Below are 51,110 nucleotides of genomic sequence, written 5' to 3'. Positions count from 1 at the left end.
GTCTTGCCGTGGTCGACGTGACCGATCGTCCCGATGTTGCAGTGCGGCTTCGTCCGCGAAAACTTTTCCTTGGCCATATCCATCACCTGCGGCAAGCCCGCCCACGACGTCCAGCCGGGCGGAAGGCGCGGCCCGCTTAGAGGGTTAGCGCCGGTTGATCAAGCCCGGCATCGTCTCAGGGGGCCGCCGCGCCCGCCACGCGCGCACGGCCGAAAGCGCGGGCATAGGCCTCCGCCGTCTCGCGCTCGTGGTCGGAGAGCAGCTGCTCGACGGCGCCGACGAGGTCCGGCGCCTCGGTGAAGCCGGCCGCGACGAGCGCCACGGCCCTGGCGCGCGCCGCCTCGCGCTTGGCCGGCAGGCAGATGTGCTGGGCCCGCACCGCGAAATGCGCCGGCGCCTCGTGGCGGCTCTGCGCGGCGACGGATTCCCGCGCGAGGCATCCCTTGAGCCGCGCGACCGCCGACGCCTCGCGGGCCGGCCGCACCACCTCGACGGCGTGAGACGGCCCGGCGATGGCCCCGGTCGAGGCGATGAGCAGGAGCGGCATCACGGCGCGCATGGCGGTGTCCCGGAAGGTTTGTTCCTGATATGTTCCATACCACCATCGATTCCCCGCTGCCAAGGTTACCGGGATGAAAGGGCGGGGACAACGCGGGGGTCTCCCGCCGCCTCGCGGCGGGAGCGGGAAGGCGGGATCAGGCGGCGGCCGGGGCCTCCCGGCTCGCCAGGAAGGCGGCGTGCTCCTCGGCGAGCGCGCCCGAGAGGGCACGGGCGATCAGCGCGCGGGTCTCCGCGACGCCGTAGAGGGCCACGAAGGAACCGAAGCGGGGGCCGCGGGCCTCGCCGAGCAGGATGCCGTAGAGCGTCGTGAACCAGGTCTGCGACACGCCGGGCCGCCCGTCCGGGCTCTTCGACTTGCCCGACAGGTCCGGGAAATGGCGCCGCCCGACCTCGTAGACCGCCGCCTGCAGCGCCTCCGGATCGGTGGAACCGGCGTGGGACGCCAGGGTGTCGGCGAGGTCGGCGAGGGCCGCGGCCTCCTCCGCGCTCGGAGCCCGGTAGGTCTTCGCCGGACGCACGAAATCGCGAAAATAGCGCACCGCGTGGTGGACCAGCCGGTCGAGGCGCGGATGCGTCTCGGGCGAGGCCTCGGGCGCGTAGCGGCGGATGAAGCCCCAGAGCACCGCCGGGTCCTCGGTATTGGCCACCGCCACGAGGTTGAGCAGCATCGCGAACGGGATCGCCCCGCCCTCCCCCACCCGCTCCGGCGCCGGCGGCTCCCCGGCGTGCAGGTGCCAGACCGGGTTGCCGAGCTTCAGCTTCGGCTCCTGGCCCGAGAACTTATCCAGGAACGACAGGTAATCGTCGACGTGGCGCGGGATGACGTCGAAGTGCAGGCGCTTGGCCTCGCGCGGCTTGTTGTACATGAACAAGGCCAGGCTCTCGGGCGTGCCGTAGGCCAGCCACTCGTCGATGGTGAGCCCGTTGCCCTTCGACTTCGAGATCTTCTGGCCCTTCTCGTCGAGGAACAGCTCGTAGTTGAAGCCCTCGGGCGGCTCGGCGCCGAGCGCGCGGGCGATCTGGCCCGAGAGCTTGACCGAGTCGATCAGGTCCTTGCCGGCCATCTCGTAATCGACGCCGAGCGCGACCCAGCGCATCGCCCAGTCGGGCTTCCACTGCAGCTTGGCGTGGCCGCCGGTGACCGGGGTCTCGTAGGCCTCGCCCGTGACGGGATCGCGCCACACGATGGTGCCGGACGACACCTTCACCTCCTCGATCGGCACCTGCATCACGTGCCCGGTGACCGGGTGGAGCGGCAGGAACGGCGAGTAGGAGGCCGAGCGCTCGGCGCGCAGCGAGGGCAGCATCACCCCCATCACGGCGTCGTAGCGCTCGAGCACGCGCAGCAGCGTCGCGTCGAAACGGCCCGAACGGTAGCATTCGGTGGCGGACAGGAACTCGTAGTCGAAGCCGAACGAGTCGAGGAAGCGGCGCAGCTCGGCGTTGTTGTGGGCGCCGAAGCTGTCATGGGTGCCGAACGGGTCGGGCACCGCGGTCAGCGGCTTGTTGAGGTTGTCCGCGAGCAGCGCCTTGTTCGGCACGTTGTCCGGCACCTTGCGCAACCCGTCCATGTCGTCCGAGAAGGCGACGAGGCGGGTCGGCACGGCATCGTTCGTCAGCACCCGGAAGGCGTGGCGCACCATCGAGGTGCGGGCGACCTCGCCGAAGGTGCCGATATGCGGCAGGCCCGAGGGGCCGTAGCCGGTCTCGAACAGCACCTCGCCTTTGCCCGTCCGCTCCAGCCGGGCGACGAGCTTGCGCGCCTCCTCGAAGGGCCAGGCGGGCGCGGAGGCGGCAGCCTCCGCCAGGACGGGATCGATGCGGACGGGTGCGGGCATGAGTGTCGCGGCCGCGGGATGCGCGGCATTCCGGTGAGGGTGGAGGGAGCCCGGCACCCTATGGGCCGCGCCGCGCAGGGTCAACGCGACGCGGGAGCCTCAGCGCCGCTCGTAGAGCAGCCGCGCCCGGATCGTGCCGTCGATGGCGCGCAGCTCCTCGAGCAGGGCCTCCGGATCGACGTCGGTCGCGTCGGTCTCGACCACCACGTACCCGACCTCGCCGTCGGTCTGGTAGAACTGCGCCGCGATGTTGATGTGCCGGCGGGCGAAGGTCTCGTTGAGGCGCCCGAGCATGCCCGGCAGGTTGCGCTGCACGTGGATGTAGCGCAGGCCGGTCGGCCGGGCCGGGAGCTGCACCTGCGGGAAGTTCACGGCACCGACCGTCGAGCCGATGTCGGAATAGTCGACGAGCTTCCGCGCCACCTCGGCGCCGATGCGCTCCTGCGCCTCCTCGGTCGAGCCGCCGACATGGGGGGTGAGGATGACGTTCTCGAGCCCCTGGAGCGGCGACACGAAGCGCTCGCTGTTCGATTTCGGCTCGACCGGAAAGACGTCGACGGCGGCGCCCCGCAGGTGGCCGTCGCGCAGGGCGCCCGCCAGGGCGTCGAGGTCGACCACCGTGCCGCGGGAGTTGTTGATGAGGTAGGCGCCACGCTTCATCGCGCGGATCTGCGCCTCGCCGATCATGTTGTGGGTCGAGGGCGTTTCGGGGACGTGCAGCGAGACCACGTCGCTTTGCGCCAGCAGCGCGTCGAGGCTGTCGACCGGCTCGGTGTTGCCGTGGCGCAGGCGGTCGGTGAGGTCGTGGAAGATCACCCGCATGCCCATCGCCTCGGCGAGGTTCGAGAGCTGCGAGCCGATATTGCCGTAGCCGACGATGCCGAGCGTCTTGCCGCGGACCTCGAACGAGCCGTTCGCCGACTTGTCCCAGCCGCCCTGGTGGGCCGAGACCGAGCGCGGCACGATGCGGCGCAGCAGCATCACGATCTCGCCGATGACGAGCTCGGCCACCGAGCGGGTGTTGGAGAACGGCGCGTTGAAGACCGGGATGCCGCGTCGGCGGGCCGCGTCGAGGTCGACCTGGTTGGTGCCGACCGAGAAGCAGCCGACGGCCATCAGCCGGTCGGCGGCCTCGAAGGCGGCCTCGTCGAGCTGAGTGCGCGAGCGGATGCCGAGGATGTGGACGCCCTTGAGGGCCTGGCGCAGGTCGGCCGGATCGAGGGCCTTGGCCAGCCGCGTGACGGTGACGTAGCCGGCCGCCTCGAGCAGCGCCACCGCGCTGTCGTTGATGCCTTCGAGCAGCAGGACGCGAATCTTGTCCTTGGGCAGTGAGAGCTTGTCGGCCATGGTCAGCCTTCTGGGGGTCTTCTTGGAAACGGGAGGCGAAAGACCGCGTGACGTGCGGTCCGCTCGGCGCGAGCGATAGGAGAGGCGGGCACGCAACGCAACACGGCCCTCACTGGGCCGGCCTGCCTGCGCGCAGGGCAGCTTTGCGCCCACCGCGCGGGCAGAGAGCCTTGTCGTCGGGGTGACCGCATGCCCCCTTGCGGCGACGGGCCGACGGTGGTCCACCGGCCCCGACCGACCGGGCCAGCCAGGAAGAGACCGCCGATGCCCCTCACCCCCCGGATGCGCCGCGCCGCGATCCCGCTCCTCGTCTTCGTCCTCGGCCTCGCGGTGCTGGGCCTCGCCGCCAGCCTGATGCTGGGGCGCCCGGCCACCGGCACCAGCGCGGTCGGCGGACCCTTCACCCTGGTGAACCAGGACGGCCGCACGGTCACCGACCACGACTTCAACGGCCGGACGCACCTGGTGTTCTTCGGCTTCACCCGCTGCCCGGACATCTGCCCGACCACCCTGCAGCAGATCTCCGACGTACTGGCCGCCCTCGGGCCGAAGGGCCGCGACGTGCAGGCCCTGTTCATCAGCGTCGATCCCGAGCGCGACGACCCGGCGGCGCTGAAGGCGTACCTGTCGAGCTTCGACCCCCGCATCGTCGGCCTCACCGGCTCCCCCGAGGCCGTGGCCGCCGCCGTGAAGGCCTACCGGGCCTATAGCCGCAAGGTGCCGCTCAAGGACGGCGACTACACGATGGAGCACACGGCGCTCGTCTACATCATGGACGGGCGCGGCAACTTCGTCGGCTCGCTCAACCTGATGCGCCCGGCGGCGGACGCCGCCGCCGAGGTGTCGCGCCAGCTCTGACCTGTCAGCGCCGCTCCTGCATCGCCCCGGTGCGGGAGGTGGCGGCGAGCCCGTGCTCGGTCTTGTTCCAGCGGTAGGGCGCCAGCAGCAATTCGAGGAGGCCGAGCCAGGCCGCCGCGCTGACGAGGCCGTAATAGACCGGCAGCAGGAGCGCCCAGGGGGCGAGGCCCCACCAGCCCCGCCGCCGGCACCCGGCCAGCGCCGGCAGCCACATCGCGCAAAGGCCCGCGGCGAGCACCGTGAGGCCGGACGCCGTCACCAGGTTGGCGAGGAAGTCCGGTGCTGCCGGGAGCGGGTCGGCGGTGATCTCCCAGACCGCCAGGGCGAGGGCGAAAGGATAAGCGAGGGCGGAGAGCACGGTGCCGGGCACCGTCGCGACGGCGCAGAGCATCCCGAGGGGGCCGAGGCGGCGCAAAGCCGCGAGCGGGTGCCGGCTGTGGGTGATCGTGGTCTGGATGAAGCCCTTCATCCAGCGGGTGCGCTGGCGCAGCCAGGGCCTCAGGCGAGCGGGCGCCTCCTCGAGGGTCGAGAGCGGCAGGTCGCCGACCCGGTAACCGGCGAGCGCCAGGCGCATGCCGAGATCGGCGTCCTCGGTGACGTTCCAGGCGTCCCAGCCGTGCAATTCGCGCAGCACCTGGGTGCGGAAATGCGTGGTCGTGCCGCCGAGCGGCACCGGCAGGTGCGCCGCTGCGAGCAGCGGCAGCAGCACGTCGAACAAAGCCGCGTATTCGAGGGTGAAGCAGCGGGTGAGCCAGGAATCGTCGGTGTTGTCGATCACCAGCCGCCCCTGCAGGCAGGCGAGCCGGTCGGAGCCGGCGCGGAACAGGCCGGCCGCGGCCCGCAGCTGGCCGGGATCCGGCACGTCCTCGGCGTCGTAGACCACGAGGTGCTCGCCGCGGGCGAGCGGCAGGGCGACGTTGAGGGCCCGCGGCTTGGTGCGGGGCAGGCCGGGCGGCGCCGTCACCACTTCGAACCGCGCCGGCAGCGGCAGGGCATTGAGCGAGGCCGCAGTGGCCGCGTCGTCGGCCTCGATCACGAATTTCAGGTCGAGCTTGGAGGCCGGGTAATCGCGGTATTATGCAGCAAGCTCACCGGAAAGCGTTGAGGTTGCATCATAGCATCATATCGAATTTCAAATTTCCAATCAGTGACTTCAAAAATCCTGTTGACTTCAAATTGCCAGCACGTAGGCTCGGGCTACAATTTGAAGCGAGGCTCCCATGACGGCGGCCGATCGGGTCATCACAAAATTTGGCGGACCGGCCGCTTTGGCCAGGTCAATCGCCAAGGGCCAGAGTACAGTTTCGTATTGGCGAAAGACTGGAATGATACCAGTCCGGTGGCACTCTACGTTGTTCAAGCTTGCTGAAGCGCGTGGAATTGATCTCAGCGCCGATGACTTCCTTGATTTGCCTAGATCGACAAGCGAAGAAGGCAAGGAAGCCCCTGATATATACGGCCCATCAGAGGCACCTAAGGCTACCCATTGGGGTGAGGTATCCATAGGCGATGCTCGCATACCGGCCTATGTTTTGGACAATGGCGCCCGCGTATTCAGTTTGAAAGGCGTTGTTGTTGGCCTTATCGGGACAGAGGGTGGCCAGCTTGGCGAATATCTAAAAGTAAAAGCTCTCCGGGAGTACCTTCCCGCCGATTTGAAGCCTGCAGAAGATGGTACGATCGCAGCCCTGATGCGGTTCGACACCGGGGGCGAGGGACACTTCAGATATGCAGTCGGCTTCCCTGTGGAGCGGTTCCTAGACCTCTGTGCTGCCTATTCGATGGCCCTGCAGGAGCACCTGAACGACGCGAGCGACTTTGCTCTGACGCCTCGCCAGCTTCAAATTGCGAAGCAGGCGATGGCTTTTGAGCGTGCATGCGCCAAGGTTGGCATTATCGCTCTAGTCGATGAGGCAACTGGTTATCAATATGAGCGCGCCGAAGACGCATTACAGTTTAAATTGAAGCTTTTCTTGAGCGATGAAATGCGAAAATGGGAAAGCACCTTTCCTGATGAGCTTTGGAAGGAGTTCGGCCGCCTGACAAAATGGTCAGGACCAGTACATTCCCGTCCAAAATATTGGGGAAAATTAGTTATGGAGTTGATTTATGATTATATTGATCCAGATATCGCAAAATGGCTGAAAGAGAATAAGCCAAAGCCGCGAAAGGGTCAAAATTACCACCAGTGGCTAAATGAACAGTATGGCTTGAAGCGCCTGATGGAGCATATTTGGCTCGTGATCGGGATGGCTGCAGCAAGCACTAGCTTGCAAGAACTTAAGGATCGCTTGGCGGAGCGGTTCGGACGCTATCCGGTACAGATGACTATGTATCTGCCGGCACCAAATACCCAAAAGGGCCGCTGATCGGTCCTGCAGGGTTCAAATCGGGCACCTAAGCCCTGAAGGAGCAGATTTTGGATCAACCCAGGCGCTCTCTGGCATAGGTTCGGGCCGAGAGAGAAACAGTCGGGCCGGAATTCCCTCTGCAAAGGGAACCCGGCCCGGCCAGGACCGCCCATCGCGAATGCTTCCGGCTGGAAGCCCTCTGATGCGCAGCACGCAGCTATAAGATCGCATCATAGGGAACAGGTTTCAAGCCGGACGCGCATCCCCAGTAACCGCTTTTGCGGAGGATGATTTATGTCCGCTGAGTTCCCCTGCGATCAGCTTACCGCCTGCCATATTCTCCATGCCGTCAAGGTTCTTGGCTGGAGCCAGTCGCGGGCTTCGTTCTACTTCTGCGTGAACGGCGGCACGGTCAGCAAGATCGTGCGCGGCCTCTTGCATCACGGCGCTTCGCCGTTGCCCTTCTGATCTGAGGGAACAGCATCGCCTCTAACCGCGATGCCGGCCGGGCTCTCCAACAGCGTTAGCCCGGCCTCCTCGAATGCGCGCTTCATCGCCAGCAGGTTGTTGGCGATGGGCGTGCGCAAGCCGTTCTCGAACTGCCTGATGGTGCTCAGACCAACGTTCGCGCGCTTGGACAGGTCGGGTTGCGACCAGTCCAACCATCCTCGGGCGGCTCGGCATTGTTCAGGCGTCATCGTGCAATGAGAACTAGCGCGGGCGGCTTTTTGCGTCAAGGCGGATTAAAAGCGTTGACAGCACTGGATTGAGCATATAGCGTCTACCTCAACGCAAAACGTTGAGATGGGCTATGGCTCAGCACTTCCTTCTCTCCACCGCCGCCCGCTCGCTGAGCCTTGTCAGCGTTGCCCGCATGTCGGACGATGAGGCGTGGACCACCTTTAAGCTGATCCGGTGGGCTGAGACCAAGGGCGAGCCGTACTGCCCGCGCTGCGGCTGCCTGACTCACTCCTTCCTCTCCACCCGCAAGCTGTGGAAGTGCAAGGGCTGCGCTCATCAGTACAGCGTGACCAGCGGCACCATCTTTGCCAACCGCAAACTCGCGATCCGCGATTACCTCATGGCGATGGCGGTCTTCGCCAACGGCGCCAAAGGACACAGCGCGCTTCAACTCTCCCGCGACCTCAACGTCCAGTACCGCACCGCCTTCGTGCTCGCTCACAAGCTCCGGGAGGCGATTGCGGCCGAGAAGGCGGAGGCGACCGTCTCCGGTACGGTGGAGGTGGATGGCGCCTATTTCGGGGGCTACGTGAAGCCCGCCAACCACAAGGAGAACCGCGTAGACCGGCGCCTCGCCATTAACCAGACCGGCAAGCGTCGGGTGGTGGTCATCATGCGCGAGCGCGGCGGGATGACCCTCCCCTTCGTCTTCAAGAGCGAGACCGCTTCGATTGAGACGATCGGCAAGCGGGTCGCCGAGGGCAGCACCATCCATGCTGACGAGGCCGCCGGCTGGGATGTGCTCCACAAGCGCTACCTGACCAAGCGGATCAACCATCAGCAGGCGTACAGCGCCGACGATGCCTGCACCAACCAGGCCGAGTCGTTCTTCTCTCGCCTCCGCCGCGCTGAGATCGGCACGCATCATCACATCGCTGGCCCCTATCTCGCGGCCTATGCGGGCGAGATGGCTTGGCGTGAGGACAACCGCCGCATCAGCAACGGTCAGCAGTATCTTCGTATGGCGGAAGCCTCCCTGCGCCATCCGCCGTCCCTCGCTTGGACGGGCTACTGGCAGCGGCATCAGGCGAGGGTGGCGTGATGGCTCTCCCTCAGGTTGTCACTACGCTCCGTGCCAAACGGGATGAGATTGAGGCACATATTGCCGAGCTACGGCGCCAACTCGCCGCTGCAGAGCGCGACCTGTCCAGCGTGACAGCCGTTCTCGCGCTCTATGACCTCTCTCCGGCCACACAGACGCGGTTTCCGGCTTACGCCCATCTTAATCGGCTGTTTGCTTATGGTGAGATGTTTAGCTTGTGTAAGGCTGCTCTAGAAGAAGCTGAAGCCCCCCTAACCACACGGGAGCTTGCAGCGTTAGTAATTAGAGCAAAGCGCTGGGATGAGACTGACAAGCAACTCCAGAAAGCTGTCGCCTATAGGTTGATCCAATCCTTGACGCGAGCTGCAATACAAGGACGCATCGGAAGCGCGGGAAAAATTAAAAATGTTAGATTATGGAAACTATAAACAAAACACTACTTCTCAATCATCGGTTTCTCAATCATCGGTTGCGGACTCTAAACTCAGTGACTGCTCACGCTCATCTACCGTTCGGATCTGCCAAGTGCCAATCGTTTGCCAGCCTCCGTCTTGATATTGTATTTCTATATTACTAGGCTTGTCGACATTAATACCAAATACAAATCCGGGCAGCAGTATGTTGTTGCCCGGTTCCACAGCGGATAGCTCCATTTCTGTTTCCATAATAGAATTATCTGAATGATCTATAAGTCTAAATATCATCTTATAATCCCCACCATCAGGTATATCTAAAATAATAGCAGATCTGAACCTTATTTTACTCGGTATCTTTGCCAGCCCAATTACTGTAGAGTACAAACCAATTAGTATAATTTTCCCAGTTATCTCTTGTCTTATGTCATCACAAAGCAAAACGCTGCGAATAGTTGCAGTATTATGAGGCATTTGAGTTTTCCGATGCCGGTTGGACTTTCTTGATTTTCGGCCTACGAGTGCTCATTACTGATGGCGTGCTATCATCTATATTTATGTTCGAAAATCGAATAGCATAGAGGTTTGACTTTATGTTAGTGTCGCCATTATAATATTTAGGTTTAACATCTATGTTGGACTTTTTGGCATGAAGTCGCTCAAAAGACACCGGGTCAAGCGGCAGGTGATATCCGAGCGCATTCATAAAAACATATAATGTTTCAAAATCTATCGAGCCATTCGATCCATTTAATACGCGAGAGACATAACTTTTATCTTTTCCTAAAATATCACTAAGATCCTTGGCCTTAATTCCGCACTGCTTGGATCGCTCCCCAAAGGCTTTGCGTAGAGCAAAAAACATCTCCGCGCGCGCATCGGCGCGCAGATCATCCTGATCTGCGACGCTGATAGGGCTTGGAATGAATGTGCTCATGGATCACAGTCCACTAAGTTGGCGCTACGAGTAGCTTTGGATCTGGGGTGCTGCGGGAGAAGGCGCTGCCACTCATTCTTGGCGTGGGTCAGAGTAGGAACCCAGGTTCCGGTTCGCAGCTCGTATCGAAGTCGATGCGCGGTAGCTACGAACTCGCCCGGCCCAAGAAACCCACCGATGATACGGTGCTGTGGCTGGAAGAGAACACGAAAGGCGTACAGGCCATCGGCATGGGGCCGAAGAGGCTTAAGCTTGATGTCATCATCAAAGTCCTCGCCTGTCACAAATCGTTTCAGAAAAACACGGGCGTCAGCCCTGTGCTCACGCTCCCGGTTGGTTGCGCCTTGGTTAAACTGAACCCAATCCCACACCTCTGTGGTTAGCCACAAACGTCGGCGGTACGCTTGATCCGGCCTCAGGTGAGGGAGGAACAGGCGCAACTCGCCGGCCGCTACCAGAGCTGCCATATGGGTATCGGTTGACTGGAAAGTCAACTGACCGACTCCGGCATTGGTAATTATGTAGGAAGCGGAACGGCGTTCCGAGGCGGGGTTGCAACATATGTCTCCTCGTTGAGGCCGTAAAGCCGCACACACCCTACAAGCGATATAACTTGTCCGCCCACCTCAACGCTTTCCGGTGAGCTTGCTGCATAATACCGGGTAATCGAGCCGCGCCAGCGCGCGCACCAGGCGCGGCACCACCCGGGTCTCGCGGTAGAGCGCCACCAGCACGGTGTAGACCGGCAGCTCCGCGTCCGGCACGCGGGCGGGATCCGGCGGGGGATCGGGCCGCAGGAGCGGCGCGGCGAGGCGGAAGACGATCACCGCCAGGACGACGAAATTGAGCAGAGCCAGAGCGGCGAGCTGCAGCCAGGAAGCGGCGTCGAGGAGCAGCAGGCAAGCGGCGAGGATGAGTACCAGGACGAGGCACTGCCCCGGATGCAGGCCCGGGCGGTAGGCCCAGTCCGGCGCCCGTACCTCGAGCGCCTCGGCGGCCCGGGCCGCCGCCCGGGGGCCGGCGGCGCTGAGCACCGCGGCCGCGAGCGCCGCCGGGGTGGTGAAGACCGCGCCCGGTGGCACCCCGGTCGCGAGGAGGGCCGCCACCGCCTCGGGCGGTGGGGCGAGGACCAGCTCGCCCCCGGCGCCCATCGTCGCGCCGAGGCGGACATCCTCCGGAAAGCGCACCTCCGGGTGCAGCGCCAGGCCCTCGCCCCGGAATGGCCGGCCGAGGGCCCGGGCGAGCGCCGCGTAGTACGCCGCCTCGCTCATCAGGCCGGCCCGCAGCAGGGCCGCCGCCGGCGCCGTCCCCTCCCGCCGCGCCAGGGCGGCGGCATCCCGGACGAGGTCCAGGTCGACGCCCTGGCCGAGCAGGAAGGCGAGCTCGCCCGGGAGCGTGACGGCGGCGCCGCGCGGAGACCGAACCTCGACGAACATGACGGGCCCCGAACTTGCGGACTCCCCCCGGAGGAGGTTCGTGGTACGAGAGCCTATGGCTCACCCCGTCCCCGCGACAGCGTCGCGTTTCTCCGCCGGCGGATTCCTCGCAACCGTGGCGCGGATGCCGCAGGGTCAGCTTCGCGGCTTGCTGGCAGCCCTGTGGGTGCTGGCCGCATTCCCCGCTTCGGCCGCCGAGGCGGTGACGATCCCGAATTTCTGGAACCCGCGGGCCCGGCTCGAGCGGCCCGAGCCGCCTCAGACGACGCGCCCAGTCCGCTTCCTCACCGACGACGAGTACCCGCCGCTGCACTTCGCCGGGCCGGACGGCAACCCGACCGGCTTCTCGGTCGAGCTCGCCCGGGCGGCCTGCGAGAAGCTCGGCCTGACCTGCACCGTGCAGGTGCGCCGCTTCGACACGCTGCTCGACGCGCTCCAGGCCAACCAGGGCGACGTGGTGGCGGCCGCGATCCCGCTCACCGCCACCCTACGGGCCGACAACCGGGCGACCAGGCCCTATTTCCGCTGGCCCGCCCGCTTCGCGGTGCGGGGCGACAAAAGCCTGCCGGCGCCGGACGTGAAGGTCCTGGCCGAGCATCCGACCGGCGTCGTCTCGGGCACCGCCCACGAGGCTTACCTGCGCACCTTCTTCCGCGTCACGCCGAAGACCTATCCCGACCTCGCCACCGCCGAGGCGGCCCTGCGCCGGGGCGAGATCGAATACCTGTTCGGCGACGGGCTGGCGCTGGCCTTGTGGATCGGCGGCACCGACGCGGGCGGATGCTGCGCGTTCGCGGGCGGCGACTACCTGGAGAACCGCTACTTCGGCGAGGGCATCGGCTTCGTCACCCGCAAGGAGGACCAGGTCCTGGCCCGCGCCCTCGACGACGCGCTCCAGCGCCTGTGGGACGAGGGCAAGTACGCCGAACTGTACCTGCGGTTCTTCCCGGTCAGCCCGTTCTGACGGCCGCGTCCGGCGCCGGACGCAGCAGCACGCCGTAGCCCTCCGCCGCGTCGCCGATGAAGCGCACGCCCTCGCGCTCCAGGGCCGCCTGGATCGCCGCCAGGGTGCGCGTGCGCGGCGCCACCTGGTCGCTCTCGATCATGTTCAAGGTCACGACCGACACCGCCGCGCGGGCGGCCAGCACGGCCTGCGTCCATTTCAGCAGGCCGCGTCCGGCGCGGATCTGGGCCGGGGTGATGGAAAGGGATGCCATGGGCCCGAGATGGCCCGAACTGAAAGATTATTCAAGTTTCCGGTTGACGCGACGCGGCCTTGACCGTATTCCCCTCGCCGTCGGCCTGCCGGGCCGGTGATCGAGGGTTATCGCTCCCTCTCGGACGTCCGCGGTCGCGAGCCGCTGGGGCCCATGGCCCAAGTCCACCTCGATCGGTCACGACCGGCAGGCCAGAGTCGCCGGCGCGGGCCGGAGGCGTTCGGTTATTGCCAATCACCGAGCGTCGACAGCATGTCCGCGTCACCTTTTGGTCCCTCGCGGACGGAGACACGCATGCTTGAGCGCGACATGATCGCCCCCTGCGCCCGTCCGACGGGCGACAAACGGCGACGGCCGAATCCCGGACGAGGTTGCGCGGCAGCCTGACCCCGGGATCGCGCCTCAGGCGCAATCCTCTCCCAACATCGAGACCGGTCGGGCGCGTGCGTGCCGGTCGGCGAGGGTCACCGTGAGGCGCGGACGCTAGGTCCGTCGGCCGGCCGGTCTCGCCGCCGAACCGGATCGCGGTCCCGTTCCACCTCACGGCCGCGCGGGCCGGCGAGGGAAGGTTACCACTTATAATGGGGAGGTCGCGGGTTCGAGTCCCGCCGGGTCGCAAGGCCCGTAGCTCAGCCGGTAGAGCACCGCACGCCTTCTCTCACACCACGACCGCGCGGCCCGCACGGGCCGGCAGGCGAAGGTTACCTCAGGGACCCGGAAGGGCTGGAGCGGGGCGTTTTCCGCCCCGCCCCGAGCGCCGGGTGAGCAGAATCCCTTCGCCGTGATCACGCCCGTGCGGCCCCTTCAGTCTCTCACCCGAGATCCCGCCGGAGCCCGCTCCGGCGGGTGAGACGGCCGCGCCTCGCGGCCGAACCGTCGCGCCTCCCCGTGTCCCGGCGCGATCCCGAAAGGAGCGAGCGATGTTCCCCTTCGCCAAGCAGTTCTCGCTCCGGCGCACCCCGCAGTCGGAGCCCATTCCCCGCACCGTGCCGAACGCCGCCGGCGGCCATGCCTTCCCGGTCGACGACTGGACCCGCCTCGCGCGCTTCCTGGTGCTCGGCAGCGAGGGCGGCTCGTTCTACGCCGGCGAGCGCGCCCTGACCCGCGACAACGCCGCCGCGGTGCTGCGCTGCCTTGCGGCCGACGGGGCGCGGGCGGTGGCGGCGATCGTGGCGGTGAGCGAGGGCGGGCGGGCGCCGAAGCCGGACCCGGCAATCTTCGCGCTCGCGCTCGCGGCGGGCGCAGAGAGCCTGGAGACCCGGCGCGCGGCGCTGGCCGCCCTGCCGCGGGTCTGCCGCACCGGCACGCACCTGTTCCAGTTCGCCGCCTCGGTCGAGGCGAGCCGCGGCTGGGGTCGGTCGTTGCGCCGGGCGGTCGGGCGCTGGTACCTCGACCGGCCGGTGGACGCCGCGGCGTTCCAGGCGGTGAAGGTCCGCAACCGGGCCGGCTGGACCCACCGCGATCTCCTGCGCCTCGCCCATCCGGAGACGGACGAGCCGGCGCGCAAGGCGCTGTTCGACTGGATCTGCCGCGGCACCCTCGCGGCGGAGGCGCCGGCCCTGGTCCACGCCTTCGCGGCGGCCCAGGCGCCGGGGCTCGATCCGGAGGGCGCGGCCGCCCTGGTGCGGGCGCATCGCCTTCCCTGGGAGGCGCTGCCGACCGGGTTGCTGGCGAGCCGCGTCGTGAACGAGGCGCTGCTCGAGGGGATGCCGGTCGGCGCCCTCGTGCGCCAGCTCGGCCGCCTGACCGCGGCCGGGGTGGTGGCCCCGTTCTCGCCCGGCACGGCGCATGTCGTGGCGGTGCTGTCGGACCGGGAGCGCCTGCTCAAGGCGCGCCTGCACCCGATGGCGCTCCTCGTCGCGCTCAAGACATACGCCTCCGGGCGCGGTGTCCTCGGGCGCCTGGCCTGGGAGCCGGTCGCGGCCGTCGTCGAGGCGCTGAACGCCGCCTTCTACACCGCCTTCCGGGCGGTGGAGCCGACGGGACGGCGCCTGGTCCTCGCCCTCGACGTGTCGGGGTCGATGGCCTCGGGCCGGGTCGCGGGGTCGGGCCTGACGCCCCGGGAGGCGGCCGCCGCGATGGCGCTCGTCACCGCGGCGACCGAGGAGCGCTGGCAGGTGGTCGGGTTCACCGGGGGCGAGGCCGGGCTGACGCCGCTGCCGCTCGGGCCGTCGCTGCGGCTCGACGCGGCGGTGGCGGCCACCGCCGGTCTGCCCTTCGGCAGCACCGATTGCGCGCTGCCGATGCGGTGGGCGCTGGCGCGCGGCATCCAGGCCGACGCGTTCGTGGTCTACACCGACTCGGAGACCTGGGCCGGGCCGGTGCACCCGGTTCAGGCGCTGCGGGAATACCGGGAGAAGACCGGGATCCCGGCGAAGCTGGTGGTCGTGGGGCTCGTCTCCAACGGCTTCAGCATCGCCGATCCGGACGATGCCGGCATGCTCGACGTCGTCGGCTTCGACGCCGCGGCGCCGGCAGTGATCGCGGACTTCCTCCGCGCCTGACAAAAGGGGGCGGCTCTCCAACCGGAGAGCCGCCCCTTGCTGTTGTCGCGGCGTCTGCTTGATCTCATCAGGATCGTTTATCCTGCCCACGACCTCATCCTAAGGTGACCGGCGATCGGAGATCGATTCGATCTTTGATCGACGGCCTCGAAGGAGCGCTCCAGGGATCGCAGAGCCTTCTGGAGCCCTCCTTCGAGGCTCCCTCCGGTCGCACCTCAGGATGAGGTCGCGGGCAGGGGGAAGGCATCTGTGGGCTGCTGACACCGCAAGTCAATCAGGCTTTCGACCTTTTTCTACCGAATTCCTGTTGTCTTCAGCCCCTCGGCGCCCGCGGCACGAACGGATGCGTGCTCGACAGGCCGCCATCGACCGCGAGCGCCTGGCCGTTGATGTAGGAGGCCTCGTCGCTCGCCAGGAAGACGGCCGCGGCGGCGATCTCCTCCGGGGCACCCGCCCGGCGCAAGGGGTTGAGCTGGCCGATGCGGTCGCCCTTGCCCTTCGCCCGGGCCGCGGCGAACAGGCCTGCCGTCATGCCGGTCTCGATCAGGCCGGGGCAGACGGCGTTGATCCGCAGCCCCGAGCCCGCGAAGGCGTCGGCGGCGGTCTGGACCAGGCTGATCACCCCGGCCTTGCTGGCGCTGTAGGCCGCGCCCGCCGCGTTGGCGCGCAGGCCCGCGACGGAGGCGGTGCAGACGATCGCCCCGCCGCCGTGGCGCAGGAGCAGCGGCCCGCCATGCTTGATCGCCAGGAAGGCGCCGATCAGGTTGATCCTCAGCACCTCCTCCCAGAGCTCGACGCTCTGCTCGGTGAACGGCACGGTGCCGCCGCCGATCCCCGCATTGGCGTGGATGGCGTCGAGCCGGCCGAAGGCGTGCTCGGCCGCCGCCAGGAACCCGGTCACGTCGGCCTCGCGGCCGGCATCGGCCGGGAGCGCCAGGGCCCGGCCGCCCTCGGCCGCGATGAGTGCCACACTCTCCTCGGCGCCGGCCGCATCGCGGTCGACGACCGCCACCGCCGCGCCCTCGCGGGAAAAGAGCAGCGCCGAGGCGCGGCCGATGCCGCTGCCGGCGCCCGTGACGAGGACCGCCTTGTTCGTGAAGCGCGCCATCATGCCACCGTGTAGCCGCCGTCGATCACCAGCACCTGGCCGGTGTGGTAGGCGGAGGCCCCGCTCATCAGGTAGACGGCGATGCCGCCAAAGTCCTCCGGCCGGCCGAAGCGGCGGGCGGGGATGCGCGGCAGGTTGAAGGTGACGAACTTCTCGTTCGCCATCAGGCCCGCCGTCATGTCGCTCTCGATCCAGCCCGGCAGGATCGCGTTCGCCGTCACGCCGTAGCGGGCGAGCTCGACCGCGAGCGCCCGCACCATCGCGTTGAGCGCGCCCTTGGTGGCGCCGTAATGCTCGTTGCGGGCCGCACCCAGCAGCGAGGCGACGCTCGACGTGGCCACCAGCCGCCCGAAGGCGTCGCCGTTGCCCGCCCGCTCGGCCATGTGCCGGGCCGCGACCTGGAAGCTCGCCACCACCCCGTCGAGGTTGATCGCGAAGGTGCGCCGCCACTCGTCGGGCTCGCGTTCGAGGAACGAGCGTCGCCCGCCCCCGGCGACGCCCGCATTGGCGAAGAGCCCGTCGACCCGGCCGAAGCGGGCGAGCGTGGCGTCGAAGGCGGCCTGGACCGCCGCCGGATCGGCAACGTCGCAGATCTCGGCGGCGACCGGGGCGCCGGTCGCTTCGAGGCGTTCCAGCGCCCGCCGGTTCTTGTCCGCGTCGCGGCCCCAGATCGACACCGCGCAGCCCGCCCCGGCCAGCGCCTCCGCCATCCCGAGCCCGATGCCGCCATTGCCGCCGGTGACCACCGCCACCCGGCCGGTGAGATCGAACAAGCCCGCCATGGATCCTCCCCGGTTCGCCCGTCTGGTCGCGGGCGCAGGCGTTCAGCATCGGAGAAAGCGTGTGGGCGGGCAAGGCTTCGTTTCGAAGTCTCAGGACGGCTTCTGACCAGTGTGAATGCGCCTGGTCAGAAAGGGCGGTATGGCTTCGGATCGATCCAGGGCCGCGCCGGCCCGCGCTGCCACTGCATGTCACGCATCGACCCGGCGCGCTTGCATCCTCCGGCCTCCGGCCAAATCTTGAACGCCAGCAGGGGACACGCACTCACACCGGGATCCGCCGATGCCGCCACTCTCCATCCTCGACCTCGCGCCGATCCCGCGGGGCGCCACGCCGGGCGACGCCTTGCGCAACACGCTCGATCTCGCCCAGCACGCCGACCGCTGGGGCTTCACCCGCTACTGGGTGGCCGAGCACCACAACATGACCGGCATCGCCAGCGCGGCGACCTCCGTGGTGGTCGGCTACATCGCCGGGGGCACGCACCGGATCCGGGTCGGGGCCGGCGGCATCATGCTGCCGAACCACTCGCCGATGGTGATCGCCGAGCAGTTCGGCACGCTGGCCGAGCTCTATCCCGGCCGCATCGACCTGGGCCTCGGCCGCGCGCCCGGCACCGACCAGCGCACCTTGCGGGCGCTGCGCCGCGACCCGGCGGCGTCCGACCACTTCCCGCAGGACGTGCTGGAACTCCAGACCCTGCTCGGGCCGCTCGACGAAGGCCGGGTGATCCAGGCGGTGCCCGGCACGGGCACCAACGTGCCGCTGTGGATCCTCGGCTCGAGCCTGTTCGGGGCGCAGCTCGCCGCGATGCTGGGCCTGCCCTACGCCTTCGCGTCGCATTTCGCGCCCGATGCCCTGATGCAGGCGCTCGAGGTCTACCGCGCCCGCTTCGAGCCCTCGGCGCAACTCGCCAAGCCTCACGCCATGGTCGGCGTCAACGTGATCGCGGCGGAGACCGACGGCGAGGCGCGCCGCCTGTTCACCTCGGCCCAGCAGGCCTTCACCAACATCTTCCGGGGCACCCGCGGCCAGCTGCCGCCGCCGATCGACGACATCGAGACCTACTGGTCGGGCCATGAGAAGCTGCAGGCCTCCGGCATGCTGGCCTGCTCGGTGGTCGGTTCGCCCGAGACCGTGCGCCAGGGCCTCGCCGCCATCGCGGCCCGCACCGGAGCCGACGAGCTGATGGTCGCGGCGGCGATCTACGACCACCGGGCGCGGCTTCGCTCCTACGAGATCCTGGCCGACATTCAGAAGGCGGAGTCGCAGCGGGCCGAGCCGGTCCGGGAGCTGGCGGGCTCGGGCACGCGGTGACCGCGACGCGGCGATAGTCCGGGAGGCTTTCCGCCTCCTGGCCATCCTCACTGCGCGAGCGAGGCCATCATCTCCGTCGCGACGGCACTCTCCGCGCCCCGCCCGAGGGCGTCGCCGACCATCACGATCGCCGGCCCGTCGAGACCCGCCGCCTCGACCCGGTCGGCGAGGTCGCGGGCCTCGGCCCGAACCACCGCCTGGTCGGGACGGGTGGCGTTGAAGACCACCAGCGCAGGCGTCGCGGGCGGCAGGCCCTCGGTGATCGCCCGGGCGAGGAGCGCGCGCAGCGTGCGCTTGGGCATGTAGACCACCGTCGTCACGGTGGGGTCGGCGAGCGCGGCCCAGTTCAGGTCGTCCGGCAGGGCGCCGCGGCGGTCGTGGCCGGTGACGTATTGCAGGCGCCGCGCCGCGTCGCGGTGGGTGAGCGAGACGCCGAGCGAGGCCGCCGCTCCCTGCGCCGCCGTCACGCCCGGCACCACCGACACCGGGAGGCCGGCGGCGCGGCAGGCGTCGATCTCCTCGCCGGCCCGGCCGAAGACCAGGGGGTCGCCGGATTTCAGCCGCACGACCCGCTTGCCGCTCTTCGCCAACGACACCATCAGGGCGTTGATGTCGTCCTGGCGGCAGGACGGGCCGTGGCCGGTCTTGCCGACCAGCATCGTGCGAGCCTCGCGCCGCGCGTAATCGAGGATCTCCGGGGCGACGAGGTCGTCGTAGAGGATCACGTCGGCGCTGCGCAGTGCCCGCAGGGCCTTGAGGGTCAGGAGCTCGGCGTCGCCGGGCCCCGCCCCGACCAGGACCACGCTGCCGCCGGACGGCGCGGCGTCGTTCTCGGCGAGCAGCGCGTCGAGGTCGGCCCGGACCGGGGCCCGCTCGGGCTCGGCGAAGGCCTTGTCGGTGAAGCGCTCCCAGAACGCCCGGCGCTCGCCGAAGGCGTGATAGCGGGCGCTCACCTCGGCGCGCCAGTCGCGGGCCGCCGCCACCCAGGCCTTGAAGCCGGCGGGCAGCATCGCCTCGATGCGGGCCCGCACGGTCTGGCCGAAGACCGGGGCCGCGCCCTCCGTCGAGATGCCGACGACGAGGGGCGAGCGGTTGACGATGGCGCCGAACGAGACGTCGCAGAGATGCGGCCGGTCGATGGCGTTGACGATGGCGCCCGCGGCCCGGGCGGCCCCGACGAAGCACTCGCACTCGCCCTCGTCCTCGAAGGCCGCGATGGCGAAGGCCGCGCCCTCGAGGTCAGCCGGCGACCAGTCGCGCTCGTGCAGCACCACCGTGCCGGCGACCGCCTCGGCCGGGGCGCCGCGCATCTCGTCGGTCGGCTCGGGCGCGAAGACGTCGACATGAGCGCCGGCGGCGGCCAGCAGCTTCATTTTCCAGGCCGCGCCCCCATTGGCCCCGGCCAGGACCGCGCGCTTGCCCGTCAGCGTCACGAAGACCGGGAGCACGGCCAGGGGCTCGAGACCCGGGGAGCGGGTCTCGCGGGGAGCGCGGGGGGTACGCATGGGAATGTGGGCTTCTGACACGAGTCTCAGGCTATCCGGCGCCATCAGATGCGCCTATGCGGAAGCCGGCGCAAGTTCACTGGCCAGCAGCTTGCGGATCTCAGGAATGCACGAGCCGCAATTGGTGCCGGCCTTGCAGGCAGCGCCCACCGCCTCGACCCCGTGCGCCCCGCCCTGGATCGCCGCCCGGATCGTGTCGAGCCCGACCGTGTGACAGGCGCAGACGAGCGGGCCCGTGCCGGCGCTCTCGGCGCGGCCGGAGATCAGGGCCCGGCGGGCGGAGGGCTCCAGCAGTTCCTGGGTGCGGAAGAACGCCTTGGCGGCATCCCAGGTCGGGCGCTCGGCGGCGGGCGCGAGCGCCAGCACGCCGAGGAGCTGCCCGTCCCGGAAGGCGGCGGCGCGGTAGCGGCCGCGGGCGGGGTCGGCGTACTCGCTGAAGCTCGCGCCGGAGAAGAGGTCGCGCATCAGCGCCGCCGCCTCCGGGGCGCCGTCCTGCGCGGCGAAGACCAGGCCCGTCGCGCCCTCCAGCGTCGCCCGGGCCCACCACCAGCCGAAGGGCGCCGCCACCGCCTCGCGGGTGATGAGGTAGCCGCGGGAGCGGTAGGGCTCGGGGGCGACCGAAGCCGGGGTCGCCTTCAGTTCCGGCTGGCCCGAGACCGGGTCGACCGCGCCCTGCGCCAGGGCGCCGACGCGCCCGTCCGAGGTGTTGGCCTCGCTCCAGTGCATGGGGGCGAACAGCATGCCGGGTTGGGCGCCGGGCGTCACCATGACCTCCAGCACCGCCGCGCCGTGGGCGGTGCGCACCCGGGCGAGGTCGCCGTCAGTCAGGCCCGCCGCCGCCGCATCGTCCGGGTGGATCTCGACGAACGGGACCGCCCGGTGGGCCGAGAGTCGCGGGCTCTTTCCGGTGCGGGTCAGCGTGTGCCAGTGGTCGCGCACCCGGCCGGTATTGAGGCGCAACGGGAGCGCGTCGCTGGTTCCTTGCGCGAGCGCCGGCTTCTGCACCGCGACGAAGCGGGCCTTGCGGTCGCGGGTGAAGAAGCCGCCATTGGCGAAGAACCGGGTCTGCGGCGCCTTGGCCTTGCGGGTCAGGGGCCACTGCACCGGCGGCGCCGCCTCGTAGGCGGCGTCCGAGAGGTCGGCCAGCCCACCAAGGTCGAAGTCGCGGCTGCCGCGGTTCTCGAACTCCGACAAGGCGGCGTGCTCGCGGAAGACCGCCGCCACGTTGCCCCAAGCGAAGGCCTTGGCGTGGCCGAGGCGCTTGCCGACCTGGGCCATGATCCACCAATCGGCCCGGGCCTCGCCCGGGGCCTTCAGGAAGGTGCGCTGGCGCGAGATGCGGCGCTCGGAATTCGTCACCGTGCCGTCCTTCTCGCCCCAGGCGAGCGCCGGCAGCAGAATCGCGTTGCGGGCTCGCACCGTGTCGGTGTTCGCCACCACCTCCGAGACCACGAAGGTGTCGAGCTTCGCCAAGGCCGCCCGCACCCGGTCGGCCCGCGGCATCGAGACGGCGGGATTGGTGCCCATCACCCACAGCGCCTTGATCTTCCCGCGCTCGATCGCCTCGAACAGCGGCACCGCCTTCAGGCCCTCGCCGGTGATGATCCGCGGCGCGCCCCAGAACCGGCGCACCAGATCCACTTCCTCGGGCGTGAAGTGCATGTGGGCCGCCAGCATGTTGGCGAGCCCGCCGACCTCGCGCCCGCCCATGGCGTTGGGCTGGCCGGTGAGCGAGAACGGCCCCATGCCGGCCTTGCCGATGCGGCCGGTGGCGAGGTGGCAGTTGATGATGGCGTTCGCCTTGTCGGTCCCCTGCGCCGACTGGTTCACGCCCTGCGAGAAGGCCGTCACCACCCGGGGCGTGGTGCGGAAGAGGTCGAAGAAAGTCGCGACCGCGGCCTCGGTCAGGCCGGTCGCGGCGGCGGTCGCCGCGGTCGTCGGGGCGATCTGGCGGGCGCGCTCCAGGGCCGGGTCGAAGCCGGCGGTGTGCTCGGCGATGTAGCGGGAATCGAGGGCGCCGTTATCCGCGAGGTGGACGAGGAGGCCGGAGAACAGCGCCGTGTCGGTACCGGGTTTCAGGCCCAGGAAGAGGTCGGCCTCCTCGCCGGTCTGGGTGCAGCGGGGATCGACGGTGACGATCTTGGTGCCGCGTTTCGCCCGCGCGTCGAGCATGCGGCGAAACAGGATCGGGTGGCACCAGGCGGTGTTGGAGCCGACCAGCACCAGCAGGTCGGCCTCGTCCAGATCCTCGTAGCAGCCCGGCACGGTGTCCGAGCCGAAGGCACGGCGGTGCGCCGCCACCGAGGAGGACATGCACAGGCGCGAATTGGTGTCGACGTGGGGCGTGCCGATGAAGCCCTTCGCCAGCTTGTTGGCGACGTAGTAATCCTCGGTGAGGAGCTGGCCCGAGAGGTAGAACGCCACCGATTCCGGGCCGTAGGTCTCGGCGGTGCGCCGGAACCCCTCCGCCACGGCGTCGAGCGCCTCGTCCCAGGTCGCCCGCCGGCCGGCGATCTCCGGGTGCAGCACCCGGTCGTCGAGGGACAGCGTCTCGCCCAAAGCCGAGCCCTTCGAGCACAGCCGGCCGAAATTCGCCGGGTGCTGCGGATCGCCCTCGACGCTCGCGCCGCCCTGGCCGTCCGGGCGCGCGAGCACGCCGCAGCCGACGCCGCAATACGGGCAGGTGGTCCGGACGGGAGCAGCCTCTTGGGTGAGGGCCTCCTGGGTGAGGGCCGGCACGTGCAGGTTCATCGCGGGAGCCTTTCGCCGGGCGTGCGGGTGGGGGCCGATATGGGGCAAGCAAGGGGCGGGCCGCCGAGAGGCATTAGCCTGCTCAACAGAGCTGCTTTCCTGTGCGTCATTCCGGGGCTGCGAAAGCGGAGCCCGGAATCCAGAAGCGCAGGAGCATCAGGACGATGCGGATGCGTTCCGCTCCGGACTGCAATACCTGCGGTTCTGGATCCCGGATTCCGTTTTCGCGGCCCCGGGATGACGCGGAGGATGTCACCAGCGTTGCGAGAAGCGAGCGGGGTCTCAGAGCCTGTTTGACTGATCGACATCATCTATCCCGCCCACAACCTCATCCTGAGATGTCAGTCGATTGAAGATCGACTGACCTCGAAGGAGGCCTCCAGAAGCCTCGGAGATTTCTGGAATCCTCCTTCGAGGCTCCTTTCAGTCGCACCTCAGGATGAGGTCTCGGATGGGATAGATCAGGCTCATGCGATACAGTTTTCGGCAGTCAGAAAGGCTTTCAGGCAGTTTCAGTACACGTCCGCCTGATACCGGTTCGCCTTCTTGAGCGCCGCGAGATACGCCACCGCCTCTTCCGGGCTCTTGCCGCCGTGGGTCGCCGCGACGTCGATGATCGCCCGCTCGACGTCCTTGGCCATGCGCTTGGCGTCGCCGCAGACGTAGAAGTGGGCGCCTTCTTCCAGCCAGCGCCACAGCTCGCGGCCGTTCTCGCGCATGCGGTCCTGGACGTAGGTTTTCTCGGTGCCGTCCCGCGACCAGGCGAGCGACAGGCGGGTGAGGACGCCGTCATCCTTCATCGCGTTCAGCTCGTCGCGGTAGAAGAAGTCCGAGGCCTGGCGCTGGTGGCCGAAGAAGAGCCAGTTCTTGCCCGGCGCCTTGATGGCGGCGCGCTCGCGCAGGAAGGCGCGGAACGGCGCGATGCCGGTGCCGGGGCCGACCATGATGACCGGGGTCTCGGTGTTTTCCGGCAGGCCGAAGCCGTGGGCCTTCTGCAGGTAGACCTTCACCTTGGCGGTCTCGGCCAGGCGCTCGCCGAGATGGGTCGAGGCGACGCCGAGGCGCAGGCGCGAGCGGTGGCTGTAGCGCACCGCGTCGACGGTGAGCGAGACCCGGCCCGGATCGGCCTTGGGCGAGGACGAGATCGAGTAGAGCCGCGGTTGCAGCTCGTCGAGGGCTTCGAGGAAGACCTCGGCATCGGGCCGGGCACCCGGGAACTTGTGCAGCGCCCCGAGCACGTCGAGATAGGCCGAATCGCCGTCCGGATCCTCGCCGGCGCTGAGCGCCTGGGCCTTCCTGCGCTGCGCGCCGGAGGTGAGGAGCGACAGGAGCTGAAAAAGGCCGTCGGGGGCGGCGCCCAGCGAGTAGTTGGTGAGCAGGTGATCGCGCAGGGTCTTCTCGCCGAGCTTGGTGGCGATGACCCGCTCGGGCCGGGCGCCGAGCTCGGCGATGACCGCATCCGCCAGCGCCGGGGCGTTGGCGGGGAAGAGGCCGAGGGAATCGCCCACCACGTAGTCGATGCCGGTGCCGGTGAGGTCGATCTCGATGTGCCAGGTCTCCTTCTCGCCGCCCGGCGCGTTGAGGCGGCGGCGGGAGAGGAAGACCGCCTCGGCCGGGTTCTCGCGGCACAGGCCGTAGGGGCCGACCGGTCCTTCCGCCTTCGGGGCGTCGTCGGAGGCGGGGGCGGCACCGGCCGGGGCGGCGGTGCCGAACTCCGCCTCCAGCTTCTTCAGCATCCGGAGCGTCTCCTTGCCGCCGGGCTGGCAGAGGTTCAGGCGCTCCTCCTTCTTGAGGAAGATGGCGTTGGCATAGTCGGCGCAGTTGTAGCCGCACTGGCCGCAATCCTGCTGAGCCATGGCGGCCATCAGCTTCTGCGGCTCGGAGCGCTCCTTGGCCATCGCCATGCGGTCGTCGAGGCCGATCGACGGGTCGTGCCAGGGCGCGTCGCCGTTGTCGGCCAAAGCCGGACCGCCGGGCGCCTCGCCGGCCCCGAGGGCGGTCGCGCCCTCGACCGCCGGGCCGAGCAGGGCCGCGAAATAGCCCGACAGCCAGGCGCGCTGGTCGGGGTTGAAGGGGGCGGATTCGGGGATCAGGACGAGCGGGGGAGCGACGTGCTGGGTCATCGGAGGTTACCGGATCAATCGCGGGCCCCCCTCTCCCGTGTGGGAGAGGGGACGGGGGTTGAGGGTGGGGCGCTTCCGGGTTGGACACTGGCCGGGGTGCCGGCAGCGGGACGGCCGATGACTCACCCTGAGCCGTCGCCACCCTCACGCGGGATCTTCGATCCCCTGACCTCTCTCTCACACGGGAGAGGGGGGAACGCGGCGGCTACTCCGCCGCCTCGAGCATCCGCTCGCCGGCCAAGGCCTTCAGCGCCTCGGGGCCGCGGCGGGCGGTGTAGGCCTGGAAGCTCTCCTCCGGGCCGGTGCGATGGGCGAGGTAGTCGGTGAGCAGGGTCTCGACCCGGCCGGGGCAGTCCTCGGCCTTCACGGCCTTCCAGATCTCGGTGCCGATCTTGGCCGCCTCGCCGAAACCGCCGCCGACCACGATGTCGTAGCCCTCGACGGTGTCGCCCTCCTCGCTCACCACCACCTTGGCGCCGATGAGCCCGATATCGCCGATGTAGTGCTGGGCGCAGGAATGGTGGCAGCCGGTGAGGTGGACGTTGACCGGCACGTCGAGCCCGGGCACCGCCGCCTCGACGTGGTCGGCGATAAGGAGCGCGTGGCCCTTGGTGTCGGAAGCCGCGAACTTGCAGCCGCGGTTGCCGGTGCAGGCGACGAGGCCGGCGCGGATGCTCGACGCCTTGGTGGAGAGCCCGAGGGCCGCGACGCGGGACTCGACCTCCGCCACGCGATCGTCGGGCACGCCCGAGAACAGGAAGTTCTGCCACACGGTGAGGCGGATCTGGCCGTCGCCGCATTCGTGGGCGACCTCGGCCAAGGCCCGCATCTGGTCGGTGGTCATCTTGCCGACAGGCAGAACCACGCCGATCCAGTTGAGGCCGGGCTGAACCTGCTTGTGGACGCCGACATGGGCGTAGCGGTCGAAGCCGCCGCGGGGCTTCACGTGGGCCGGATCGACCCGCTCGAGCTTGCGCCCGAGCTTCTCCTCGACGGCGGCGAGGTACTTGTCGTAGCCCCAGGCGTCGAGGACGTACTTCATCCGCGCCTTGTTGCGGTTGGTGCGGTCGCCGTTCTCGATGAAGACCCGCACGATCGCGTCGGCGACGGCGTTGCACTCCTTCGGCCGCAGCACCACGCCGGTGTCGCGGGCGATGTCGCGGTGGCCGGTGATGCCGCCGAGCACCAGGCGCATCCAGATCCCTGGCTCGACCGCGGCGCCTTCCGTCACCTCGACCGCCTGGAAGCCGATGTCGTTGGTCTCCTCCAGCACCGGCAGCACGCCGCCGCCGTCGAAGGCGACGTTGAACTTGCGCGGCAGGCCGTAGAGCGAGCGGTCGTTGAGGATGTGGTTGTGCCAGGACTTGGCGAGCGGCCGGGTGTCCAGCAGTTCCTGCGCGTCGATGCCGGCGGTCGGCGAGCCGGTGACGTTGCGGATGTTGTCGGCGCCGGTGCCCCGCGCCGTGAGCCCGAGATCGACGAGGCCGTCGAGGAAGGGCTGGCCGTGCTCGGGCGCGATCTCCCGCACCTGGAGGTTCGCCCGGGTGGTGACGTGGGCATAGCCCCCGCCATGGGCGTCCGCGAGGTCGGCGATGCCGGCGAACTGCCAGTGGTGAAGGATCCCGTTCGGGATCCGCAGGCGGCACATGTAGGAGTTCTGGGCCGGCGCCACCCAGAACAGCCCGTGATAGCGCCAGCGGAAATTGTCCTCCGGCTTCGGGGCCTTGCCGGCCTCGGCCTCGGCGATCAGCCGGTTGTGGCCGTCGAACGGGTTCTCGGCCCGCTTCCACTTCTCCTGCTCGGCGAGCTTGCCGCCGTTCTTCACGGTGCGGTCCTGCGCCTTGATGTGGATCGCGTCCGGCCCGGTCGGCTCGGCGGCGGGCGCGGCGGCCGTGCCGCCGGCGGCGAGGCCGCCGGTCATGCGGAGTGCGGCGATGCCGTGGGAGAAGCCTTCGAGGTAGCGCTTCTGCTCGGCGTTGAAGTCGTCGGCCATCGCGGGCTCCTTCACGCTGCGAGGGGTTGGGTGGCGGGGCGACCGGTTGCGGCGTGCCGCCCGAACATCAGGTCGTCCCGATCATCGGGGCCGAGGGCGTCGCCGGTGCGGATCAGGGCCTTGCACCAGCCCTGCTCGGCGACGTCGCCGACGAAGACCGCGCCGATCAGGCGGTCGTCGTCGATCACGAGCTTGCGGTAGAGGCCCGAGGCCGGATCGCTCCAGGTCACGGACTCGGCGCCGTCCGGCACGTCGACCACGCCGGCGGAGAAGACCGGCAGGCCCGAGACCTTCAGGCTCGTGGCGAGCGCGGTGCCGGCGTAAGCCGCGGGCACGCCGCAGAGGTGGCGGGCCAGGACCTCGGCCTGCTCGTAGGCCGGCTCGACGAGGCCGTAGGTCATGCCCCGGTGCTCGGCGCACTCACCGAGCGCGTAGATGCCCGGCACCGAGGTCGCCATCGTGTCGTCGACCCGGATGCCGCGGCCGACAGCGAGCCCGGCGCTCGCCGCGAGCGCCGTGGAGGGGCGCACGCCCACCGACATCACCACGAGGTCGGCCGGCAGCACCGTGCCGTCGGCGAGGCGAAGGCGCTCGACCTTGCCGTCGCCCTCGACCGCAGCGGTGTCGGCCTTGAGCATCACCCGGACCCCGCGGGCTTCCATCGCCTCGCGCACCAGGCTGGCGGCGGCGTGGTCGAGCTGGCGCTCCATCAGCCGGTCCATGACGTGGAGCAGCGTGGTGTCGACGCCGAGCCGCGCCAGACCCACCGCCGCCTCGAGCCCGAGCAGCCCGCCGCCGATCACGATCGCCCGCGCGCCCGCCACCGCCGCCCGGCGGATCGCCGCCACGTCGGCGAGGTCCCGGAAGGTGATGACGCCGGGCAGGTCCATCCCGGGCTTCGGCAGCCGGATCGGCACCGAGCCGACGGCGAGCACGAGCTTGTCGTACGGCAGGACCAGCCCCTCGCCGACCTGCACGATGCGCTCCGCGGTGTCGATCGCGGTGGCGGGGGCGCCGGTGACGAGGGTGATCCCGTGCTCGGCGTACCAGTCGAGGCCCCGGAAGGTGCAGGCGGCCTCGTCGACCTCGCCGCCGAGCAGCGAGGACAGGAGCACGCGGTTGTAGGCCGCCACCGGCTCGGCGCCGACGCAAGCGACGTCGAAGCGGCCGGGGGCCGCCTCGGTCAGCCGCTCCAGGAAGCGGAGCGAGGCCATGCCGTTGCCGATGACGACGAGGCGTTCTGGCGCAAGCGCGGCTGTCATCGGCTCAGGCCGCGATGGCGGGCTTGGCGTGGCGGGCGTAGAGGAATTCCAGCACCTCGGCCCGGGCGTGGGTGTAGGTCGGGTCCTCGACGAGTTCGAGGCGCTTGCGCGGCCGCTCGAGCGGCACCGTCAGCACCTCGCCGATGGTGGCGGATGGCCCGTTCGTCATCATCACGATCCGGTCGGAGAGCAGCACCGCCTCGTCGACGTCGTGGGTGATCATGATGACGGTGTTCTTGAGCCGCAGGTGGATCTCCATCAGCTGGTCCTGGAGATGCGCCCGGGTCAGCGCGTCGAGGGCGCCGAAGGGCTCGTCCATCAGCAGCACCTTCGGCTCCATGGCGAGCGCCCGGGCGATGCCGACGCGCTGCTTCATGCCGCCGGAGATCTCGTGCGGGCGCTTCTCGGCGGCGTGGGTCATGTTGACGAGCGCGAGGTTGTGCTCGATCCAGTCGCGCCGCTCCGCCTTGCTCTTCTTCGCCTTCAGCACCTTGTCGACCGCGAGCGCCACGTTCTCGCGCACGGTGAGCCAGGGCAGGAGCGAGTGGTTCTGGAAGACCACCGCGCGCTCGGGGCCGGGGCTGTTGACCTCCCGGTCGTCGAGGAGGACGCAGCCGGTCGAGGCCTTGAGCAGGCCCGCCACGATGTTGAGCACCGTCGACTTGCCGCAACCGGAATGCCCGATCAGCGAGACGAACTCGCCCTTGGCGATCTTCAGGTTGACGTCGCGCAGCACTTCCGTGGTGCGGCCGGACCGGGTGAAGCTGATGCCGACCTGTTCGAGGCTGAGATGGGTCATGAGTGGCCTCCCTCAGGCCGTGGCGGTGCCGCGGGTGACGAGGTGGCCGAGGCCGGCGACGAGGCGGTCGAGCACGAAGCCGATCACCCCGACATAGACCAGGGCCACGATGATCTCGCTGATGTGCGAGGAGTTCCAGGCGTCCCAGATGAAGAAGCCGATGCCGACGCCGCCGATCAGCATCTCGGCCGCCACGATGGCGAGCCAGGACAGGCCGACGCCGATGCGAAGGCCCGTGAAGATGTAGGGGGCGGCCGAGGGCAGCATCACCTTGGCGAAGAACTCGACCGCGTTGAGGCGCAGCACCGCCGCGACGTTGCGGTAATCCTGCGGGATGTTGCGGATGCCGACCGCGGTGTTGATGATGATCGGCCAGATCGAGGTGATGAAGATCACGAAGATCGCCGAGGGCTGGCCGTCCCGGAAGGCGGCGAGCGACAGCGGCAGCCAGGCGAGCGGCGGGATGGTGCGCAGCACCTGGAAGATCGGGTCGAGGCCGCGCATCGCCCATTCGGACTGGCCGACGAGGGTGCCGAGCAGCACGCCGGCGACCACCGCCAGGGTGAAGCCGAGCGCCACGCGCTGGAGGCTGGCGGAGATGTGCCAGAACAGCCCCTTGTCGGTGCCGCCATTGTCGTAGAACGGGTGGGCGATGATGTCCCAGGCCTCGGTCACGACGCGGGAGGGCGGCGGCAGGCCGGCGCCGGGGCGCTGGCACAAAACCTCCCAGAGCAGCAGGAAGACCGCCAGCACGACGAGCGGCGGCACGATCCTGAGCGCCAGTCCCTTGAGGCTGGCGAGGGTGACGAGGGGAGCCTTCGCCCCCTCCTGCTTGGCGGCGCCGAGGCGCCCGAGGCTTAATCCGAGGGCCATCACGCCACCTTCTTGATGCCGAGGCTGTTGAGGTACGCGGCGGGATCCGCCGGGTCGAAGACCTTGCCGTCGAAGAAGGTTTCCTTGCCGCGGGAGGTCGAGGTCGGGGCGGCGATGCCCATGCCCTTCGCCACCTCGCGCCAGATATCCTCGCGGTTGACTTTCTCGATCAGCGCCTTGCTGTCGGTCTGGGGATCGAACTTACCCCAGCGGATGTCCTCCGTGATGAACCAGAGGTCGTGCGACTTGTAAGGGTACGAGGCGTTGTCGGCCCAATACTTCATGATGTGCGGGCTGTTCGACACCTTGCGGCCGTCGCCGTAGTCGAACTCACCCTTCATCCTCTTCACGACGTCGGTCGCCGGGACGTTGATCCACTGGCGCTTGGCCACGATCCCGGCGAGCTCGTCGCGGTTCTCGGGCTTGTCGCACCAGGCTTGCGCCTCCATCACGGCGGCGAGCAGGGCCTTGGCGGCGTTCGGGTGCTTGTCGACCCAGGAGGCGCGCATGCCGAGCGCCTTCTCCGGGTGGTCCTTCCACAATTCGCCGGTGGTCAGCGCGGTGTAGCCGATGCCCTGCGTGATCAGCTGCTCGTTCCACGGCTCGCAGACGCAGAAGCAGTCCATCGTGCCGACCTTCATGTTCGCCACCATCTGGGGCGGCGGCACGACGATGGTCTCGATGTCCTTGTCGGGATCGATGCCGCCGGCGGCGAGCCAGTAGCGGATCCAGAGGTCGTGGGTGCCGCCAGGGAAGGTCATGGCGGCCTTGACCGACTTGCCGGAGGCCTTCTTGCGCTCGAGCGCCGCCTTGAAGGGCTTCGCGTCGAGGGCGACCTTGTCGCCCATGTGCTCCTTGGCGACCGAGATGCACTGGCCGGCGAGGTTGAGCCGGGCCAGGATGTACATCGGCACCGGGACGTTGTTCTGCGTCACACGGCCGGCACTGATGAGGTAGGGCATCGGGGTCAGGATGTGGGCACCGTCGATGCCGTTGCCCTCCGAGCCGAGCACCAGGTTGTCGCGGGTGGTGCCCCAGGAGGCCTGCTTCAGCACCTCGACGTCGGGCATCCCGTACTTCGCGAAGTACCCCTTCTCCTTGGCGACGAAGAGCGGGGCGGCGTCGGTGAGCGCGATGAAGCCGAGCTTGGCGCCCTTCACCTCGGGGCCCGCACCCTGCGCGAAGGCGCCGCCCGGCAGGGCGACGCGGCTGGCGGCCGCCAGGGACAGGGCGCCGGCCGCCCCCTTGAGGAGTCCGCGACGCGTGGTGTGCTCAACGCTGCTCATCGATCCTTCGCCCTCAAGTCGTTGCCGCGAGCCGGTGCGCCCGGCCGAACGCGAAAAGCCGCCGCCCAAGGTCTTCCGCCGGCCGCGCGGATGCGGGCCCACAGGGGAACTCGGGTCAGCGGCTCTGCTGACGGTCGGTGCCCGTCGACGCTGACGGACGAGAGGTGAGGAGCACGTTCCGTGCCAGTCGCCCGGCGGGCCGTTCAAGTGGCTGACCTTGAAATGATTCCCGGCTTGCCCGGAGGTGCCGGCGGAGCAGCGTGGCCGGTTGCTGCGATGCACAAATGATGGGCTAGTGGATGGGGAATGGGCAGATCCGTCGTGATTAAGGCTTGGGCAGACCGAGAGGTGGCGCCCCGATGGGCAGCGATCGGCCGAGCGCCCCGTTGCTCCGCGGGTGTTCCGGGTCGGATGCGAGCGTTCGACGCTCGGACGCAATGCCGGGGCGGCGCAGCGGAACCCGGGATCCATAACCACCGGTGTTCGAGAGAGCTGGAACGCGTTCCGCCTCGGCCTGCAGAGTCAGCCCTGTGGATCCCGGGCTCTCGGCTGCGCCGAGCCGCAGGACGACGCGGTGAGGTTTTGATCGAAGGGCCGAAGACTGTCCTCTGACAGTGGATCAGGGCTCACGCTACCGCAAGCAGGTCTGGCTTATACAGCCCTGCCGCCTCCACCGGTACCGCCGCCGCGTCGATCTGCCCTGCCGCCGTCATCTCCTCGACCAGCCACCCGAGGGCCGAGGGATCGGGGGTCAGCTCCGCCTCGCCGAGCGCCAGGTACTCGCCCGCCTCGACCAGGGACCCGCCCGGCGCGAGCCGCAGGGAGCCCGCGAGGCCGCGCAGGATCAGCGCCGGATCGAGGCCGAGATGGCGGGGGGCGCCGAGCAGGGCGGCCAGTTCCTCGTGGTTTCCGGGCTCGCCGCACCAGCGGGCGGCGCGCTTGAGCGCCCGCAGCAGCGGGGCGGCCCGGTCCTCCATCTCGGCGGGGAGCGCCAGCACCTTCTCCGGGCAGTCGGGCGCGATCACGGCGCCGAGGGCCGCGATGCGGCCGACCCCGGCCTCGACCGCGACGGTGTTCCACGGCGCGCCGACGCAGAAGCCGTCGATCAGGCCGCGCTCCAGCGCCTCGACGGTGCGGGGCGGCGGCACCACGACGAGGCGGACCGCGTCGAGGCGGCTGCCGCCGAGCGCCAGCAGGCGCCGCCACTGGTAGGTGTGGCTGGAATAGGGGTGGACGGTGGCGAGCGTCAGGGGCGCGCCGGCGGCGGCGCGGGTCTCTGCGATCCGGGCCAGCGCGCGGGCCACGTCGGCCAGGGCGTCGGATGCGGCATCCAGCGCCCGCCAGAGCGGCAGCGACAGGGTGACGGCGTTGCCGTTGCGGGCGAGCGCCGCCGGGGCGATCAGCCGGGCCTGGGGCCCGCTGAGGCCCAGATGGCAGGCGAGCGCCAGCGGGGCCAGCATGTGGGCGCCGTCGAGGAGGCCGAGCGCCAGGTGGTCGCGCAGGGTGGCCCAGGAGGGTTCCGCCACCAGGTCGACCGCGATCCCCTCCTCCGCCGTGAAGCCGCGCTCCACCGCCGCGATCAGCGCCGCGGCGTCGGTGAGCGGGACGTAGCCGAGCTGCAGCCTCATCCGAGCAGGTCCGCGGCGGTCACGATGGCGCGGGCGATGTCGACGATCTTGCGCTTCTCGTTCATGGCCTTGCGCCGGAGCTGCCGGTAGGCCTCGTCCTCGGTCAGCCCCTTGGCGCTCATCAGGATGCCCTTGGCGCGTTCGATCAGCTTGCGGTCGGCCAGCTCGCTGCGGGCCTCGGAGAGCTCGCGCTGCAGCCGCGCGAAGGCGTTGAAGCGCAGGATCGCGATCTCGATGATCGGCTTGATCCGCTCGGCGCGCAGGCCGTCGACGATGTAGGCCGAGATGCCGGCATCCACCGCCGCCTGCATCATCGGCGTGTCGGTGCGGTCGACGAACATCGCCACCGGCCGCTCGACGAGGCGCGAGACGCCGAACATCTGCTCCAGGAGGTCGCGGCTCGGGCTCTCGAGATGGATCACCACCACGTCGGGCGAGAGGGCGGAGAGCCGGTCGAGGAGGTCCGCGGTGTCGGGGATCACCACCACCCGGGCTCCCTCCACGGCGCGCAGGCCCTCCTCCAGGATCGCGGCCCGGGCGCGGCTCGGGTCGACGACGGCGATGACGAGATTCTCCCCGGAGGACGAGGCCGGAGCGGGGCTTGCCGGAGGGGGAGTTGCGCGGTCGGGCATGTCGGTGTCGGATCACGCAAATGTCGGGCCGTGGGAGGCGGGGGCCGGACCGTCGGCCCGGGACGTCATCCCAGACACGAAAGCGCAAAGAAACGGCCCCGCTTCGGCCAGAAACCGGTGCTTCATTCCGGCCACGGTCAAGCGGGAGGTTCGGATGCGGCAGAACGGGCGGATGCGCAAGCCGACGGCGGCGAACGCCATCGGGACCCTGCCGGGCGCCTCGCGGGGCTACCTGCCGCTCCTGCCGACCGCCTGCGTGGCGGTCTGCCTGGCGGCCGGCTCGCTCTACTGGCGCGGCGCCCCGCCGCGGGCGCCGGAAGGGCACGTGGCGGCCGTGCAGCCGCTGCCGCCGGGGGCCGACCTGTTCCGCAGCGTCCCGGACGGCGAGGGCCGGGTCCGCGCGCCCTACCCGCTCGAGTTCGAGCAGCAATTCCCGCTGATCGCCAGCCTGCCGGCCGAGACGGCGGCGCCGGTCCTGCCGGTCGCCGAGGTCAAAGCCGACAGCAGGACGCTCCGCCGCACCGCCGCCCCGCCGCGGTCCCGGGCGGTGCCGTCCCTCGCGGGCCTGCGCCCGCCGGCGCGGCCCGACGAGCTGAAGGTCGTCAAAGCCTCGCCGGAGAAGGCGCAGGAGGCGACCCGCACGGCGAGCGCCGGCGCGGAGGGTGAACGCCCCCTGCCCTGGCTGCCCTTCGCGCCGACCGGCCGGATGGTGGCGCAGACCATGGTGGCGCTCGGCGACGGCGTGACCAATGCGGGCGCCGCGATGATCGACCTGATCGACCGCCGGCGCTGAGCCGGTCGGATCCGAGATCCGCCGGGCCCGCGACCTGTTGGACCTTACGCGAAGGCCGCTCTAGCTAACCGCGTCACGGCATCGTTCGGGACGCACCATGGCGCTGCTCATCGAGGATTACGCGCTCGTCGGCGACGGGCGCAGCGCCGCCTTGATCGGGCGCGACGGCAGCGTCGACTGGCTGTGCTGGCCGCGCTTCGACGCCTCCGCCTGCTTCGCCGCCCTGCTGGGCACCCGCGAGGACCACGGCCACTGGCGCATCGCGCCCGCCGCCACGGCGACGAGCACGCGGTGCTACCGCGAGAACACCCTGGTCCTCGAGACCACCCACGAGACCGCCGACGGCGCGGTGCGGGTCATCGACTACATGCCGGTCGAGGACGGCACCCACCTGGTGCGCCTGGTCGAGGGCGTGCGCGGCCGGGTGGCGATGCGCATGGACCTGGTGGTGCGCTTCGACTACGGCTCCGCCGTCCCCTGGGTGTCGCGCAGCGAGAACGACGACCTCCGGGCGATCGCCGGGCCGAACAAGCTGGTCCTGCGCACCCGCGCGCCCCTCAGGGGCATCGGCCAGACCACGGTGTCCGCGTTCACCGTCGAGGCCGGGCAGAGCGTCGCCTTCGTGCTGAGCTACGGGCTCTCGCACGAGGAGGATCCGCCGCCGATCGAGCCCCGCAAGGTGCTGGCCGCCACCACCGACTGGTGGCGCTCCTGGTGCCGGCGCTGCCACGGCGGCACCCCCTGGGACGACGTGCTGACCCGCTCGCTCCTCACCCTCAAGGCGCTGATCTACCGGCCGACCGGCGGCATCGTGGCCGCCCCCACCACCTCTCTCCCGGAGCAGATCGGCGGCGTGCGCAACTGGGACTACCGGTATTGCTGGCTGCGCGATTCGACGTTCACGCTGCTCGCGCTCATGGATGCCGGCTACCTCGACGAGGCCCGGGCCTGGCGCGACTGGCTCACCCGGGCGGTGGCCGGCAGCCCCGAGCAGGCCCGCATCCTCTACGGCATCGCCGGCGAGCGCCTGCTGCCGGAGATCGAGCTCGACTGGCTGCCCGGCTACGAGGGCTCGCGCCCGGTGCGGATCGGCAACGCCGCCGCGCAGCAATTCCAGCTCGACGTCTACGGCGAGCTGTTCGACGCCCTGTTCCAGGCCCACCAGCGCGGCATGCAGGCCGATGCGTCCGGCGTCCGGGTCGGCCGCGCCCTCCTCGATCACCTCGAACGGGTCTGGCGCGAGCCCGACGAGGGCATCTGGGAGGTGCGCGGCGGGCGCAAGCACTTCGTCCATTCGAAGGTGATGGCCTGGGTCGCCTTCGACCGGGCGATCCGCTTCTACGAGACCCAGACCGCCGGCGAGCCGACGAGCGGCGACGCCGAGGCGGTCGCGCGCTGGCGCGCCAACCGCGACGAGATCCACCGCGAGGTCTGCGAGAAGGGCTTCGACAAGGATCTCAACAGCTTCGTGCAGTATTACGGCGCACGGGACCTCGATGCGAGCCTGCTCCTGATCGCCCATATGGGCTTCCTGCCCCAGGACGACCCGCGGGTCGTCGGCACCGTCGAGGCGATCGGCCGCGACCTGATGCAGGACGGCTTCGTGCTGCGCTACGACACCCAAGGCCAGACCACCGACGGCCTGCCCGCCGGCGAGGGCGCCTTCCTGCCCTGCAGCTTCTGGTACGCCGACAACCTGATCGGGCTGGGCCGGCGCGAGGAGGCCCGCGCCCTGATCGAGCGGCTGCTCTCCCTGTGCAACGACGTCGGGCTGCTGGCCGAGGAGTACGACCCGGTCCGCAAGCGCCAGGTCGGGAATTTTCCGCAGGCGTTCAGCCACGTCGCGCTCGTCAACACGCTTCTGAACTTCAGTCGGGCGATCGGACCCGCTAAGGAGCGCGGCGGAGACCCGGACGCTTCCGGGCATCCGGGCGAGAGCGGCCCGTGATGCACCCGCAGGCGGCCCAGGAAGCCGCGACCTGAACCCGGTCGCGGCGCCCTGCCCTATCCTCAAGTCACGAGGCCCCAGATGAGCGCAGCCGACACCAAGCCGAAGGCCGGCACCAGCGAGATCGACCAGCGCAGCATCGACACGATCCGCACGCTGACGATCGACGCGGTGCAGAAGGCGAATTCGGGCCATGCCGGCGCCCCCCTGGGGCTCGCCCCGGTCGCCTTCACCCTGTGGAACCGCTACCTGCGCTACGACCCGGCGCATCCGCACTGGCCGAACCGCGACCGCTTCGTGCTTTCGGTCGGCCACGCCTCGATGCTGCTCTACAGCCTGCTCCACCTCGCCGAGGTGGCGGAGAAGGACGGGGCGAACGCCCCGGCGGTGAGCCTGGAGGACATCAAGTCGTTCCGCCAGCTCGACAGCCGCACCCCGGGCCACCCCGAGTACCACTTCACCACCGGCGTCGAGGTCACGACCGGGCCCCTCGGCCAGGGCGTCGCCAACTCCGTCGGCATGGCGATGGGCGGCCGCTTCCTCGGCGAGCGCCTGGCCTACGGCGACCGGCCGCTCTTCGACTACAACGTCTACGCGATGTGCAGCGACGGCGACCTGATGGAGGGCGTGGCGTCCGAGGCGGCCTCGATCGCCGGGCACCTGCGCCTGTCGAACCTGTGCTGGATCTACGACAACAACACCATCACGATCGAGGGCCACACCGACCTCGCCTTCAGCGAGGAGGTCGCCGCCCGCTTCCTGGCCTATGGCTGGCAGGTGCTGCGCGTCGCCGACGCCAACGACACGGTGGCGGTCGCCCACGCCCTTGAGACCTTCCTGCAATCGGGCGACCGCCCGACGCTGATCATCGTCAACTCGGTGATCGGCTACGGCGCACCGACGAAGCAGGGCACGCCCAAGGCCCATTCGGACGCCCTCGGCCCCGACGAGGTCAAGGGCGCCAAGCGCGCCTATGGCTGGCCGGAGGACGCCCAGTTCCTGGTGCCGGACGGCGTCTACGACAATTTCCGCCAGGGCATCGGCACCCGGGGCAAGGCCCTGCGCGAGGAATGGCTGGCGCTGGTCGAGGAGGTGAAGGCGGGCGACAAGAACCTCGCCCGGGACCTCGCCGCCTATCTCGCCGGCGAGATGCCGGAGGGCTGGGATGCCGACATCCCGGTCTTCCCGGCGGACGCCAAGGGGCTCGCGACCCGCGAATCGTCGGGCAAGGTGCTCAACGCGCTCGCCAACCGCGTGCCGTGGCTGCTCGGCGGCTCGGCCGATCTCGCGCCGTCGAACAAGACCAAGCTCGAGGGCGATGAGGCCGGGACGCTCGGGCCCTTCACCCCGGGCGGGCGCAACATCCATTTCGGCGTGCGCGAGCACGCGATGGGCTCGATCGTCAACGGCCTCGGCCTCGTGGGCCTGCGCGCCTTCGGCGCCACCTTCCTGGTCTTCTCCGACTACATGCGGCCGCCGATCCGCCTCGCCGCCCTGATGGAGCTGCCGGTCTTCCACGTCTTCACGCACGATTCGATCGGCGTGGGCGAGGACGGGCCGACCCACCAGCCGGTCGAGCACCTGCTGGCCCTGCGCGCCATCCCGGGCCTCGTCACCTTCCGGCCCGCGGACGCCAACGAGGTGGCGGAGGCCTACCGGGTGATCATGCAGCTCAAGCACCAGCCGGCGGTGCTGGCGCTGAGCCGCCAGCCGCTGCCGACGGTCGACCGCCAAAAGTACGCCCCCGCCTCCGGGGTCGCGAAGGGCGCCTACGTGCTGGCCGATTCGGGCGGGGGTCAGCCGGACGTGATCCTGATCGGCACCGGCTCCGAGGTGCAGCTCTGCCTCGGCGCCTACGAGACCCTGACGGCCGAGGGCGTGAAGGCCCGGGTGGTCTCGATGCCGTCCTGGGACCTGTTCGAGCAGCAGGACCAGGCCTACCGCGACGGCGTGCTGCCGCCGGCGGTGACGGCGCGGGTCGCGGTCGAGCAGGGCTCGGTGATCGGCTGGGACCGCTACGCCGGCAGCACCGGCACGATCCTGGGCATGCACACCTTCGGCTCCTCGGCGCCGATCAAGGACCTGCAGACCAAGTTCGGCTTCACCCCCGAGAAGGTGCTGGAGGCCGCGCGCGCCCAGTTGGCGAAGAAGAAGGGCTGAGGCGGACGCGATCCCGGGGGCCTGTCGGGTTCACCCGGCAGGCCTCCTCGTGCTCGAGGAGATCCCGGCGCGGCGCGGCGGAACCGGTGATGTCGCGGTGGTCGGAGGATCCGGCGAGCCTGAGAGCCTGTTTGACCTGCTTGGCAACACTATCCCAACCTCAACCTCATCCTGAGGTGTCAGTCGATGAACATCGACTGACCTCGAAGGAGGCCTCCAGCAATCGCAGTGGTATCTGGAGCCCTCCATCGAGGCTCCTTTCACGTGCGATCTTCGATCGCCAGCACCTCAGGATGAGGTTGTGGCTGGGACGGAACAGACCTGTGCGATGCAGTTTTAGTAATCAAACAAGCTCTGAGAAACTGCGCGAATCCTTGTCCGACGATCGCCCTACCGCACCGCCAGGATCTCCACCGGCGGCCCCTGCTCCTCGGTGAACACGCCGGCGGTGAGGGGACCGCCGAACACCGCGCCCGTGTCGAGGTTCGTGCGGTAGGCCTTCAGCTCCGGCCGCCCGGTCCGCGTCGGGGTGTGCCCGTGCACGACGTGGCGGCCGAAATCGTGGCCGGCGGAGAGGAACGGCTCGCGCATCCACAGCCGGGTCTCGCGGTCGCTCGCCTCGGCGCCCAGCGCCGGGTCGAGGCCGCCATGGACGTACCAGCGCTGCGCGTCCCCGTGCAGGGTCGGCAGGGCGGCGATCCAGGCGACGATGTCGTCGGGCAGGTCGCCGGCCTGCGCGACGCCGTAGGAGGCGAGGGTCGCAGCCCCGCCGTTGATCCGCCACAGGTCGGGACGGGCGCCGGCGACCGCATCGAGCAGCAGCGCCTCGTGGTTGCCCATCAGGCAGGTCACCGCCCCGGGCTCCCGGGCCTGGAGCTCCCGCAGGAGCGCGACCGCGCCGGCGCTGTCGGGGCCGCGGTCGATGACGTCGCCGAGACACACGATGCGGCGCGGCCGTCCGGCGCGGTGCGCCTCGATCCGGGCGAGCAGCAGCCCGAGGAGATCGGCGCGCCCGTGGACGTCGCCGATCGCGTAGGTGAGCATCGCCCCTGCCTTCCTCCCGGGCGCAACCGAAGCGGTCAGGCGACGGCCTGGACCGCCCGGATGGACCGCACCGCCTCGGCGTCGAGGTAGCGCAGGGTGTCGGAAAAGCCCATCGGCCGGTGGAAATGGTACCCCTGCATCAGGACGCAGCCGAGGCTCTCCAGCAGGCGGGCCTGCTCGGGGGTCTCGATCCCCTCCACCACGCAATCGAGCGTCAGGTTGCGGGCGAGCGCCACGATCGACGTCACGATGTCGCGGCAGGCCCGGTCGGTGGTGATCTCGCTGGTGAAGCTGCGGTCGATCTTGAGCTTGTCGATGGGCAGGCGGTGGACGTAGCTCAGGGACGAGTATCCGGTGCCGAAATCGTCGAGCGCGATGGCGATGCCGTTCGCCTTCAGGGTCTCGAGCACGCGCTGCGCCTGGGCCACGTCCTGGATCAGCGCGGTCTCGGTCGCCTCCAGGATCACCCGCCCGGGCGCCAGGCCGCTCGCCCGGATCGCCGCCACGATGCCGGCGGCGGCCTGCGGCGAGGCGACATCCGCCATCGACAGGTTGAAGGACAGGGCGACCCGGTCGGGCCAGGCCTTCGCGGCGGCGAGCGCCTGGCCGAGCAGCACCTCGGTGATGCGGGTGATGAGGCCCGAACGCTCCGCGATCGGCACGAAGACCGCCGGGGAGACCGGCCCGACATCCGGGCTGGTCCACCGCGCCAGGGCCTCGAACGCCACTGTGCGGCCGGTGCGCACGTCGACGATCGGCTGGTAGACCAGCGCCATCTCCTGCGACAGGTCGGCGTGGCGCAGGGCCTGCTCGATCACGCTCTGCGAGCGCAGCTGGGTCTCGTGCTCGACGCTGAACAGCACGGCGGTGCCCCGGTGATGGGCCTTGGCGTAGTACAGGGCGTAATCCGCCCGCTCGACCAGCAAAGCCGCCTTGCGGCCGGCCTCCGGACGGGTCGCGAAACCGATCGAGGCGCCGATCTGGGCGCTGCCGCCGTGGGGCAGCCGGAACGGCGCCGCGAGCGCCGTGCGGATTGCCGTGCCGACGCGCTCGATCGCGGCCGCGCCGTTCACGCTCCGGAGGATGAGGCCGAACTCGTCGCCGCCGAGGCGCGCCACCACGCCCGCCTCTCCCACCACCCCCAGAAGGCGGCGGGCGGTCTCCTGCAAGACGGCGTCGCCGGCGCCGTGCCCGTGGGCGTCGTTCACCGGCTTGAAGCCGTCGAGGTCGACGAGGCCGACGACGAAAGGCTCGCCGCTCCCCTCCGCCTCCGCCGCCGCCTCGTCCAGGGAGGCGAAGAAGCTGCGGCGGTTGGGCAGTCCGGTCAGGGTGTCGAGGTTGGCGAGCCGCAGGTTCTCCCGGCTCAGCCGCTCGAGCTCGACCTGCTGCCCGATCAGCCGGGTGAAGTCGCGGTGATAGGTCACCAGCACGAAGGCGAGGGCGCCGCCGACGATCAGCAGGTTGAGGGCAATGGCCCGCATGACATGGTTGTCGGTGTTCCCGACATGCAGACAGAACGGGATCACCACGATCGCCGTCACCAGCAGGGCCGCGGCCCGCAGATGGGCGAGGCAGAACGCGCAGGCGATCATGGTGGTGGAGACGTAGAGCAGCACGTGCGCCTGCGCGTAGGCGTCGCCGTATTGCATCAGCGCGACGCCCCAGGACATGAAGCCCGCCGCCAGGATGCCGGCCAGCGCCACCGTGGTGCGAAGCTTGGCGGGCGTCCGTTCCTCGTCGATGGGGAGGTGGCGCCGGCGCAGCCACAGCGCGAGGCGCAGGCCGCACACCGTCAGGAGAGCGCCGAGCGGGTAGAGGGTGATCCGGTCCGGCGCGACGCCCAGATAGGTGACCGCGACCGCCGTCGAGTTGATGCCCAGGATGGCGTAGAGAAGCGGCACCTGGTTGTGCAGCGCGCGCATCTGCGCCCGCATCAGGTCCGGGTTGGAACTGTCGACCCGGAACAGGTCGACGATCGTCTGCATCCTGCGCACTGCGCGTCCACCCCGTTCGGGCCGGCCGCCCACGAGACCGTCCCCCCTATCAAAAAGCATACGGGCTTGAATCAAAGGTTACCGCGTGACATCCTATTAGGAGATGACTGTTAGACACTGCGATTTCGCCGGGCCCGGGCGCCAGGTCGCGAGCATTGGCGGGCCGTGCGGCGCGTCGACGTCCACGACCGCCCCGGATGCGCCGGTTGCCAAAGCTTCCCGGCGAGCGTGAGGCAGGCGGCTCGAAGCTGGGGCAACGCTAGGACAACCGTCAGCGAGAACGCGGCGCGTTGCTGTCCGGCTGCTGCGGCCGTGACCGGCCCGCGACACGATGCCGTCCCGCCGGGCTCTTCCCCGCTTTGCTCCGCGAGGCCGGTTGCGGTTTAAGTGCAGCTCACGAAGCTCCCCTCGCGCCGCCGCCGCGGCGGGCCGGCGCGATGTCCGGGTGCGACGCGACAATCCGATGCGGCGCCCGGGCCGGTTGCGGCGTCTCGTCCGGCGACCTCCGGCAGCGACGGGAGACGTGATCCCTTGACCGAGTCCGCCTATGCGCTCTTCCTCGACTTCGACGGCACCCTCGTCGACATCGCGCCCCGCCCGGACCAGGTCGTGGTCCCGCCCGCCCTCCCCTCCGGCCTGGAACGGCTGCGCACCCGCCTCGGAGGGGCGCTGGCGCTGGTGACCGGGCGTCCGATCGCCACGATCGACGGCTTCCTGGCGCCGGAGCGCTTCGATGTCGGCGGCCTGCACGGGGTCGAGCAGCGCCTCGGCGGCCGGATCGTGGGCGGCGATCCGGCCTCGCATCCGGCCCTGCGCGAGGGGGTCGGCACCCTGCAGCAGGCGGTGGCGGACCTCGACGGCGTGCTGATCGAGGACAAGGGCTGCTCGGTGGCCGTGCACTGGCGCCTCGCCGGCGAGGACGCCGCCGCCCGTGCGCAGGAGGCCATCGAGCTGGTCGCCGGCGCGCTCGGCGATGCCTACCGGCTGCAGCGCGGCAAGGCGGTAGCCGAGATCCTGCCCGCCAGCGCCACCAAGGGCCACGCCATCCGGGCCTTCCTGCGCGAGCCGCCCTATGCGGGGCGCCGGGCGGTGTTCATCGGCGACGACCTCACCGACGAGAAGGCCTTCGTGCCGGTCAACCAGGATGGCGGGATCAGCGTGCGGGTCGGGCCCGGCGAGACGGTCGCGCGCCACCGCCTCGCCGATCCGGAGGCGGTGCGGGCGCTGCTCCTCGCCTGGGCCGAGGGCGGGGCGATCGATCCGGAGGCGCTGCCGCTTGCCTGACCGGGGCTTCCGGTCCGGCCGGCGATGCCCTACCTCCGGGGCCTCACGAACAGGAACGATCTTCCCGATGCGCCGTTCGCCCTTCTCCCTTGTCGGAGCCCTCACGATCGCCATGACCGCCTCAGCCTCCGCAGCGTCGTTCACCACCGCCCCGTCCGGCCTCCAGTACAAGGACGAGGTGGTCGGCACCGGCCCGCAGCCGAAGACCGGCCAGACCGTCAGCGTCCACTACACCGGCTGGCTCTACCAGGACGGCAAGAAGGGCGCGAAGTTCGACAGCTCGCTCGACCGGAAGCAGCCGCTCAACTTCGCGGTCGGCACCGGCCAGGTCATCAAGGGCTGGGACGAGGGCCTGTCGACCATGAAGGTCGGCGGCAAGCGCACCCTGGTGATCCCGCCCGACCTCGGCTACGGCGCCCGCGGCGCCGGCGGCGTGATCCCGCCGAACGCGACGCTGATGTTCGACGTCGAGCTGCTCGGCGTGCGCTGAGCAGGCCGAATGCCGGTGCCGATGGCGGCGTCGGTCCCGTGAAGATATCTTGATCGGATCGGGCCTCGAACCGGTTCGCATCGAGCGACCCCGTTCGAGGCCCGGTTCGTGATGGCCCTCCCGTGTCCTCAGGATGAGGTCGCGGGAGGGAGATATCCGGACAGTGACGTGGATTTTTCGGCCTGGATTTTCCGGCCTGGGTTTTTCTCAGACCTCCAGCCACTCCCGCCGCACCGCTTCGTTGGCGCTGAGTGCGGCGGGCGTGCCCTCGAACACCACCTGGCCGTGGCCCATCACGTAGAGGCGCTGCGACAGCTTCAGCGCAATGGTGAGCTTCTGCTCGACCAGGAGCACCGAGACGCCGCGGGCGGCGATCTCGCCGATCATCTCGGCGACGCGGGCGACCATCTGGGGCGAGAGCCCTTCCGTCGGCTCGTCGATCATGATCAGGTCGGGATCGCCCATCAGGGTGCGGCAGATCGTGAGCATCTGCTGCTCGCCGCCCGAGAGCACGCCGCCGGGCGTGTCGATCCGCTCCTCGAGCCGCGGGAACAGCCGGAAGATGTCGGCATAGGACCAGCGCCCGCCGCGCTTCCCGCTCTTCTCGCCGAGCGCCAGGTTCTGGCGCACCGTGAGCTTGGGGAAGATCGCCCGTTCCTCCGGCACGTAGCCGAGGCCCCGGCGGGCGACCGCGTAGGGCTTCAGGCCGGCGATCGGCTGGCCCTTGAAGCGGATCCGGCCGCGGGGCGGCACGTCGCCCATGATCGCCTTGAGGGTCGTCGAGCGGCCGACCCCGTTGCGGCCGAGGATCGACACGATCTCGCCGGCGCCGACCCGGAAGCTCACCCCCTGCAGGATGTGGCTCTTGCCGTAATAGGCGTGCAGGTCCTCGACCTCGAGGAGGGCGGGCGCTGCTCCAACGGCCGGCATCGCGAGGGCGGCGCTCACGCGGCCTGCTCCCCGGTGGCGACGCCGAGATAGGCTTCCTGCACGGCGCGGTTCTCCCGGATGCGGGCGGGCGTGTCGGTGGCGATGATCCGGCCGTAGACCAGGACCGAGATGCGGTCGGCGAGCCCGAACACCACCGCCATGTCGTGCTCGACCATCAGGAGCGTGCGCCCGGTCGTCACCTCGCGGATGAGCTGGGTCGCGTGCTCGCTCTCGCTGTGGCTCATGCCGGCCATCGGCTCGTCGAGGAGGATGACCCGGGCGTCGCTCGCGATCGCGATGCCGATCTCGAGCGCCCGCTGCTCGGCATAGGCCAGCAGCCCCGCCGCCACCGAGGCGCGGTGGCCGAGGCGGATGCGCGACAGGATCTCCTCCGTGCGCTCGGCCACCCCGGGCAGGCTCTCGACCCCGCGCCAGAACGAGGGGCCGTGGCCCATCGCCCGCAGGACCGCGCTGCGGACGTTCTCCCACACGGTGAGCTTGGGGAAGATGTTGGTGACCTGGAAGCTGCGGGCGAGGCCGGCCCGGTTGATCGCCGCCGGGCGCCAGCCGGTGATGTCGCGGCCCTCGAGCCGAATCGTGCCGCTCGTCGGCGCGAAGCGGCCGCTGATCAGGTGGAACAGGGTCGACTTGCCGGCGCCGTTCGGGCCGATGATGGCGTGGCGCTCGCCCGCAGGCACGCTCAGGTCGACGCCGTTGATGATCTTGGCCGGGCCGAAGCTCTTGTGGACGCCCGACAGCGCGATCGCGGGGCTCGTGCTGCCGGGACTCATGCTGCCGGGACTCATGCCAGCTTCTCCTTGGCGGCGGCGGAGGCCTCGTGCCAGGCGGCCGCCACCCGCGGCAGCACGGCCCGCAGGGCGAGCGCCCCCCCGGCCGCCATCGCGCCGGCGACGAGCCAGGGCAGGATTCGGGCGGCGTCGAGCGGGATGCCGGCCAGGCTCATCTCGGTCCCCTCGGACGCCTTCACGAGCACCCGGAACGCCATCTCGATCAGCGCGATGGTGCCGGCGATGAGGAGCAGGAACGGACCGAGCGCGAGCAGGTAGGCCGGGAGCAGCCGGTGGGCGGTGCCGGCGCGCAGGAGCGGGCCGTGCATCAGGGCGAGGCCCGCGATGCCGCCGGGGGCGAACATCACGATGGCGATGAACAGGAGCCCGAAATAGAGCTGCCAGATCTCGGTGAGGTCGCTGAGCGAGACCTGGAGCAGTGTCACCACCACGGCGCCGACCACCGGGCCGACGAAGGTGCCGATGCCGCCGATGAAGGTCGCGAGCAGCACGACGCCGGACTGGTGCACCCCGAGATAGGCCGAGTTGGCGATCTCGAAGTTGATCGCCGCCAGCGCGCCGGCGACGCCGGCGAACATCGCCGACAGGCAGAAGGCGGTGACCCGGATCGTCTGCGGCTCGTAGCCCAGGAACTCGACCCGCTCCGGGTTCTCGCGCACGGCGTTGCACAGCCGTCCGAGGGGCGTGCGGGTGATGGCGTACATCGCGATCGCGCAGATCAGGCACCAGGCGGCGATAAGGTAGTAGACCTGGATCTGCGGCCCGAAGCCGATGTCGAACAGCCGCAGCATCTTGGTGCGGTTGGCCGTGATGCCCTCCTCGCCGCCGAAGAAGCTGTGCAGGATGTGCGAGCCGGACGAGACCAGTTCGGCGATGCCGAGCGAGATCATGGCGAAGACGGTGCCGGCGCGCCGGGTCGAGATCATCCCGAACAGGATCCCGAAGGCGAGGCCGGCGAGCCCGCCGACGATCGGCATCAGCGGCAGCGGCACGGGCAAGCGGTTTGCCGCCACCACGTTCATGGCGTGGACGGTGAAGAAGGCCCCTAAGCCGTAATAGACCGCGTGGCCGAAGGACAGGAGCCCGGTCTGGCCGAGCAGCATGTTGTAGGACAGGGAGAACACCACCATGATGCCCATCAGGCTCATCATGGTCAGCGCGGTGCCGCTGGTGAAGACGTGGGGCGCCGCGACCAGGATCCCGGCCGCCAGGAGCCAGGGCAGCACCTGGGCGGCGAGGCTCGCGCCCCGCGGGCGGATCGACGAGCGGGCGCCAGCCTGCGCCAGGGTCCCGGACGGCGCGATGTCGGCGAGGTCGCTCATGCTTCGCGGTTCCCGAGCAGGCCGGTCGGCCGCGCGATCAGCACGAGGACCAGCAGGAGGTAGGGGATGATCGGCCCGACCTGGGCGATCGTCACGTTCCAGAGATCGCCCAGCACGCCGCCCGACGGCGCGGCGGTGATGCCGACAGCCTGGAGCACGCTGGCGACCGAGACGTCGAGCGAGATCGCGAAGGTCTGCACCAGCCCGATCAAGAGCGAGGCCGCGAAGGCGCCGGTGAGGGACCCTAAGCCCCCCACCACCACGACGACGAACAGGATCGGCCCGAGCAGGCCCGCCATGTTGGCCTGGGTCACCAGCGCCGGCCCGGCGATGACGCCGGCGACCGCGGCCAGCCCCGTGCCGACGCCGAAGACCAGCATGAACACCTTGGGCACGTCGTGGCCGAGCATCGCCACCATGTTGGGATGGGTGAGTGCGGCCTGGATGATCAGCCCGACCCGGGTGCGGGTCAGCACCGCCAGGAGCGCGATGAAGATCGCCACCGAGATCACCAGCATGAACAGCTTGTAGGCCGGGTAGTTGGTGCCGAAGACCGTGAAGGCCGGGAAGTCGAGGATCGCCGGGACCCGGTAGTCGACCGGCAGCTTGCCCCAGACCATCTGCACCACCTCCTCGATCACGTAGGCGAGGCCGAAGGTGAAGAGGAGTTCCGGCACGTGGCCGTGGCGGTGGACGTTGCGCAGGCCGTAGCGCTCGACGAGCGCCCCGAGACCGCCCACCAGCACCGGGGCGGCGACGAGGCCGACCCAGAACCCGGTGAAGCGGCTGATCTGGTAACCGAAGAACGCGCCCAGCATGTAGAAGCTGGCATGCGCGAAGTTAAGCACGCCCATCATGCTGAAGATCAGGGTCAGGCCGCTCGCCATCAGGAAGAGCAGCATCCCGTAGAGCACGCCGTTCAGCGTCGAGATGATGACGAGTTCGAGCACGCGGGGGTCTCCTGCCGGGGCGGGGCCGGGATGCGGGGTACCCGACAGGCGTGTCCCGCCGGCCCTGGAGTGTCAGGCTCGCCCTTTCCCGGGCGATCGAAGCGTCAGCGGACGGAGATACGGGAGACGGTCGTGAGCAAACCGGAGCGGTGCGGCACCCTGTCGAACCGAGGCGCCGCCCATCCCCTCGCCGTCAGCTCGGCCGGTCCATCTTGCAGGTGGTCGGCAGCAGCGTGTCCTGGGCGCTCACCTCGCCCGTCCCGGTCCAGCCCCAGCCGGTATTCTCGCTGTCGAGCACCTTCGCGGTGTCGACGGGTCCGAAGCGCGAGATGTAGATCGGCTGGAAGATCTGGTGGTCGTCCGGGCGGATGAAACTGTCCTTGCCGTAGAGCGTGTCGTTATGGATCGAATCCATCGCCTTGGCGACCGCCTTCGGGTCGGTCGACTTGGCATTGAGCGTCGCCTTGGCGAGGATGTTCATCAGGTTGACCACCCGCGGATAGGTCAGTTCCTGGCCGGTCTTGGCGCGGAAGGCGGTCTCGAAGTCGTGGCCGGCCTTCGATTCGATGTTGGCGTAGCCCTCGGCGATCTGGAACACGCGGTCCGGCAGGTTGGCCTGCTTGATCGCTGTCGGGCCGCCGGCGCCGCCGCCGTAATAGGTGTAGAAGTTGGCCTGCAGCCCGGCATCGCCCGCCGCCTTGAGCAGCAGCGCCATGTCCTGGGCCCAGTTGCCGGTGATGACCGTGTCGGCGCCCGAGGCCTTGATCTTGGCGATGTAGGGCGAGAAGTCGTTGACCTTCTGCAGCGGCGCCACCTCGTCGCCGACGATCTGGATGTCGGGCCGCTTCTCCTTCAGCATCGCGCGGGCGGCGGCGCGCACCGCCTGCCCGAACGAATAGTCCTGATTGATCAGGTAGACCTTCTTAACCTCGGGCTTGCCCTTGATGTAGTTGGTCAGGGCCTGCATCTTGATGTCGGAATTGGCATCGAAGCGGAAGTGCCAATAGTTGCACTTCGCGTTCGTCAGCGCCGGATCGACCGCGGCATAGTTGAGATAGAGGATCTCCTTGCCGGGATTGCGGTCGTTGTACTTGCCGACGAAGTCGATGATGGCGGCGCCGACCGAGGAGCCGTTGCCCTGAACGATCACGCGGGCGCCGGAATCGATCGCCTTCTGGATCTGGACGAGGCTCTCCTGGGGGTTGAGCTTGTTGTCGTAGCCGGTCACCTCGAACTTCAGGTCGGGGTTCTTGGCGTTGATCTGCTCGGCCATGAACTGGAAGGTCCTCAGCCCGGCCTCGCCGGTGCTGGCCCCGCCGCCGGAGAGCGGATCGACGAAGGCGATCTTCAGGCTCATCGGCGCGGCGAGCGCGGTCGAGGCCGCCAGGGCGACGAGGCCGGCGGCCGTGATGCGCGCGAGGGTCTTGACCAAGGCGTCCTCCTGGAATGACGTTCCGGGCCCGTGTTCCGGATCGTTGGGGCGCGCCGCGTTCGGCGTCGCCGGCGGGTCCGCGCCCGCTTGGCCCGACACTGCCTTCGTGTCCGGGATGGGTCAAGATGCGAAATTGTGATCCGCATCGCGAAACATGTTGCCGAGCCGGCGCCGTGTCGTCACCCTGTGAGGGATCCACGGCGGACCAGCCGCGGGCGACGGGGAGGCGGCAGCATGGCACAGGCGATGGCAGCGCGCGCCGGCGCGACCACCCGGGACCCGGTCGCCCCGGACGCGGCGGAGTCCGAGGACGGCGACCGGCAGTTCGTCACCGCGCTGGCCCGCGGCCTCCAGGTGCTGCGCGCCTTCCGGGACGCGGCCGAGATGCTGGGCAATCGCGAGATCGCGGCCCGCACCGGCCTGCCGAAGCCCACCGTCTCGCGCCTGACCCACACGCTCCTGTCCCTCGGCTACCTGGTGCACGACCCGCAAGGCGAGCGCTACGGCCTCGGGCCGGCGGTGCTGGCGCTGAGCGCCGCCTTCCTGCGCCAGAACTCGTTCCCGCAGATGGTCAAGCCCTTCCTGCAGGACCTCGCGACCGCGGTGCAGGCGCATGTGGCGCTTGGGCTCCTCGACGGACTGTCGAGCGTCTACGTCCAGCTCTGGCGCGGCCAGGGCCAGCGCATCGTCCTGTCGAGCGAGGTCGGCTATCGCCTGCCGCTGGCCCGCAGCGCGATGGGCATGGCGACGCTCTCGAGCCTCGACGAGCCCGAGCGCAACGCCCTCCTCACCCGCCTGCGCCGGGACGGCGCCGACGGGATGCGGCTCGACCAGACCTATCGCCGCTGCGCCCAGGAGATCGCCGAGCACGGCTTCTGCGTCGGCGTCGGCATCTGGCACCAGGACATCAACGCCGTCGCGGCGCCGATCCACGCCCCGGGCGGCCGGGGCCGCTTCGCGGTCAACATCAGCGGCCCGGCCTTCCTGCTGACCGAGGAGGTCCTGCGCCGCGACACCGGCCCGAAGCTGATGGAGACGATCGCGCGCATGCGGGCCCTCGGGATCGTCGATTGAGGCCGGACGGGCGTCGCACATGGGGGCCGCGTTCCCAGCGCAACCCCCGATGCACGAACGAAGCTGGACAAGCCCCGCCCGCCCCTGCCACTCTTCCGCGAAACACCGTTTCGCAGGGTGGAAACTCCAATGATCAAAGCGGATCTGAGCGGGCGCTCGGTGCTCGTCACCGGCGGCGCCTCCGGGATAGGGCTCGCGGCCGTCACCCTGTTCGCGGGGTGCGGCGCCGACGTGGTGCTCAACCACCTCGCCGAGGATGCCCGGGGGCCCGAGGCCGCCGCGCGCCTCGCCGCCGAGGGGCTGAAGGTCCGGGCGCTCGCCGGCAACGTCGCGCTGCCGGGCGAGGCGGAGGCCATGGTCGGGCGCGGGATCGACGCCCTCGGCGGCCTCGACATCCTCATCAACAACGCCGGCACCCCGGCCTCGACCACGCCGATCGACTTCGCCGACCTCGACGCGATGACCGAGGATTTCTGGCAGACGATCCTCTCGACCAACCTGATCGGCCCCTATCGCTGCGCCCGCGCAGCCGCCCCCGCCCTGCGCCGGCGCAAGGGCGCCATCGTCAACACCGCCTCGGTGGCCGGGCTCGGGCGGCGCGGCTCCAGCATCGCCTATTCGGCGAGCAAGGCCGGGCTCGTGAACCTGACCCGCAGCCTCGCCCGGGCGCTCGCCCCGGAGGTGCGCGTCAACGCCGTGGCGCCGGGCCTCGTCGAGACGCCCTGGACCGAGACCTGGCCGGCGGAGCGCAAGGCCGAGACCCTGTCGCGCACGCTGCTGGCGCGGCTGGCCAAGCCCGAGGACATCGCCGAGGCGATGCTCTTCCTCGCCGCCGGCGCCGCCTACGTCACCGGCGAGACCCTGGTGGTCGACGGCGGCATGCTCTGAGGGAGGCTCCCATGTCGCGCAAGACCGTCATCACCTGCGCCCTCACCGGCTCGTTCGACACGCCCTCGAAGAACCCGGCCGTGCCGGTGAGCCCGCAGGCCATCGCGCAATCGGCGCTCGACGCGGCGGGAGCCGGCGCCGCGGTGGTCCACATCCACGTCCGCGATCCGAAGACCGCCAGGCCCAGCATGGAGCTGGCCCTCTACCGCGAGGTGGTGGAGCGGATCCGCGAGAGGAACGCCGACGTCGTCCTCAACCTCACCACCGGGGCCGGCGGCCGCTTCGTCGCCGGCGATCCCGACCCGTCCGTGGCGGGGCCCGGCACCACCCTCGCCTCGCCGGAGGCGCGCACCCGGCACGTCACGGCGCTGAAGCCCGAGATCTGCACGCTCGACGTCGCGACGATGAATTTCGGCGAGCACGCCTTCATGAACACGCCCGCCCACCTGCGGGCGATGGCGGCGCTGATCCGCGAGGCGGGGGCGAAGCCCGAGATCGAGGTGTTCGACCTCGGCCAGATCGAGCTCGCCCGTCACCTCCTGGCGGAAGGCCACCTCGCCTCCCCGCCCCTGTTCCAGATCTGCCTCGGCATCCCGTGGGGGGCGCCGGCGACGCCCGAGACCCTGCTGCAGATGCGCGACCGCCTGCCCCGGGACGCGGTGTGGTCGGGGTTCGGCATCTCCCGGGCGG

Annotated in this window: 44 protein-coding genes (1 of these 44 running past the window's edge); 16 read left to right on the top strand and 28 right to left on the bottom strand. The window is 69.8% G+C overall.

The window, feature by feature from the left end; genetic code table 11:
• Positions 1-175: 175 nt before the first annotated feature.
• From EU555_RS14540 to serA, 3 genes are all read right to left on the bottom strand, one after another.
• The gene (locus EU555_RS14540; RefSeq protein ID WP_135415349.1) at positions 176-559 is read right to left on the bottom strand and encodes a hypothetical protein; all 384 of its coding nucleotides are present in this window, start codon (positions 557-559) and stop codon (positions 176-178) included.
• 136 nt (positions 560-695) lie between these two features.
• Positions 696-2,399 carry a lysine--tRNA ligase gene (locus tag EU555_RS14535; protein ID WP_135415348.1) on the bottom strand — a complete coding sequence of 568 codons (1,704 nt, stop codon included), beginning with the start codon at positions 2,397-2,399 and terminating at the stop codon, positions 696-698.
• Between the two features lie 99 nt (positions 2,400-2,498).
• Positions 2,499-3,746 (bottom strand): phosphoglycerate dehydrogenase, encoded by a 1,248-nt coding sequence (gene serA, locus EU555_RS14530; RefSeq protein WP_135415347.1) that lies wholly within the window; start codon positions 3,744-3,746, stop codon positions 2,499-2,501.
• A gap of 264 nt (positions 3,747-4,010) precedes the next feature.
• On the opposite strand from serA, the gene EU555_RS14525 reads away from it, so the two are divergent.
• A complete protein-coding gene (locus EU555_RS14525) occupies positions 4,011-4,604 on the top strand; it encodes an SCO family protein (RefSeq protein ID WP_135415346.1) in 594 nt (197 codons plus the stop codon).
• Positions 4,605-4,608: 4 nt separating this feature from the next.
• Here the strand turns inward: EU555_RS14525 and EU555_RS14520 are convergent, their stop codons facing one another.
• Positions 4,609-5,640: a glycosyltransferase family 2 protein gene (locus tag EU555_RS14520; RefSeq protein WP_342636477.1), complete on the bottom strand. Its 1,032-nt coding sequence runs from the start codon at positions 5,638-5,640 to the stop codon at positions 4,609-4,611.
• Between the two features lie 184 nt (positions 5,641-5,824).
• Between EU555_RS14520 and EU555_RS14515 the strand changes: the two genes are divergently transcribed.
• Together EU555_RS14515 and EU555_RS36165 are read left to right on the top strand one after the other, a co-directional pair.
• Positions 5,825-6,973, top strand: a complete 1,149-nt coding sequence (locus EU555_RS14515; protein ID WP_425375114.1) for a P63C domain-containing protein — start codon at positions 5,825-5,827, stop codon at positions 6,971-6,973.
• Positions 6,974-7,249: 276 nt separating this feature from the next.
• A complete protein-coding gene (locus EU555_RS36165; RefSeq protein ID WP_167858548.1) occupies positions 7,250-7,423 on the top strand; it encodes a hypothetical protein in 174 nt (57 codons plus the stop codon).
• Here EU555_RS36165 and EU555_RS14510 read toward each other — a convergent pair.
• The gene (locus tag EU555_RS14510; protein ID WP_135415345.1) at positions 7,396-7,653 is read right to left on the bottom strand and encodes a helix-turn-helix domain-containing protein; all 258 of its coding nucleotides are present in this window, start codon (positions 7,651-7,653) and stop codon (positions 7,396-7,398) included. The two genes, EU555_RS36165 and EU555_RS14510, sit on opposite strands and share 28 nt — an antisense overlap.
• Before the next feature lie 113 nt (positions 7,654-7,766).
• On the opposite strand from EU555_RS14510, the gene EU555_RS14505 reads away from it, so the two are divergent.
• Entirely contained in the window at positions 7,767-8,738 is a 972-nt protein-coding gene (locus EU555_RS14505; protein WP_135415344.1) for an IS1595 family transposase, read from the top strand.
• A 458-nt stretch (positions 8,739-9,196) separates the two neighbouring features.
• Here EU555_RS14505 and EU555_RS14500 read toward each other — a convergent pair whose 3' ends face one another.
• Both EU555_RS14500 and EU555_RS14495 read right to left on the bottom strand, forming a co-directional pair.
• Complete coding sequence (locus EU555_RS14500; RefSeq protein WP_135415343.1) at positions 9,197-9,625, bottom strand: DUF6941 family protein; 429 nt, start codon at positions 9,623-9,625, stop codon at positions 9,197-9,199.
• Positions 9,615-10,088 carry a helix-turn-helix domain-containing protein gene (locus EU555_RS14495; protein WP_135415342.1) on the bottom strand — a complete coding sequence of 158 codons (474 nt, stop codon included), beginning with the start codon at positions 10,086-10,088 and terminating at the stop codon, positions 9,615-9,617. Before EU555_RS14495 ends, EU555_RS14500 begins: the two co-directional genes overlap by 11 nt.
• A gap of 47 nt (positions 10,089-10,135) precedes the next feature.
• Here EU555_RS14495 and EU555_RS14490 point away from each other — a divergent pair, with 47 nt between their 5' ends.
• The gene (locus EU555_RS14490; protein ID WP_135415341.1) at positions 10,136-10,471 is read left to right on the top strand and encodes a hypothetical protein; all 336 of its coding nucleotides are present in this window, start codon (positions 10,136-10,138) and stop codon (positions 10,469-10,471) included.
• A 243-nt stretch (positions 10,472-10,714) separates the two neighbouring features.
• Here EU555_RS14490 and EU555_RS14485 read toward each other — a convergent pair whose 3' ends face one another.
• Complete coding sequence (locus EU555_RS14485; RefSeq protein WP_135415340.1) at positions 10,715-11,524, bottom strand: hypothetical protein; 810 nt, start codon at positions 11,522-11,524, stop codon at positions 10,715-10,717.
• A gap of 124 nt (positions 11,525-11,648) precedes the next feature.
• Between EU555_RS14485 and EU555_RS14480 the strand changes: the two genes are divergently transcribed.
• A complete protein-coding gene (locus EU555_RS14480) occupies positions 11,649-12,488 on the top strand; it encodes a transporter substrate-binding domain-containing protein (RefSeq protein WP_135415339.1) in 840 nt (279 codons plus the stop codon).
• On the opposite strand, the gene EU555_RS14475 is transcribed toward EU555_RS14480, so the two are convergent.
• Positions 12,475-12,741 (bottom strand): helix-turn-helix domain-containing protein, encoded by a 267-nt coding sequence (locus tag EU555_RS14475; RefSeq protein ID WP_135415338.1) that lies wholly within the window; start codon positions 12,739-12,741, stop codon positions 12,475-12,477. The two genes, EU555_RS14480 and EU555_RS14475, sit on opposite strands and share 14 nt — an antisense overlap.
• A 920-nt stretch (positions 12,742-13,661) precedes the next feature.
• Between EU555_RS14475 and EU555_RS14470 the strand changes: the two genes are divergently transcribed.
• Positions 13,662-15,245, top strand: coding sequence for a TROVE domain-containing protein (locus EU555_RS14470; protein ID WP_135415337.1), 1,584 nt, complete (start codon positions 13,662-13,664; stop codon positions 15,243-15,245).
• A gap of 313 nt (positions 15,246-15,558) precedes the next feature.
• On the opposite strand, the gene EU555_RS14465 is transcribed toward EU555_RS14470, so the two are convergent.
• On the bottom strand, positions 15,559-16,353 hold the full coding sequence (locus EU555_RS14465) for an SDR family NAD(P)-dependent oxidoreductase (protein WP_135415369.1): 795 nt from the start codon (positions 16,351-16,353) through the stop codon (positions 15,559-15,561).
• Positions 16,353-17,135 carry an SDR family NAD(P)-dependent oxidoreductase gene (locus EU555_RS14460; protein WP_135415336.1) on the bottom strand — a complete coding sequence of 261 codons (783 nt, stop codon included), beginning with the start codon at positions 17,133-17,135 and terminating at the stop codon, positions 16,353-16,355. The genes EU555_RS14465 and EU555_RS14460 overlap by 1 nt, the downstream gene beginning before the upstream one ends.
• Positions 17,136-17,415: 280 nt before the next feature.
• On the opposite strand from EU555_RS14460, the gene EU555_RS14455 reads away from it, so the two are divergent.
• Positions 17,416-18,450: an LLM class flavin-dependent oxidoreductase gene (locus EU555_RS14455; RefSeq protein WP_135415335.1), complete on the top strand. Its 1,035-nt coding sequence runs from the start codon at positions 17,416-17,418 to the stop codon at positions 18,448-18,450.
• Positions 18,451-18,497: 47 nt separating this feature from the next.
• On the opposite strand, the gene cysG is transcribed toward EU555_RS14455, so the two are convergent.
• The 10 genes from cysG to EU555_RS14405 form a co-directional block, all read right to left on the bottom strand.
• Complete coding sequence (gene cysG, locus EU555_RS14450; RefSeq protein ID WP_135415334.1) at positions 18,498-19,955, bottom strand: siroheme synthase CysG; 1,458 nt, start codon at positions 19,953-19,955, stop codon at positions 18,498-18,500.
• Positions 19,956-20,009: 54 nt separating this feature from the next.
• Positions 20,010-22,706, bottom strand: coding sequence for a nitrate reductase (locus EU555_RS14445; protein ID WP_135415333.1), 2,697 nt, complete (start codon positions 22,704-22,706; stop codon positions 20,010-20,012).
• Between the two features lie 512 nt (positions 22,707-23,218).
• The gene (locus EU555_RS14440) at positions 23,219-24,829 is read right to left on the bottom strand and encodes a sulfite reductase subunit alpha (RefSeq protein WP_135415332.1); all 1,611 of its coding nucleotides are present in this window, start codon (positions 24,827-24,829) and stop codon (positions 23,219-23,221) included.
• A 205-nt stretch (positions 24,830-25,034) separates the two neighbouring features.
• The gene (locus tag EU555_RS14435) at positions 25,035-26,822 is read right to left on the bottom strand and encodes a NirA family protein (protein WP_135415331.1); all 1,788 of its coding nucleotides are present in this window, start codon (positions 26,820-26,822) and stop codon (positions 25,035-25,037) included.
• A gap of 11 nt (positions 26,823-26,833) precedes the next feature.
• A complete protein-coding gene (locus EU555_RS14430) occupies positions 26,834-28,084 on the bottom strand; it encodes an NAD(P)/FAD-dependent oxidoreductase (protein WP_135415330.1) in 1,251 nt (416 codons plus the stop codon).
• 4 nt (positions 28,085-28,088) lie between these two features.
• Positions 28,089-28,883 carry an ABC transporter ATP-binding protein gene (locus tag EU555_RS14425; RefSeq protein WP_135415329.1) on the bottom strand — a complete coding sequence of 265 codons (795 nt, stop codon included), beginning with the start codon at positions 28,881-28,883 and terminating at the stop codon, positions 28,089-28,091.
• Positions 28,884-28,895: 12 nt separating this feature from the next.
• Positions 28,896-29,756 (bottom strand): nitrate ABC transporter permease, encoded by an 861-nt coding sequence (gene ntrB, locus EU555_RS14420; RefSeq protein WP_135415328.1) that lies wholly within the window; start codon positions 29,754-29,756, stop codon positions 28,896-28,898.
• Positions 29,756-31,042, bottom strand: coding sequence for a CmpA/NrtA family ABC transporter substrate-binding protein (locus EU555_RS14415; protein WP_135415327.1), 1,287 nt, complete (start codon positions 31,040-31,042; stop codon positions 29,756-29,758). Before EU555_RS14415 ends, ntrB begins: the two co-directional genes overlap by 1 nt.
• 626 nt (positions 31,043-31,668) lie before the next feature.
• On the bottom strand, positions 31,669-32,670 hold the full coding sequence (locus EU555_RS14410; RefSeq protein WP_135415326.1) for a CmpA/NrtA family ABC transporter substrate-binding protein: 1,002 nt from the start codon (positions 32,668-32,670) through the stop codon (positions 31,669-31,671).
• A complete protein-coding gene (locus tag EU555_RS14405; protein WP_135415325.1) occupies positions 32,667-33,302 on the bottom strand; it encodes an ANTAR domain-containing response regulator in 636 nt (211 codons plus the stop codon). Before EU555_RS14405 ends, EU555_RS14410 begins: the two co-directional genes overlap by 4 nt.
• Before the next feature lie 154 nt (positions 33,303-33,456).
• Between EU555_RS14405 and EU555_RS14400 the strand changes: the two genes are divergently transcribed.
• From EU555_RS14400 to tkt, 3 genes are all read left to right on the top strand, one after another.
• Entirely contained in the window at positions 33,457-34,095 is a 639-nt protein-coding gene (locus EU555_RS14400; RefSeq protein WP_135415324.1) for a hypothetical protein, read from the top strand.
• A gap of 97 nt (positions 34,096-34,192) precedes the next feature.
• Positions 34,193-36,043 carry a glycoside hydrolase family 15 protein gene (locus EU555_RS14395; protein ID WP_135415323.1) on the top strand — a complete coding sequence of 617 codons (1,851 nt, stop codon included), beginning with the start codon at positions 34,193-34,195 and terminating at the stop codon, positions 36,041-36,043.
• A gap of 81 nt (positions 36,044-36,124) precedes the next feature.
• Positions 36,125-38,203: a transketolase gene (tkt, locus tag EU555_RS14390; protein WP_135415322.1), complete on the top strand. Its 2,079-nt coding sequence runs from the start codon at positions 36,125-36,127 to the stop codon at positions 38,201-38,203.
• A 390-nt stretch (positions 38,204-38,593) separates the two neighbouring features.
• Here the strand turns inward: tkt and EU555_RS14385 are convergent, their stop codons facing one another.
• Positions 38,594-39,247: a metallophosphoesterase family protein gene (locus EU555_RS14385; RefSeq protein WP_135415321.1), complete on the bottom strand. Its 654-nt coding sequence runs from the start codon at positions 39,245-39,247 to the stop codon at positions 38,594-38,596.
• A 35-nt stretch (positions 39,248-39,282) separates the two neighbouring features.
• Positions 39,283-41,232 (bottom strand): putative bifunctional diguanylate cyclase/phosphodiesterase, encoded by a 1,950-nt coding sequence (locus EU555_RS14380; RefSeq protein WP_167858547.1) that lies wholly within the window; start codon positions 41,230-41,232, stop codon positions 39,283-39,285.
• Positions 41,233-41,772: 540 nt separating this feature from the next.
• Here EU555_RS14380 and otsB point away from each other — a divergent pair.
• Together otsB and EU555_RS14370 are read left to right on the top strand one after the other, a co-directional pair.
• The gene (gene otsB / locus EU555_RS14375) at positions 41,773-42,525 is read left to right on the top strand and encodes a trehalose-phosphatase (protein ID WP_135415319.1); all 753 of its coding nucleotides are present in this window, start codon (positions 41,773-41,775) and stop codon (positions 42,523-42,525) included.
• A gap of 67 nt (positions 42,526-42,592) precedes the next feature.
• A complete protein-coding gene (locus EU555_RS14370) occupies positions 42,593-43,015 on the top strand; it encodes an FKBP-type peptidyl-prolyl cis-trans isomerase (RefSeq protein WP_135415318.1) in 423 nt (140 codons plus the stop codon).
• 207 nt (positions 43,016-43,222) lie between these two features.
• On the opposite strand, the gene EU555_RS14365 is transcribed toward EU555_RS14370, so the two are convergent.
• From EU555_RS14365 to EU555_RS14345, 5 genes are all read right to left on the bottom strand, one after another.
• Complete coding sequence (locus tag EU555_RS14365) at positions 43,223-43,945, bottom strand: ABC transporter ATP-binding protein (protein WP_135415368.1); 723 nt, start codon at positions 43,943-43,945, stop codon at positions 43,223-43,225.
• A gap of 14 nt (positions 43,946-43,959) precedes the next feature.
• A complete protein-coding gene (locus tag EU555_RS14360) occupies positions 43,960-44,751 on the bottom strand; it encodes an ABC transporter ATP-binding protein (protein WP_245524300.1) in 792 nt (263 codons plus the stop codon).
• Positions 44,748-46,076: a branched-chain amino acid ABC transporter permease gene (locus tag EU555_RS14355; RefSeq protein ID WP_135415317.1), complete on the bottom strand. Its 1,329-nt coding sequence runs from the start codon at positions 46,074-46,076 to the stop codon at positions 44,748-44,750. The genes EU555_RS14360 and EU555_RS14355 overlap by 4 nt, the downstream gene beginning before the upstream one ends.
• Positions 46,073-47,026 (bottom strand): branched-chain amino acid ABC transporter permease, encoded by a 954-nt coding sequence (locus tag EU555_RS14350; RefSeq protein ID WP_135415316.1) that lies wholly within the window; start codon positions 47,024-47,026, stop codon positions 46,073-46,075. The genes EU555_RS14355 and EU555_RS14350 overlap by 4 nt, the downstream gene beginning before the upstream one ends.
• A 193-nt stretch (positions 47,027-47,219) precedes the next feature.
• Positions 47,220-48,458: a branched-chain amino acid ABC transporter substrate-binding protein gene (locus EU555_RS14345; RefSeq protein WP_135415315.1), complete on the bottom strand. Its 1,239-nt coding sequence runs from the start codon at positions 48,456-48,458 to the stop codon at positions 47,220-47,222.
• Positions 48,459-48,692: 234 nt separating this feature from the next.
• Here EU555_RS14345 and EU555_RS14340 point away from each other — a divergent pair, with 234 nt between their 5' ends.
• The 3 genes from EU555_RS14340 to EU555_RS14330 form a co-directional block, all read left to right on the top strand.
• The gene (locus EU555_RS14340; RefSeq protein ID WP_135415314.1) at positions 48,693-49,532 is read left to right on the top strand and encodes an IclR family transcriptional regulator; all 840 of its coding nucleotides are present in this window, start codon (positions 48,693-48,695) and stop codon (positions 49,530-49,532) included.
• Between the two features lie 129 nt (positions 49,533-49,661).
• Positions 49,662-50,420: an SDR family NAD(P)-dependent oxidoreductase gene (locus EU555_RS14335; protein WP_135415313.1), complete on the top strand. Its 759-nt coding sequence runs from the start codon at positions 49,662-49,664 to the stop codon at positions 50,418-50,420.
• 11 nt (positions 50,421-50,431) lie between these two features.
• Positions 50,432-51,110 carry the 5' portion of a beta-keto acid cleavage family enzyme gene (locus EU555_RS14330; protein WP_135415312.1) on the top strand. The gene runs 200 nt beyond the window's last position, so only the first 679 of its 879 coding nucleotides appear in the window; it begins with the start codon at positions 50,432-50,434; its stop codon lies beyond the right edge, outside the window.

Origin of the sequence: Methylobacterium nonmethylotrophicum (assembly GCF_004745635.1) — a bacterium.
In the GTDB taxonomy this organism is placed as follows: domain Bacteria; phylum Pseudomonadota; class Alphaproteobacteria; order Rhizobiales; family Beijerinckiaceae; genus Methylobacterium; species Methylobacterium nonmethylotrophicum.
Note: the sequence above shows the minus strand (reverse complement) of the source record. Positions and strands in the feature narration are given on the sequence as shown.

Coding starts and splice junctions, on each gene's coding strand:
- EU555_RS14540 (WP_135415349.1), bottom strand. CDS start 559: ATGCGCGCCGTGATGCCGCTCCTGCTCATCGCCTCGACCGGGGCCATC.
- EU555_RS14535 (WP_135415348.1), bottom strand. CDS start 2,399: ATGCCCGCACCCGTCCGCATCGATCCCGTCCTGGCGGAGGCTGCCGCC.
- serA (WP_135415347.1), bottom strand. CDS start 3,746: ATGGCCGACAAGCTCTCACTGCCCAAGGACAAGATTCGCGTCCTGCTG.
- EU555_RS14525 (WP_135415346.1), top strand. CDS start 4,011: ATGCCCCTCACCCCCCGGATGCGCCGCGCCGCGATCCCGCTCCTCGTC.
- EU555_RS14515 (WP_425375114.1), top strand. CDS start 5,825: ATGACGGCGGCCGATCGGGTCATCACAAAATTTGGCGGACCGGCCGCT.
- EU555_RS36165 (WP_167858548.1), top strand. CDS start 7,250: ATGTCCGCTGAGTTCCCCTGCGATCAGCTTACCGCCTGCCATATTCTC.
- EU555_RS14510 (WP_135415345.1), bottom strand. CDS start 7,653: ATGACGCCTGAACAATGCCGAGCCGCCCGAGGATGGTTGGACTGGTCG.
- EU555_RS14505 (WP_135415344.1), top strand. CDS start 7,767: ATGGCTCAGCACTTCCTTCTCTCCACCGCCGCCCGCTCGCTGAGCCTT.
- EU555_RS14500 (WP_135415343.1), bottom strand. CDS start 9,625: ATGCCTCATAATACTGCAACTATTCGCAGCGTTTTGCTTTGTGATGAC.
- EU555_RS14495 (WP_135415342.1), bottom strand. CDS start 10,088: ATGAGCACATTCATTCCAAGCCCTATCAGCGTCGCAGATCAGGATGAT.
- EU555_RS14485 (WP_135415340.1), bottom strand. CDS start 11,524: ATGTTCGTCGAGGTTCGGTCTCCGCGCGGCGCCGCCGTCACGCTCCCG.
- EU555_RS14480 (WP_135415339.1), top strand. CDS start 11,649: ATGCCGCAGGGTCAGCTTCGCGGCTTGCTGGCAGCCCTGTGGGTGCTG.
- EU555_RS14475 (WP_135415338.1), bottom strand. CDS start 12,741: ATGGCATCCCTTTCCATCACCCCGGCCCAGATCCGCGCCGGACGCGGC.
- EU555_RS14470 (WP_135415337.1), top strand. CDS start 13,662: ATGTTCCCCTTCGCCAAGCAGTTCTCGCTCCGGCGCACCCCGCAGTCG.
- EU555_RS14465 (WP_135415369.1), bottom strand. CDS start 16,353: ATGGCGCGCTTCACGAACAAGGCGGTCCTCGTCACGGGCGCCGGCAGC.
- EU555_RS14460 (WP_135415336.1), bottom strand. CDS start 17,135: ATGGCGGGCTTGTTCGATCTCACCGGCCGGGTGGCGGTGGTCACCGGC.
- EU555_RS14455 (WP_135415335.1), top strand. CDS start 17,416: ATGCCGCCACTCTCCATCCTCGACCTCGCGCCGATCCCGCGGGGCGCC.
- cysG (WP_135415334.1), bottom strand. CDS start 19,955: ATGCGTACCCCCCGCGCTCCCCGCGAGACCCGCTCCCCGGGTCTCGAG.
- EU555_RS14445 (WP_135415333.1), bottom strand. CDS start 22,706: ATGAACCTGCACGTGCCGGCCCTCACCCAGGAGGCCCTCACCCAAGAG.
- EU555_RS14440 (WP_135415332.1), bottom strand. CDS start 24,829: ATGACCCAGCACGTCGCTCCCCCGCTCGTCCTGATCCCCGAATCCGCC.
- EU555_RS14435 (WP_135415331.1), bottom strand. CDS start 26,822: ATGGCCGACGACTTCAACGCCGAGCAGAAGCGCTACCTCGAAGGCTTC.
- EU555_RS14430 (WP_135415330.1), bottom strand. CDS start 28,084: ATGACAGCCGCGCTTGCGCCAGAACGCCTCGTCGTCATCGGCAACGGC.
- EU555_RS14425 (WP_135415329.1), bottom strand. CDS start 28,883: ATGACCCATCTCAGCCTCGAACAGGTCGGCATCAGCTTCACCCGGTCC.
- ntrB (WP_135415328.1), bottom strand. CDS start 29,756: ATGGCCCTCGGATTAAGCCTCGGGCGCCTCGGCGCCGCCAAGCAGGAG.
- EU555_RS14415 (WP_135415327.1), bottom strand. CDS start 31,042: ATGAGCAGCGTTGAGCACACCACGCGTCGCGGACTCCTCAAGGGGGCG.
- EU555_RS14410 (WP_135415326.1), bottom strand. CDS start 32,670: ATGAGGCTGCAGCTCGGCTACGTCCCGCTCACCGACGCCGCGGCGCTG.
- EU555_RS14405 (WP_135415325.1), bottom strand. CDS start 33,302: ATGCCCGACCGCGCAACTCCCCCTCCGGCAAGCCCCGCTCCGGCCTCG.
- EU555_RS14400 (WP_135415324.1), top strand. CDS start 33,457: ATGCGGCAGAACGGGCGGATGCGCAAGCCGACGGCGGCGAACGCCATC.
- EU555_RS14395 (WP_135415323.1), top strand. CDS start 34,193: ATGGCGCTGCTCATCGAGGATTACGCGCTCGTCGGCGACGGGCGCAGC.
- tkt (WP_135415322.1), top strand. CDS start 36,125: ATGAGCGCAGCCGACACCAAGCCGAAGGCCGGCACCAGCGAGATCGAC.
- EU555_RS14385 (WP_135415321.1), bottom strand. CDS start 39,247: ATGCTCACCTACGCGATCGGCGACGTCCACGGGCGCGCCGATCTCCTC.
- EU555_RS14380 (WP_167858547.1), bottom strand. CDS start 41,232: ATGCAGACGATCGTCGACCTGTTCCGGGTCGACAGTTCCAACCCGGAC.
- EU555_RS14370 (WP_135415318.1), top strand. CDS start 42,593: ATGCGCCGTTCGCCCTTCTCCCTTGTCGGAGCCCTCACGATCGCCATG.
- EU555_RS14365 (WP_135415368.1), bottom strand. CDS start 43,945: ATGCCGGCCGTTGGAGCAGCGCCCGCCCTCCTCGAGGTCGAGGACCTG.
- EU555_RS14360 (WP_245524300.1), bottom strand. CDS start 44,751: ATGAGTCCCGGCAGCATGAGTCCCGGCAGCACGAGCCCCGCGATCGCG.
- EU555_RS14355 (WP_135415317.1), bottom strand. CDS start 46,076: ATGAGCGACCTCGCCGACATCGCGCCGTCCGGGACCCTGGCGCAGGCT.
- EU555_RS14340 (WP_135415314.1), top strand. CDS start 48,693: ATGGCACAGGCGATGGCAGCGCGCGCCGGCGCGACCACCCGGGACCCG.
- EU555_RS14335 (WP_135415313.1), top strand. CDS start 49,662: ATGATCAAAGCGGATCTGAGCGGGCGCTCGGTGCTCGTCACCGGCGGC.